This is a genomic window from Hyphomicrobium sp., from assembly GCF_009026145.1.
Taxonomy (GTDB): Bacteria; Pseudomonadota; Alphaproteobacteria; order Rhizobiales; family Hyphomicrobiaceae; genus Hyphomicrobium_A.
The window spans coordinates 1-56,385 of the sequence record NZ_WBUE01000001.1; the positions used below are offsets into that span (position 1 = coordinate 1).

Here is a 56,385-nt window from a genome sequence, read left to right on the forward strand (position 1 = left end):
GGCCGGACTCGACCTGGGCGCCGTTGCGGGCGCCGTTCGTCGGCTCGGCCGCCGCGGCCGCCTCGGCCTCGGCGCGCGCGCTGGCGCTGTTACCGGGCTGACGCAGTACGACCTCGACCTTCTCCGCACCTTTGAACTCGGCGCGACAGCAGGCGAGCAGATCCTCGGAGTAATGCGACTGGATCCAGGTTCGCAGGAACTTGACCGGGACAGAGAACTTGACCGTGCCGGCCTCGAAGCTCTCGAAGTCGAGCGCATTGAACCAGCTGGTGAAGATGTCGTCGCCGAGCCGCGCGCGCAGCATGGCCCGCACCTTCTGGCCGCGCTGCTCTTCTGGGTTCGTTGCCGTTATTGCCGGAGAGGGACTGGGAGTGGTCGCGTTGGTGGTCGTACGTTCTTCGAGTCCGTTGGAAGCTGCGCCCGCAAAGCCGCCCGCAACGGCACGTTCCGCCTTTTGAATCGTCTGCATGTGTGAAACCCCCGCTACTTTTGGAACTTTTTCGACTTGCACCTCAAAGTCCCCTGGACAAAGACCGACCGTCGCCCTCCGCCGCCGCGGCTGCGCAATTGGTCCAGTTCAGGTCTTCCGAAACGGGTGCGCTAACCTTGCACCCAAGCTAAGCCGGCCGCCTTCCAGCCGGCGACCTGCCCTCGATGACGGTCGGCGTCGAGAGGCCCCTCGAAGCCGTCCGCCACATTCCTGCATCGTCGATAGCCGGCGCTCGCCATGGCTTCCGCTGCCATGCGACTGCGCGCGCCGGATCGGCAGATGAAGAACAACTCGCTATCTTTGGTGGCGCCCGCCGCATCGAGCGCTTTGGTCATCCGTTCCGAAAAGCCCGCATCGATTTTGCTTTCGGGGCACGTCTGCCATTCGACCGTGAGCACCCGCTTGCCGATCTCGTTGAGATCGGGGAGGCCCACGAACGTCCACTCCGCTCGCGTCCGCACGTCGATCAGAACTGAACTCGCGTCCTTTGCGAGGTGTGCCCAGACCTCTTCCACAGGCACGTCCTCGATGTGGACGACTTCCAACGACTGCACCTTCGTCCTCCACTCACAGACCGCGCTGAACAACGCGCCTCAGAACGGCCTGCTCACACAATCAACGAAGACTGGAGAAAACAACCCCTCGGCTCTCCAGGCAAGCGCCCAGAAAGATACGCACGAAACGCACATAAGCTACGATGAAACCAGGGACGCGACACTGTACAAAACCTGGCGGCGACTGGCGCTGGAACGCTGGATAAATCCAAGCGCGTCGACCGTCAGAACCGTATCCCTTAACGCTGCCTTAAGCAAGCGTAACAGGTGCACGCGCGGCTGGTTGCAGAGGTTCGCGCAAGCCTGATGAAGCAGTGGAAATCCTGTGAGTTCGCCGCAGCTCTTGTGGATAGCCAGCTGAGCAAGTTCATGATTTCCAAGGCTCGCGCGCACGCCTTGGCGCGCAGAGAAACTTGTCCTCTGGTACGTCGCCAAAACGTCATTTTCCATTTGGGCCGGGAGCGCGCTTAAGCGCGATGAACGGGCCGGCGGCCCGGGCCACGACGCTCAAGCGCCGCGGAATCCGTCACTTAGGTCTGTTTAAGACTCGTGTGGTGACGGTGGATGGTGCGGCGATGCTGTTGCGAACATACCGCACCCCGGTTTGGAGTAGCCCCGTCGAGAGGCCTCGCTCTCAGTTCGACATCGCCTTGACGCGCGCGCTGAGGCGCGAAACTTTGCGGCTCGCCGTCTTCTTGTGCAGCACGCCTTTCTGCGCCGTGCGTGCGAGCACCGGAGCGGCCTCGCGCAGCGCTTTCGCCGCTGCATCCTTGTTGCCCGCCGCGATTGCCTCCTCGACGGAACGTACAGCAGTGCGCGCGCGCGACGTGCGGGCCTTGTTCACTTCCGTGCGGCGGACTGCCTGGCGTGCCGCCTTCTTTGCCGACTTCGTATTGGCCATGTCGTACTTCCTCTCGCTCACCCGCCGTCGATCGACGGCGGGCGCTGCCACCCGTGCAGCTCATCTCCAAATGCGCTAGTGTGATGATCGAGAAATTCGCCATCATCGGCGGCAGGGTGCCGAGCGAATTTCTCGATCTGAATCACACTAGCAGAGCTATGATTCTAGTGTCCCTTTAGATTCCGAAGTTCGCTCCCTACCCAGCCGTAAACTGGGGCGAACTTCGGAATCGGGACACTAGCCGCCCGAAACGTGGAGCTCCGAGCGGCCTCAAGAGGCGATCCTATAGACGCCGCAAAGTGTAGGGTCAACGGCGCTGCCCGCCTGTTAAGCGGCTCATGGGCTTGCCAGAACCGCCTCTCCGGGTTCTCCTGGCGGACGCATCGAGGGGCTCGGGAGGCAAGGGGCGGCATGACTTCGATCTGGCTTTGGGTTGTTGCACTGGCAGTCGGCACGGCCACCGCATCCATCGCGGCCGCCATGGGGGGCCAGAACGTGCATATGGCCCTCACCGCACTCGTCTGCCTCGCATTTGTGGCGCTCGCGATCTGGGAGCGTCAGCGGCTGGTGGCCAGCGGAGGCAGCGCGCCGGCTCTTGCCAGTACGACCGCCAACTCCATGGCGCTGGTATGGGCGTGGGCGGCGCTCAGCATGCTGCTCACCTACCGCTTCGTGCTGAGCTGGCACGAGTGGTGGCAGTACGTGCTCGCCGCCGGCGCTGTCGCCGCGCTGTGCCTGTTCTTCGCTTCCATGATGTCGAAGGACGCCACCGCGGGGCGACAGGACGACACGCTTCTTAACATCGCCCGCTATCTCACCATCGGGCAGCTCGCCGGCATGGTCATTGCGATGATCGGCATGATCATCGACAACAAGATGCCACGCGATCCCAGCGAGCCCGACTGGGCGGCCAACGCTATCTTCTTTTTCGGCGCCGCCGCGCTAGCGGCGATCAGCGCGAATGCGCTATGGGGACCGGCGCCGCGACGCGCCTGACGGGCATCGCTCGATGCGCGACCGACGATGAGTGCTGGGATGCCCTTGAGACCGATGCTGCCGATACTGCTGCTCGCCTTCGCCATGAGTATCCTCGTCTGCGTGCTGGCGGCAGCGCGCGGCTCGGCAGTGACGCTGGCGTTGGCGGCGGCGCTATTCGCCCTGCAGGTTTTTTTCGTGCTGCTGCGTGTCAACGTTCCACTCTGGCTAGCAGGCGATGCACCAGCAGCGTGTGTTGATTGGGCGTGGAGCAACACCATGCTCGCCGCCATCGTCTACGCCTGGGGTGCTGCGGCGATGTTCAGCATCTACACGCTGTCGGGCCTTTCCTGGCAGCACTGGTGGCAGTACGGGGCCGGCATGGCGCTGCTCGCCCTGGCGGCATTGCTGTGCGCCAGATACCTGGCGAGCAACCGCGCAGCTCTTGCATCATCGAAGTCGCTCGCCATCCTAGCCGCCGTAACGGCGGCCCAGGCCATCGCCGTCGGCATTGCGCTCGCCTATCTCGTCGCGTCCGGCAAGCTGGCGACCGCCAAGGCGGATTGGGCAGCCAATCACGTCTTCATCGCCGGCGGCGTCGCCATTGGTCTGATCTCGCTCGTCTCGTTGGTGACCTATCGGCGGCTCGCCGTCGCTCCGCAAGCGAGCGTCTAGCGCTGGCAGCGCGAGCAATAGAAGGTCGAGCGCCCGGCCTGCACGCAGCGGCGCACCGTGCCGCCGCAACCCTTGCGCGGGCAGGGCTTACCCTCGCGGCCATAGACGGCAAACGAATGCTGGAAATTGCCCAGCTCGCCGTTGGCCTGGCGGTAGTCGCGCAGCGATGACCCGCCGGCCTTGATGGCGTCCTCGAGCACGGCCCTTATCGCTGGCACCAGCGCCCGCGCGCGCTCGTTCGGCTGGCCGGCCTTGCTGGCGATGCTCGCCGCGCCGCGCTTCGGCGACAGCCGGGCGCGATAGAGCGCCTCGCAAGCATAGATGTTGCCGAGCCCGGCGATGATGCGCTGGTCGGCGAGAAAGGGTTTCAGCGCCATTCTTTTGCCACGTGCCCTGAGCGCGAGATGCTCGGGTGTCAGGGCTGCGCTCAGCGGCTCGATGCCGAGATGATGCAGGAGCGGATGCTCGTCGAGCTCCTTCTCGGCAATGAGCATCATGAAGCCGAACCGGCGTGGGTCGTTATAGGTTACGGAGCCGCCGTCCTGCATGTGGAAGACGACGTGGTCGTGCAAAGCGCGCTTGAGGCTCGGCTCATCGTTAACAGGGGCATGCACGGTGAAACATCCGGTCATGCCGAGATGCATCAGCAGAACGTTTCCTCCGGAGAGATGCGCCAAGAGATACTTGCCCCGCCGCTCCAATCGCTCGACCCGGCGCCCGCGCAACTGGACGGGGAAATCCTTCGGCAACGGAAACCTGAGGTCGGGCCGGTGCTGCTCGATGCGCCGGAAAGCCTTGCCTTTGAGTGCAGGCTCGAGGCCACGCCGCACGATCTCGACTTCCGGAAGCTCAGGCATTTGCGGGCGTTCGTGTCGCTGGGGGGAGGTGGTGGCCAGCATAGCGCCCGGCGCCTGGCTTAGCTATTGTCGCTCGCATGAGCGATCCCTCCCCGCAAGATACCTCGACCACCTTCGGCTTCCGCAGCGTCGACGAGCGCGAGCGCCAAGGCCTCGTCAATCGCGTGTTCGCCACCGTCGCCGAGCGCTACGATCTGATGAACGACCTGATGTCGGGCGGCCTGCACCGCCTATGGAAGGACGACCTCATCGCGCAGCTCAACCCGCCACGCGACCAGCGGGCCTTCCGTCTGCTCGATGTGGCCGGCGGCACGGGCGACGTCACTTTGCGCTACGCTCGCGCCAGCGGACCCAATGCCTCGGCGGTATTGTGCGATATCAGTCCCGAGATGATCGCCGTCGGACGGCGGCGCATAGAGGAGGCGGGTCTCACCGCGCGCATCACCTTCGCCGAGGGCAACGCCGAGGCGCTGCCGTTCCCCGACCGCTCGTTCGACGCCTACACCATCGCCTTCGGCATCCGCAACGTGACGCACATCGACAAGGCGCTGGCGGAAGCATTTCGCGTATTGAAGATCGGTGGCCATTTCCTGTGCCTGGAATTCTCCGAGGTGCAGGTCCCGATCTTGGACCGCCTATACGATTTCCATTCCTTCGAGGTGATCCCGCGGCTGGGTCAGGCGATTGCCGGCGAGGCGGCGCCTTACCGCTATCTTGTCGAGAGCATCCGCAAGTTTCCCAATCAGGAGAAATTCGCGGCGATGGTGCGCAGCGCCGGTTTCGACCGCGTCAGCTACCGCAATCTGACCGGCGGCGTCGCCGCCATTCATTCCGGCTGGAAGATCTGAAACTCGGGCACAACTGGCGCTGGCGGTTATTTGGTCGCCGATCGGGCCACGTATTCCGCCCTCCAGCCCGCCAAATGAGTGACAAATCGGCATCGGCCCGACGCCAGAATAACGTGGTCGCCAGCCGCGAATTGCCCGCTTCAGCGACCGCCGGCGGCGCCACGATGAGCGCCCTTTTGCGAAGCCCTAAGCACACGGATTGCCGCCCCTAATTTGAGGTTGAGTGTCTTTCATCGTCCATTTCGATTTCCTCCGATCGATGGCCGAATAGCCTCTATTCGAGGCGCCCACCAATGTCCGAACGCAATGAAATGAAAGGCGCGAAACGCTTGCGACCTTGCTGAGACGTGGCTAGCGTTGCACCCAGCGGGGGCTCCGGGGGGAGCCTTTTATGTTGGAAGTAGCGCGTTTTGTGCTCTCGCTGTTTGTTGCCCAGGCCCATCTTTTTCCGCTTGGTGCTCCATGGATAGCGTGGATGGCCGTATTCGCCTTCTACGTATTGTCGGGCTATCTGATTACACGCGTCCTCAATACGCACTACATGGTGGACAGATTCAGCTGGGGAGGCTTCGGCGCCTTCGCGCTCAACCGCGTTCTCAGACTATGGCCGGCCTATCTCCTCGTGTGCGTGCTGAGTGCCCTGCTCGTCGAGCGCGCACCACTGACCGCTGCGCAGTGGCTCACCAACCTCAGCGTCGTCGGCATCGTCGGGGTTGACTATCTGCACATGGCGTCGTTCCCCGAATTGGCGCCGAATGCATGGTCCCTGTCGATCGAGCTCGTCTGCTACGCACTCCTTGCCTTCGGCTTTGCACGCAGTCCACGCGCGCTGCTCATGTTCGCGCTCCTTGGGGCGGTGGCTCTGACGGCATCGACGGGCGCCTGTACGTGGCGCGGCACGGAGCTGTATGCGCCCTACTGCTTTCAGAACCGATACGGCGTGCTGCAGGCGGGATTCATTCCCTTCGCCGCCGGCGGTCTGATCTATTTCTACGAGCGGCGCGCAATGGCATTCGCACAACGGTGGATAGCGCCGATTGCGGCGGCCGGTGCGGCCGTCGTACTGCTCGTAGCGTTCAATCCGGCGCTTCAGTTCACGCTAGCGCCATTTGCCGGCGGTGCATTCGCAGCGCTGTTCCTGGCATGGGCGCTGGCGCGCGACTTCTCGACGCCCATCACCTACTTCTTGGGGCGCGCCTCTTACCATGTGTTCATCTCACATTACGCCATCAGCCGTGTTTTGACGCAGGAGCTGCAATGGGAGCGCGACAATCCCGTGCTCTTAATGGTCACGCTGTGCGTGGCACTGCTCCTGGGCTTCTTTCTGATCGCGCCGTTAGAGCGGCGCATCGATGCAGTGCGTACCGCCGTGCGCGAGCGTGCCGGCTCCGTCGGCGCGCCGAGGCCTGCGCTGGCGCCTGGCTGAGCGGCTGTTCCGTAGCTCGTGGTTCTGCTCCCCCCACGCTCGCATCACGCGTATACGCCGCCGCTTGCCGTGCTGCCCGCACTGCTGCCGGGCAAGCCGTTCGCGCCAAGACCGTTCGTCTGGATGAGGGACAGATATTCCGCCGTGTAGCGCACGCCCGTCGCCGCCCCCGAGAAGGTGTTGCCGGCGATGTAGATGGTTGCGTGCCGGGAGGCCCAGGCGAAGCCGGCGCCGCCGAAGTTGGGCGTGCCCGTCAGCGTGACGGTGATGTTCTCCACGTAGATGACCGCCCCGACGAAGGCACCCATGTGCGCGGCGCTGGAGCTGCCCGATATGGAATAGTTGCCCGTCGCCGTGACCTGGGCGCCGCCGCCGATGTTCATGTGCAGCGAGGTCGAGGCGCCGAACTCCAGCTTCTGGAACTTCAGCGCCCCCGGCGCGCCGATGTGGATGCAGCTCGCCCCGCCGCCGGTGGTCGTCAACTTCAGGCCGCGCAGGTGCCAGGTGCCGGTCCAGGCGTTGAAGGCGCTGAAGCACGGGCTGCCCGACACCGAGACTATGATGTTGGCCGGCGTCGTCTCGTCGCCGACGATGATGCACTGGGTGCCGAGAAAGCTCTTGAGGGTGTTGGCGCCACTATAGGTTCCGGCACCGATTTGGATGGTGGGCGTGTAGACGCTGCAGTCGATGCTGCAGACGGTGTCGATCGCCTTTTGGACGGTGGCGAAGGCGCCGCCGGAGCTGTTGGAGAGCCCGTCGTTGGCGTCGTTGCCGTCGGTGCGCACGTAGTAGGTGCGGTTGCCCGTGAGCACCTCGCGTCCGCCGCCGCCGCCCAACGAGGTGAATGGAAACGACACTGAGCCGGTCGAGCGGTTGATCAGGATCGCTTCTTTCCACGTCGAGCCGTCGGCACTCACCTTGAGATGAAAATCGTCGTCGCCACTGAGGCCGAGCTCGGCCCGCCCCGAGAATGCGTCCTGATAGAGCAGGCTTGCCGTGTCGCTGGCCGACGCCTTGTTGATCTTGAGCTGGTGTCCGTCGCCATCGTGATTGAGCAAGGTGGCGTCGGACGCAACGGCGAGGCGGTTGGTTGCATCGGCCGTGGCATTGATGCCGAGCGTCGTGAAGCTGCCGCTGCCACCCCCGCCGCTGCCCGTCGTCAGCGCGGTCCAGACCGATCCGTCCCACACGACGGCCACATCCTCGTCGGCCACCCAGGCGATCCAGCCTTCGCCCGGCGCATAGAACATCCACGCGCCGTCCTGATATGCGGCGATGCTGCCGGCGTGGCCGCTCCACGCGCCGGTCGGACTTGCGCCGACGATGTAGCGCGCGCCATCGGCTGGAGAGGCGGGCGGCGCCGTCAAATCGCGGTCGAGGACGCCGAGCTGCACGATGGCGTCGAGGGCGCGGATGGCCTCGTTATGTGTGACGTGCTTCTGGGATTGGGCCGCCAGGATGTACGGCAGGCCGAGGTTAGGCGATTCGTCCACGCGTTCCTCGCAGCGACTTGCGTTGCGCGAGGATACGCACGGCGCCATACACCGAGGATAAGTGCGCGCGGAGGCGTCGATCAGGCCGCCGCTTTACCGCGCGCCGCGTCTGCCGCCTTGCGGATGGCGGCAATGTTCGCGGCGTAGGCTTCGCGCGTGCCGCCCTTGAACACGGCCGATCCAGCGACCAGCACGTTGGCACCTGCGGCGGCGACGAGGCCAGCCGTCTCGGGCGTGATCCCGCCGTCCACCTCGATATCGATCGGCCGCGTGCCTATCATCGCCTTGACGCGGCGGATCTTGTCGATGACGGCGGGAATGAAGCTCTGACCGCCGAAGCCCGGATTGACGGTCATCAGCAGCACCAGGTCGAGGCGGTCGAGCACGTAGGCGATGGCGGTCTCGGGTGTGCTGGGGTTGAGCGCCACACCCGCCTTCTTGCCGAGCGCCTTGATCGTCTGCAGCGTGCGGTCGAGGTGCGGCCCGGCTTCCGGGTGCACGGTGATGTAATCGGCGCCCGCCTCGGCGAAGGCCTCGAGGTATGGGTCCGCCGGAGCAATCATCAGGTGCACGTCGAAGACTTTCGCCGAATGCGGACGCAGCGCCTTCACCACCGGCGGCCCGAAGGTGATGTTGGGCACGAAATGACCGTCCATCACGTCGAGATGTATCCAGTCGGCGCCGGCGCTCTCGACCGTCGCGACCTCCTCTTTCAGCCGGCTGAAGTCGGCCGCAAGGATCGACGGGGCAATCGTCACGGGTCGGGCCATGAACACGTCCTCTGCAGCCTCACGGGCGAGGCTTCCATTCTAGCGGCATTGGTGGCACGCGTCGCGTCGGCGGCGTGGCCTGTGCAAAACCGTCTCTACGACGCGCGGCGCCGACGCTCCACCAGCGTCAGGATGTGCGGCGTCAGGATGAGCTGCATCGCGAGGTCGAGTTTGCCGCCGGGAATGACGATGGAGTTGGCGCGCGACATGAAGCTATCCGGGATCATCGACAGCAGATACGGGAAGTCGATGCCGCGCGGATCGCGGAAGCGGATGACCACCATCGACTCATCGGGCGTCGGGATCCAGCGCGCAATGAATGGATTGGAGGTGTCTACGGTAGGCACGCGCTGGAAGTTGATGTCGGTTTCGGTGAACTGCGGGCAGATGAAGTTCACGTAGTCCGGCATGCGCGTCAGGATCGCTTCGACCGCCTCATCGTGCGAGTAGCCGCGCGCCGACTGGTCGCGAATGAGCTTCTGGATCCACTCGAGATTGATCACCGGCACGACGCCGATCTTGAGGTCGGGGTGCCTGGCGACGTTCACCTTCGGCGTCACCACCGCACCGTGCAGCCCCTCGTAGAAGAGGAGATCGGTGCCGCGCGGCAGATCCTGCCATGCCGTAAAAGTCCCGACCGGTGCGCCGTATAGCAACGATTCTTGTTCGTCGTGAATGTATTGGCGTGTGCGGCCACGGCCGCTCTCGCCGTAGGTGCGAAAGACTTCCTCGAGCTCGGCAAGGAGATTGGCCTCTTCGCCGAAATGGCTGAAGTTGTTGTTGCCCCTGAGGCGCGCCTCGACGATCGCCTGCTCCATCTCGGCGCGGCCATAGCGATGGAACGCGTCGCCCTCGATGAAGGCGGCGGTGATGTGCTCGCGCCGAAAGATGTTCTCGAACGTCTGACGCACCGAGGTGGTGCCGGCGCCGGAAGAGCCTGTGACCGAGATGATAGGATGCTTGGTTGACATGGCGGTGGGGAGACTGCCTTAAAATTCTTGATTTATTTAGAACCGCAGCAGGCCACGGCGGCTGAACAGCGGCGAGCGCTCGCCGCGGATCTGCAACCCGTCGTGTAGACGCGCCACATGCTCCACCTCGTTGCGCGACCCGGCGACGAGCGGGACGCGCTGGTGCAGGGAGGTGGGCTTGACCTCGAGGAGCCGCTCGCGCCCCGTCGACGCTGCCCCGCCTGCCTGCTCGATGACCCAGGCCATGGGATTGGCCTCGTAGATCAGCCGCAGGCGCCCATCGCGGAAGCCGCGTCGCTGATCGCCGGGATAGAGGTAGATGCCGCCGCGCGAGACGATGCGATAGATGTCGGCGACCGGCGAGCCGGTCCAGCGCATGTTGAAGTCGCGCGCGCGCGGACCCTCTTTGCCGCGCCGGCAATCCTCGACGTAGGTGCGGATCGGATCGTCCCAGTGCCGCGAGTTGGAATCGTTGATGGCGTACTCGCTGGTGCGCAGCGGTATTTCCACCTTCGGGTGCGTGAGCAGAAACGTCCCCGTGCGGCGGTCGAGCGTGAAGATCTGCGTACCGGCGCCGACCGTCACCACCAGCACGGTCTGCGGGCCGTAGACGAAGAAGCCGCCTGCGAGTTGATTGACCCCCGGCTGCAGAAATGCCGACGGATGCTCGTTGTGCTCTAGGGCCGGCAGAACCGTGAAAATGGTGCCGATCGAGGCGTTGGCGTCGATATTCGACGAGCCATCGAGCGGATCGACCGCCACGAGCAACGGCGCCTTTGCGTCGAGCAGCAGCGGCGCGTCCATCTCCTCGGAGGCCACGGCCGCGACCGGCGCTCCGCGCAAGACGTCGACGATGCGGTTGTTGGCGAGCAGGTCGATCTCCTTCTGCTCGTCCACGTCGCCTTTTTTTCCGGTCAAACGGCCAAGCGGCCCTGCCAGCGCCCCCTGGCCTACTAGCTCGGCCATCTCAATGGCCGCCGTTGCCAGCGCGTTCACCGTCGCCGCTATGGCGAGGCGCGCCGGCCGGTTGGCTGCCCACGCGGCAAAATAGGCTGCAAGCGACTGTGGCTGGTTCATTCTCAGGCCGTCCCCTTGCGGCATCCGCTGCCGCTGGCTTCCGGGCCGTTGTCGGCCGCATGTTTCGTTCTATGCCATGACCATCGAAGGTGATCGAGAGCGCAGAGCTTTTTTGCTTATAGGCACGTGAGTTACCGGATTGCGAGGCTAATCGGGCCATACGCGCGGCGCGGTTTTCCCGCTCTATCGATGCATGGTCGCTTGACCGCTTAGAAACCCTAATTCAACCTAAAGTAGCATATCGCAGCGACTGCCCGCGCCGCCTACTGCTCAATGGATGCGTCCCGGCCGCCTGCCGAGGAAGTCTATGCCAGACGGCCAACTGACGGGCGGTAAAAGAAAATCTATGCCTCGCCTGACGCGGCTGCTCGGTCGCCGGCAACTCCTGATGCTGGTGCTATGCACCGCCGGCATCAACATCCTCGCCCTCACCGGCCCCCTATACATGCTGCTTCTTTACGGCCGCGTGCTGCCCTCGCGGGACACCGACGAGCTGCTTACGCTGACCCTCCTCATGCTGGCGCTCTATGCCCTCAGCGCGTTGCTCGACGTCACGCGACAGCGCGTCTTTGCGCGCTGCGCCCTCCGCGTCGATCGCTGGCTGATCGCAGGCGCGGCGAGGCACATGCGATCGAGACCTGTCCACGATCTCGACCAGATCCGCGCCTTCCTGATCGGCCACGGACCATCTGCGCTATGCGATCTACCATGGCTGCCCTTCTACCTAGCGGCCATGTTCCTGCTGCATCCGCTGTTTGGACTTCTCGCAGCGGGCGCCGCCCTGTCCGTCGCCGGCTGCCTGCTCGTCGCCGAGCGAATGACCGGCGAGCCGGCGCAACGCGCGGCACGGACAGCGGAGCAGCGCTGGAAGGTGGCGGCCGCTCTCATCCGCGAGGCTGGCTGCCCGGCTCCCGCAAACCGGCAAGCATGGATTGCGCTCAACGCGCGCTTACGCGATGAGCAGGACGCGGCGGCAAGGCCGGCCATGATGGCAGCGGCGGTCGTTCGCGCGCTGCGCCCAGCATTGCAGTCGGCAATGCTCGGCCTCGGCATCTATCTCGCGATGGTCGGCGCTTGTGCCGATACCAGCATCCTCGCCGCCGCGATCGTCCTGCCGCGCGTGCTCGCCCCGCTGGAAATGGCAATTGCGCATTGGCGGAGCTTCAAGGCGGCACGCCGAAGCGCGGCAAGGCTTCACAGCCTGATGCCCCAATCGCCACCCCTGAGCGCGCGGCCACCGTCTTCGGCCACCCGAGGCGGCGTGCACATCATCTTGCGCAAGCGCAGCGATCAGGCGCGCAGCGCCAGCGGCGCCGGGGCAAGGTCGATGTCCTCCGGCTTGCGGCCGACGGCGGAGTAGCGGAAGCCGGCGGCGTGCGCCAGGTCGGCGGTGAAGACATTGCGCAGATCGACGAGAACGTCGCCGCGCATTCTCGCTTTCGCCGCCTTGAGGTCGAGCGCGCGAAACTCGTTCCACTCGGTAACCGTGACGAGGACATCGGCGCCCGTCGCCGTCTCCAGCGCGCTCTCGCACCACACGACGCCAGGCAGCAAGGGATCGGCCTGACGCCGCCCCTGCGGGTCGCAGGCGCGCACCGTAGCCCCGCGCTCCTGCAGCATCGGCACGATAATGAGGCTCGGCGCATCGCGCATGTCGTCGGTGTTCGGCTTGAAGGTGACGCCGAGAATGGCGATGGTCTTGCCGCGCACCGATCCGCCGGCGGCGCCCTCGATGCGATGTGCCATGGCGATCTTGCGCTCGTCGTTGACGCGCTGCACCTGCTCGACGATAGACACCGGCGACTTGTTCTCGCGCGCCGTGCGAATGAGCGCCGATACGTCCTTGGGGAAGCACGAGCCGCCATAGCCTGGGCCGGGATGCAGGAACTTGTCGCCGATGCGACCGTCCTTGCCGATGGCCGAGGCGACCTCCTGCACGTTGGCGCCGACCTGCTCGCAAAGATCGGCAACCTCGTTGATGAAGCTGATCTTGAGGGCCAGGAAGGCATTCGCGGCGTATTTCGCCAACTCGGCCGACTCCCGGCCGACGAACATCACCGGCGCGTTGCGCAGGGCGAGCGGCTTGTAGAGGCGCCCCATCAGCTCGCGCGCGCGCTCGTCGTCGGTGCCGACCAGCACGCGGTCCGGATGCATGAAATCCTGAATGGCGGAGCCTTCGCGCAGGAACTCGGGATTGGAGCAGACGGCGAAGTCGCCGTCGGGGCGCGCGGCGCGCAGGCGGCGCTCGATCTCGCGGCTGGTGCCGACGGGCACCGTCGACTTGGTCACGATGGCGGTGAAGCCCTTGAGGTGCGGCGCGATCTCCTCGACGGCGGCATGCACATAGGAGAGATCGGCATAGCCGTCGCCGCGGCGCATCGGCGTGCCCACCGCCAGCAGGATGACGTCGGCGTTCTTCGCCGCCGGGCCGAGGTCGTCGGTGAACAAGAGGCGGCCGGCCTGCATGTTACGTTGCAGGAGATCATCGAGGCCCGGCTCGTAGATCGGCGACTTGCCGTCCTTCAGCTCGGCCAGACGCTGCGGATCCTTGTCGACGCAGGTAACCGTCCAGCCGAACTCCGAGAAGCAGGCGGCCGACACGAGCCCGACGTAGCCGGCGCCAATCATGCAAATGTTCAAGACGTCCTCCGCAGCTACTGCCCTTAGCGGCGTTCAACGCTCACGACGCGACCGAAGCCGGAGCCAGTATCGCGCTAGCCTAACCGCAGTTACGTGACAATTGCGGCGTAAGCGCACCTTCCCGGCAACAATCGAGCTGGCGCCATGGCCTAAACATTGAATTCTTCGATCTTGGTGAAGGCCTCGCGCAGCGCCTCCGACCAGGCTTGCGACAGTTTCTTGAAGTACTCGTCGTCCTGGTGGATGCGCTTCTCGCGGCGAACCTCGAGGCTATCGCGCTCGTACAACAGGATGTCGATCGGCATGCCCACCGACAGGTTGGAGCGCAGCGTCGAATCGAAACTGAGCAGGATCAGCTTCGCCGCCTGGCCGAGGCGCATCGTGGGCTGCGCCACGCGATCGAGAATAGGCTTGCCGTACTTGTGCTCGCCGATTTGGAAGTAGGGCGTGTCATCTGTCGCCTCGATGAAGTTGCCCTCCGAATAGATCTGGAACAGGCGTGGCGGCTCGGAGCCGATCTGGCCGCCAAGGATGAAAGAGCCGGCAAAGCCCGTCTTTGTCGCTTCCAGAGCCGCCCCGTCGATCGCCCTGATGCTGCGCACCGCATCGCCCACGAGGCGCGCGGCGCGGTACATCGTCGGCACGTTGTAGAGATTTATGGAGTCGGGATCCTCCTCGCGCTCGACGAGCTGCTCGTTGAGCAGGCTGACGACCGACTGGGTCAACGACAGATTGCCGGCCGCCAGGAGCACGAGCACGCGCTCACCCGGGTTGCACCAGTAATGGATCTTGCGGAACTGCGCGATGTTGTCGACGCCGGCGTTGGTACGCGTGTCGGCGGCGAAGACGAGCCCGCGATTGAGCCGCAATGCCACGCAGTAGGTCATCTGCCAGTCCCCGCGTCGTTAGCCAAGTCGCCCCGCGCCCCGGCCTCGCGGGGTCACTGCTGCTGGGCGCTGCTTTGCTGCTGGACTTCCACGAAGACGTCAAGGACCTCGTCGACGCCGCCGCGCCGGTTGCCGGTAATAGGCGCGGCCGAGGCCGCATCCAGCCCGCAGCCCAGCCTGACATAGCGGTCGGTGGGGCATAATTGGTTAGCGGGATCGAAGCCGAGCCAGCCGAGGCCATCGATGAGGACCTCGGCCCAGGCGTGCTGGGCCTCGGAGGCGAACTCGCCGCTGGTCACGAAGTATCCACTCACGTAGCGCGCCGGCATGCCCATCAGCCGCGCTGCCGAAATGAACACGTGCGCATGGTCCTGGCAGACGCCGCGCCCGTCCTTCAGCGCCTCGGCGGCACTGGTGTGGGCGTTCGTCGCACCTACCGCATACTTCACCCGCTCACCGACGGTCTGCATCAGCTCGTGCAGCCGGTCGATGGGGTCGGGGGCCTTGAGACCGGCTACCAGCTCGCGAATGGCGTCGTCGGCCGCCGTCTTCGCCGTCTCCCGCCGGAACAGGCGCCCGGGCGCCACCTCGGTGAGGCCGCGCACGAACCCCGCCTTGTCCTGCGTCTCGACCGTGCCGCGCGCGATGATGGCGATCTCGGAGTGCGGGCGCGGAATGGAGACGAGGTGCGAGACGTTGCCGAACGCGTCGCGAAAACGCACGGCCTTCTCGATCTCCGGCATCTCGGCGCGCCAGCTCAACACGCACTGCCCCTCGAATGAGGGCGGGGTCAAACGCAGGGTGTGAATGCTGTAGAGCGCCGGCGTGGCGTACGTGTAGCGCGTCACGTGGCCGATAGAGACGAGCACTAGTGCCCCCATTCCGAAGTTCGCCTGTGCTCGCAGGCTATGTGGAGAGCGAACTTCGGAATGATAAGGGGCACTAGAATCATAGCTCTGCCAGTGTGATTCACATCGAGAAATTCGCTCGATACCCAGCCCCTCATGTATGCGAATTTCTCGATCACCACACTGGCCCCGTGACCCTTGCTAGCCATTGAAGTGGTAAGCCTCGGCGACCTCATTTCCCAGCCGGTTGTTGCGCACGATGAAGTCCTCGATGAACTCGTGCAATCCCGATTGGAAGATGTCGTCGATATCGCCCTGGGCGAGCAGCCGGCGCGTCGCCGACGCGGTCTCGTGGCATATCGCTTTGGCGCCGTAGAGCTCGGCGAGATCGTCGAGAGAGGTGTTGATCTCGTCGTAGCAGGAGCGCAGCGAGCGGGGCATGGCCTGGTTGAGGATGAGGTACTCGGCAATGCGCCAAGGGCGGTAGTTCTCCTTGTACACCCAGCGATAGCTGCGGTGCGCCGATACCGAGCGCAGGATGGCGCCCCATTGCACGTTGTCCACACCGCCGCCCACCATCTCGATCTGCGGCAGCAGCACGTAATATTTCACGTCGAGGATGCGCGCCGTGTTGTCGGCGCGCTCCAGGAACGTGCCGAGCTGGCTGAAGAAGAACGTATCGTTCCTCAGGATCGTGTTCAGCAAGGCGCCGCGATAGAGCGCCGAGCGTGAGCGCACCCAGTCGAGGATGCGCGGCAGCTCGCCCGCCGTGACGCTCGAAGGATTGATATTCGAAAACTCGATCCACGCGGAGTTGAGGCTTTCCCACATGTCGCGCGTCAGCGAGGTGCGCTGAGCTCGCCCATTGCGCCGCGCCGCGGCGAGGCATGACTTGACGCTCGATGGGTTGGAGAAGTCGAACAACAGATAGTTGATCACGTCGCGCGTAGTGAGCGTTTCGAACTTCGAGAAATAACCTTGCGCGCACCCGGCGCTGGCGAGCGTCGAGCGCCACTCCTCGTGCGTGCCGTCGCCGTCGCGCGGCAACAGCACGATGCGGTAGCCGACCTCGGTTAGCCGCGCCATATTCTCGGCGCGCTCCACGTAGCGCGCGAGCCAATAAAGGTCGTTGGCCGTCCGTCCTAGCATGCTAGATATCTGGTTTCAGGGGCCAGGGGCCAGGTTTCAGGGGGCTGGCTTTGAGTATTCAATCGTATCGGGATTTGTTGGTGTGGCAGAAGGCGATGCGCCTTGCTGCGGAATCGTATCGCCTTGCAGGGCTCTTGCCGAGGGCTGAGGAGTACCGCCTGACAGGCCAACTTCTGCGCGCGGCAGCTTCGGTGCCAGCCAATATCGCCGAAGGGCATTCCCGAGGAACCCGAAAGGACTATGCCAATTTCATCTCCATTGCGCGTGGCTCGCTCGCGGAGACAGAGACAATCCTCCTCCTGCTGGTGGACGTCGAGCTGCTCAGAGATGAACAAGTGCGGGCCTCGCTGGAACTCTGTGCCGAGACAGGGCGAATGCTGAATGCGCTGCTCGGGCGCCTGCGAGGCACGTTGAAACCTAATCCCTGAAACCTGGAACCTCATCGCTAGTCCTGCAGAACCCAGGTGTCCTTCGTGCCGCCGCCCTGGCTCGAGTTGACGACGAGTGAGCCGGCCCGTAGCGCGACGCGGGTCAGGCCACCGGCCGTGAGCCGCACCTCGTCGCCGAACAATACGAACGGACGCAGGTCGAGATGGCGCGGTGCCACCCCGGCTTCGACCAGCGTCGGGCAGGTCGACAGCGACAGCGTCGGCTGCGCGATATAGTTGCTGGGGTTGGCCTCGAGCTTGCGCCGGAAAGCCTCGATCTCGGCGCTCGATGCGGTCGGGCCGACCAGCATGCCGTAGCCGCCCGAGCCGTGCACCTCCTTCACCACCAGCTCCGGCAGGTGCTCCAGTACGTACTTCAGATCGTCGGGCTTGCGGCAGTTGTAGGTGGGCACGTTCTGCAGGATCGGCGCGCGCCCCGTGTAGAACCTGATGATCTCCGGGATGTAGCTGTAGATCGCCTTGTCGTCGGCGATACCACCGCCGGGCGCGTTGACGATGGTGACGCGCCCGGAGCGGTAAAGGTCAAAGAGGCCGGGCACGCCGAGCACCGAATCCGGCCGGAACACCAGCGGGTCCAGGAAGTCATCGTCGATGCGCCGGTAGATCACGTCGATCCGGCGCGGGCCCTGCGTCGTCTTCATCTGCAGGTAGCCGTCCATGACCTGAAGATCGTGGCCCTCGACCAGCTCGACGCCCATCTGGTCGGCGAGGAAAGAGTGCTCGAAGTAGGCGCTGTTGTACTGGCCGGGCGTCAGCAGGGCGATGGTCGGCTCGCCTTCGAGTCCGCGCGGGGCGACGCTCTCCAGCGTCTTCAACAGATGCTCAGGATAGTTCTCGACCGGCGCCACGCGATTCTTCGCGAACAGGTCGGGGAACATGTGCATCATCGTCTCGCGGTTCTCGAGCATGTAGGAGACGCCCGAGGGTGTGCGCGTGTTGTCTTCCAGCACGAAGAAGTCGTTCTCGCTGGTGCGCACGATGTCGATGCCGATGATGTGGCTGTAGATGCCGAGCGGCGGCTCGACGCCCATCATCTCCGGCACGAACGCCGAGTTGGCGACGATAAGCTCCTCCGGGACCTTCCCCGCCTTGATGATCTCCTGCCGGTGATAGATGTCGTACATGAAGGCGTTGAGCGCGCGCACGCGCTGCTCGATGCCGGCGGTCAGTCGCCGCCACTCGGCCGCCGAGATGATGCGCGGGATGATGTCGAACGGGATCAGCCGCTCGGCGGCTTCCTCGCTGCCATAGACGGCGAAGGTGATGCCGGTGCGGCGGAACATCGTCTCCGCCTCGAGCAGCTTTTGCTTCAGGTCATCGAGGCGCTGCGTGCCGAGCCATTCGGACACGGCCTGATAAGGTGTGCGCACACCGTCGCCGGCGCCGTTCATTTCATCAAAAGCCTTGCGCGTTACCGCTTCGGCTTTGATCAACGTCTGTTCCTGCCGCAACTTCCGCCCCGATTGCCAAGCTAGTGTGATGATCGAGAAATTCGCCATCGTCAGCGGCGAGGTATCGAGCGAATTTCTCGATCTGAATCACACTAGAAGCATATGGTTCTAGTGTCCCGGTTCCCAAGTTCGCCGGTGCTCGCTACTTGGGCGGGAGCGAACTTCGGAACCATTAGGGACACTAGCCCGCATCATGCCCGCAAACTGCGAGAAGTGGCAGCAAATCGTACATAGAACGCTGCCTTATGTGCGTGCATTTGCCTTGAGAATCGGCAAACGGAACGGGGCGGTTTAGGCCCCGCCCGTCAGAACAGTCCCTCGATCTGACCATCGGCATTGAGCCGGATCGCCTCGGCCGCCGGAACGCGGGGCAGCCCCGGCATGGTCATGATCTCGCCGGTGATGACGACAACGAACTCGGCGCCGGCGGAAAGGCGCAATTCGCGCACCGGCACCACGTGCCCGACGGGAGCGCCGCGTCGGTTGGGATCGGTGGAGAACGAATACTGTGTCTTCGCCATGCACACGGGCAGCTTGCCGAAGCCGCCGGCCTCGAGATCCTTGAACGCTGTTTCGACGGACGCGTCGCAGGCGATATCCGAGGCGCGATAGATCTCCGTGGCGATGGTCTTGACCTTGTCGCGCAACGGCATGTCGTCCGGATAGAGCGGCCTGAAGGCCGAGCGCCCACCGTCGGCGAGCTCGACCATGTGACGCGCCAGCGCTTCGGCGCCGGCGCCGCCATCGGCCCAGTGTGTGCAGACGAAGGCGCGCGCGCCGAGGCTCTCGGCAGCCTTCATCACCTCCTGCATCTCGGCGTCGGTATCGGTGACGAAGCGGTTGATGGCGACCGCCACCGGCACGCCGAACTTCACCATGTTCTCGAGGTGCTGCTTGAGATTCTCGCACCCCTTGTTCACTGCCAGCACGTTCTCGTTCTTGAGGTTCTCCTTGGAGACCCCGCCGTGCATCTTGAGCGCGCGGATGGTGGCGACGACCACCGCCGCGGCCGGCGTCAGCCCCGCCTTGCGGCACTTGATGTCGAAGAATTTCTCGGCGCCGAGGTCGGCGCCGAAGCCGGCTTCGGTGACGACGTAGTCGGCGAGCTTCAGCGCCGACTTGGTCGCCAGCACCGAGTTGCAGCCGTGCGCGATGTTGGCGAACGGACCGCCGTGAATGAACACGGGATTGTTCTCCAGCGTCTGCACCAGGTTGGGCATCAGCGCGTCTTTCAACAGCACGGTCATGGCGCCATCGGCCTTCAGCTCGCGGGCGCGGATCGGCGTCTTGTCGCGCGTGTAGCCGATGATGATGTTGCCGAGCCGACGCTCCAGATCCTTGAGATCAAGCGACAGGCAAAGGATGGCCATCACCTCGGAGGCGACCGTGATGTCGAAACCGTCCTGGCGGGGGAAGCCGTTGGAGACGCCGCCCAGCGAGTTGACGATGGCGCGCAGCGCGCGGTCGTTCATGTCGAGCACGCGGCGCCAGCCGACGCGGCGCGTATCGAAACCGAGGCTGTTGCCCCAGTAGATATGGTTGTCGATCATCGCCGAGAGCAGATTGTGCGCCGACGTGATGGCGTGGAAGTCGCCGGTGAAATGGAGGTTGATGTCCTCCATGGGTACCACCTGGGCGTAGCCGCCGCCCGCGGCGCCACCCTTGACGCCGAAGCACGGGCCGAGCGAGGGCTCGCGCAGGCACATCATCGCCTTCTTGCCGAGACGGTTGAGAGCATCGCCGAGGCCGACCGTCGTCGTCGTCTTGCCCTCGCCGGCAGGCGTCGGAGTAACGGCCGTGACCAGGATCAGCTTGCCGTCCTTGGCGTCCTTCAGGCTGTCGATGTACTTGAAAGTGACCTTGGCCTTGGTGTTGCCGTAGGGAACGAGCTCTGCGGCCGGAATGCCCACCTTGGCGGCCACCTCGGCGATCGGCTTCATCGTCGCCGCGCGGGCGATTTCAATGTCGGACTTGACGGTCACGGTCTCGTTCCTCCCAAAAGCGCTCTCTTATTGGCCCCCCGATGGACCGCACCACCGGAACCGGCTGAATTCCCGCGCGCCGATATTGTCGGTTCGAACGCGGCGCGCAAGTGGCGACTTCTCGCCGGACGCCAATGCCGCACTAGTGTCCCGATTCCGAAGTTCGCCAGAACTCGCTGCCGGGATCAGGAGCGAACTTCGGAATCAAAAGGGACACTAGAATCATAGACTTGCTAGTGTGATTCAGATCGAGAAATTCGCTCGAAACCTCGCCGTCAATGATGGCGAATTTCTCGATCATCACACTAGAGCTACGCGAGACCGTTAACGCCGGGCCGGCATGGGCAGCTAATCGCGCAGTGTCAGCGGGGCGGCCGTCGCGGGCGGCTCCTGCTTGCGGCCGCGTGCAGCGGCGAGGCGCGCCAGCTTCGTCTCGCGGTGGGTAACGAAGGCCGCGGCGGCAAAGATCGCGATCGCCCCCACCCAGGTCCACCCGTCGATCAATTCACCGAAGACGAGGTAGCCGACCAGCACCGAGAACGGCAGGCGGCTGAAGTTGAACGTCATGGCGAGCGAGGCGTCGGTGACGGCGAAGCCGCGCACCAGCGTCATGTGACCGAGCACCGCGAATAGGCCGAGAAGGACGAGCAGCGGCCAGACCTCGAGCGGCGGCCACGTCCACACGAACAGCGCCGGGACGAGCGATATTGGCGTCAACACGAGATTGGTGATGAACACGATGCGGTCGGCGTCGTCGGCAGCCGTCAGCTGCTTCACCAAGGGACCGATGAGCCCCATCGTCATGGCCGAGACGAGCGCCGCGATCTGGCCGTAGCCGAACACCGAGCCGGTGGGGCGCAGCATGATCATGGCGCCGAGAAATCCGACCAGCAGCGCCGTCCAGCGCTGCACGCCCACATGCTCGCCGAGCAGGAAGATCGCGAACAGGGTGCCGAACAGCGGCGCCAGGAAGCTGATCGCCGTGACCTCGGCGATGGGGAGCAGCGCCAGCGCCTGAAAATAAGTGAGCATCGAAACGAAACTGACGGCGACGCGGTAGCCATAGAGCCGCGGCTGGCTGGTGCGCAGCAGCGACCAGCCGCGATGTGCGAGCAGCGGCAGCATCCACACGACGCAGAAGAAGTTGCGGAAGAACACGACCTCGAGCGGGTGCACACCCGACAGCGCCGCGCTGCGCGCGACGGCAGCGATGCCGACCAGCAGTGCCATCGATGCGGTAACGAGCACGAGCGCCGCCAGCGGGTGGCTGCGGCTGCCCGGATCGCCGCTCCTCCTCAGCGCCGAGGCGAGCGAGCGCAAGTTGTCGCGCGTGCTGGGGGACACTTAACGTCTCGCTTCCTGCTTGGCGGGCCCGGCGGCCGCGGGCTGATCGGCGTGCCAGCGTGCACAATCTCTTTGCCCCAACCTCACCATGGTTGCTGCCGGACAAATTGCCCCGCAATCGATGCTATAGTGACCCGACGAGGAACGGTGCATGGGACACGATCACAGTCACGGGTCACATCAGGGGCATGCTCGTGGTCACGCGCACGACCAGGGCGCCGGCGGCGCGCAGAACGAGCGGCGCTTGTTGTTGGCCGCCATCCTCACCACCGTGACGCTGCTGGCCGAGGCCGCGGGCGGCATCATATCGGGGTCGCTGGCGCTCCTGGCCGACGCCGGTCACATGCTCACCGACGCGGCAGCGCTGGCGCTGGCGTGGTTGGCAGTGCGCTTCGCCCGGCACCCAGCCGACTGGAAGCGCACCTACGGGTTCGATCGCTTCGAGGTGCTCGCCGCCTTCAGCAACGGGCTGGCGCTGTTCTTCATCTCGGCCATGATCTGCTACGAGGCCATCGAGCGCATGTTTCAGCCGGTGGAAGTTTTGGGCGGCACCATGCTCGTCATCGCCGCCGTCGGACTCTGTGTGAACGTCGCAACGCTGCTGATCCTGCGCCACGGCGGCGACGCCAACCTCAACGTCCGCGCCGCCCTGCTGCACGTGATGAGCGATCTCCTGGGCTCGGTGGCGGCAATTGCCGCGGCGGTCATCATCCTGCAGACGGGGTGGACGCCGATCGATCCCATCCTGTCGATCGTGATCACATTCCTCATCCTGCGCAGCGCCTGGCTGATCACCAAGGACGCCGGCCACATCCTGCTGGAGGGAGCGCCGAGCGGCCTCGATGTCCGCGAGGTGCAGAAGGACCTCGAGGCGACGGTCCCCGACGTGCAGTCGATCCATCACGTGCACGCTTGGTCGTTGAGCGAGAACCGCCGCGTCATGACCCTGCACGCGTTGACCTGTGATAGCGTACCCCCGGAACGAGTTGCTGCTGCCATCAAGGCGCGGCTCAAGCAGGCGTTCGGGGTCGTGCACGCGACGGTCGAGGTCGAGCACCGCGATTGCGCCGACACCGCGCACGCGCGGGGCTGCAGCAAGGTGTAGACGCAAGCATTGCGCGCCAAGCCTGCTCTTGACTGTTTTCTTCAGGTTCGTTGCTAGCTATGGGGCAATGGCAGAATCTCACTCCCTATCGAAGATGGGCGATGCTCGGCCCCGGGTCATGATCGCGGATAAAAGCCCGGTCGTGCGCTCGGGGCTGCGCGATTTCATCAACCGCGACGGGCGCTTCGAGGTGCTGGAAGCGCATGCCACGGGCGCGGCGTTCATCGCTGCGGTCGAGCAGCACCCGACCGACATCGGCATTATCGGCTGGTCGCTGCCCGATATGACCGGCGGCGAGGTGCTGTCGGCCCTGAAGCGGCGTCATCTGCCAACACGCATCGTCGTCTACACCGGTGAGCCGGGCAGGGACGTGCTGCGCCAAGCAGTGCGGCTCGGCGCCTGGGGCTTCATCTCGAAGAGCGACGAGCCGTCGGTGCTCGTCGACAGCATCGCCGCCGTCGCGCGCGGACGCATGTCGCTGCCCTACATCGACCTGCAAGCGCTCACGACGGATCCCTTCGCCGAGCTCACCTCGCGCGAGCGCGAGCTACTCACGGCACTCGCCAACGGTTGGACGAATTTGCAGATCGCATCGCGCATCGGCATCTCGCGCAATACGGTCAAGTATCACCTCAAGAACCTCTACGATAAGCTCGGCGTCTCCAACCGTGCCATGGCGGTCGCGCTCTACATGCAGACGACGATGGATCAGCGCTGACGCGCTTGTCGCCATGCCGCGCTGCACAATGCAGGCGCGCACTTTTGCACATTGCGCCGCGAGTCTGAGCCGCTAATGTTTCCCCACGCTGGGACGCGGCGACGCGCGCGACATCCGCCTGGCGAACAGTCGGCAGTGACGTCTGGCGAGATGGGTAGGAGTGACTACCCACAAGCACAGTGAAGCTACTACCCGATAGCGCCCAACGGCTGCCCGATCGGGTGTTGTGGAAGCATCAGTGTAAATGGATGCTTCCGGCCCAGCAGCAAGCAACAGACAGCGGACCCGTCGCCGGGCGCGACGGCGGGCCGCGCATAAGCGCAGAGCGTACGCACGCTGCAGAAACGCGAGATCTGACGGCAATTCGGAGGAAGCACTTAATGCTCGTTACGACGCATCTGTTCATTCCCGGCCCCACCAACGTTCCCGAAACCGTCCGCTCGGCGATGGACATCCGCATGGAGGACATGCGCTCGCCGGAGTTCCCCAAGTTCACGCTGCCGCTGTTCGAGGACGCGAAGAAAGCATTCAAGCTCACCAACGGCCGCGTGTTCCTGTTCCCCTCGTCCGGCACTGGTGCCTGGGAGTCGGCGATCTCCAACACGCTGAACCGCGGCGACAAGGTCCTGATGAGCCGCTTCGGCCAGTTCTCGCTCTTGTGGGTCGACATGGCCCAGCGCCTCGGACTGAACGTTCAGGTGCTCGACGAGGAGTGGGGCACGGGCGTTCCGGTCGAGAAGTACGCCGAAATCCTCGCCGCCGATAAGAACCACGAGATCAAGGCCGTCTTCGCCACCCACAACGAGACCGCCACCGGCGTGACCTCCGACATCGCCGGCGTGCGCAAGGCGCTCAACGACGCCAAGCACCCCGCGCTGCTGTTCGTCGACGGCGTGAGCAGCGTCGGCTGTATCGATTTCCGTATGGAGGAGTGGGGCGTCGACTGCTGCGTGTCAGGCTCGCAGAAGGGCTTCATGCTGCCGACCGGCCTCGGCATCCTCGCCGTCAGCAACAAGGCGCTCGAAGCCAACAAGTCCTCGAAGATGGAGCGCTGCTACTTCTCGTTCGAGGACATGATCAAGAACAACGACCTCGGTTACTTCCCCTACACGCCGGCGACACAGCTCCTGCGCGGCCTGCGCGCCTCGCTCGACCTTTTGCTGGCCGAGGGCCTCGACAACGTCTTCGCCCGCCACAACCGCCTCGCCGAGGGCGTGCGCAAGGCGGTCGCCGCGTGGGGCCTGAAGCTGTGCGCGAAGGAGCCGAAGTGGCACTCCGACACGGTCAGCGCCATCCTCGTCCCCGAGGGCGTCGACAGTGCGCAGGTCGTGAAGACCGCCTACTATCGCTATAACCTTTCGCTTGGCGTCGGCCTCAACAAGGTCGCCGGCCGAGTGTTCCGCATCGGCCACCTCGGTGCGCTCGATGAGATCATGGTCGGCGGTGCGCTGTTCGGCGCCGAGATGGCGATGCGCGATTGCGGCATCGACGTTGTTCCGGGCTCCGGCAGCGGCGCCGCGGCCGAGTACTTCCGCGCCACCACCAAGGCCTCCGCAACGAGCCGTCCGGAGCCGAAGCTGAAGCTCGCGAGCTGATCTCGACAAGAAGCGGCGCCGCTCCTTTGGCGCCGCTTCGCTATACCTTGACGACAAGAGGCGGTTCGGCCCGAAGCCGTTGGCCAAGGCAAACCGCAAGCAGTCAATCAGAAGCCGTTCGAGAGGAACGACCCAGATGAGCTACACCCTTTACCCCCTCCGCAAGTCTCGCCTGCAGCGCAGCGAGCTTGCCGTCCCCGGCTCCAACCCGACCATGATCGAGAAGGCGCTCGTCAGCGCCGCGGACTATGTGTTCCTCGACTGCGAGGACGCCGTTGCGCCGCCCGACAAGGAGCAGGCGCGCAAGAACATCATCCAGGCGCTCAACGATCTCGACTGGCGCGGCGCCGGCAAGACCGTGTCGGTACGCATCAACGGCCTCGACACGCACTACTGCTGCCGCGACGTCGTCGACATCGTCGAGCAGGCCGGCGCCAAGCTCGACACCATTCTCATTCCCAAAGTCGGCACGTATGCCGACGTCTATGCGATCGAAAGCTTCGTCAGCCAGATCGAGGTGGCGAAGGGTCTGCCGAACAAGATCGGCATGGAAGCACTTATCGAGACGCCGCTCGGCATGGCCAATGTCGAATCGATTGCGTCCGCCAACAGCCGACTCGAGGCCATGCACTTCGGCGTCGCTGACTACGCCGCCTTCAACAAGGCGCGCACGGTCGTCATCGGTGGTCTCAACCCCGACTACCCGGGCGACCAGTGGCACTTCGCCCTGTCGCGCATGACGGTTGCCTGCCGCGCTTTCGGCCTCAGACCGATCGACGGTCCGTTCGGCGATTTCTCCGACCCGGCCGGCTACACCGCCGGCGCCAAGCGCGCTGCTGCTCTCGGCATCGAGGGCAAGTGGGCCATCCATCCCTCGCAGATCGAGCTCGCCAACGACGTGTTCTCGCCGACGGCGAAGGAGGTGGAGCGCGCCGAGCGCATCATCGCCGCGCTCAAGGAAGCCGAGGCGCAGGGTAAGGGCGCCGCTTCGCTCGACGGCAAGATGATCGACGCCGCTTCCGAGAAGATGGCGAAGAACCTCATCGCCACCGCCGCCGCCATCAAGGCCTCCGCCGCTGCGCGCAAGGCCGCCTAACCAATCGACTCATAGGGAACAAGAGAATGGATATCCACGAGTATCAGGCGAAAGAGCTTCTCTCGAAGTTCGGCGTGCCGATCCCCCGCGGCGGCCTCGCCTACAGCCCCGAGCAGGCCACCTATCGCGCCACCGAGATCGGCGGCAACAAGTGGGTCGTCAAGGCGCAGATCCACTCCGGCGCCCGCGGCAAGGCCGGAGGCATCAAGGTCTGCTCCAGCGACACCGAGATCGAGCGCGCGGCCGAAGCCCTGCTCGGCAAGAAGCTGGCCACACACCAGACGGGCCCGGCCGGCAAGCTCGTGTCGCGCCTCTACATCGAGGAGGCGACCGACATCGCCAAGGAGATCTACCTGGCGCTGGTCATGGACCGCGCGACCGAGCGCATCATGGTCGTTGCCTCGGCCGCCGGCGGCATGGAGATCGAGGAGATCTCGGCCAAGCAGCCCGACACCATCATCCGCGTGACGGTCGACCCGGCCGTCGGCATGCAGCAGTTCCAGGCGCGCGAGGTCGCCTACGGCCTCGGCGTCGACCCGGAGATCATCAACAAGCTGGTCCCCACCATCCTCGCCTGCTACCGCGCCTTCCGCGATCTCGACGCCACCATGGTCGAGATCAATCCGCTGGTCATCACCAAGGACAAGAACCTCGTCGCGCTCGACGCCAAGATGAGCTTCGACGACAACGCCCTGTTCCGCCGCCCGCACATCGCCGAGCTGCGTGACAAGAGCCAGGAAGACCCGCGCGAGACCTACGCCTCCGACCGCGGCCTCGCCTACGTCGGTCTCGACGGCGACATCGGCTGCGTGGTCAACGGCGCCGGCCTCGCCATGGCGACGCTCGACATGATCAAGCTGGCCGGCGGCGAGCCCGCCAACTTCCTCGACATCGGCGGCGGTGCCAGCCCCGAGCGTGTCGCCAAGTCGTTCAAGGCCGTCTTGAAGGACAAGAAGGTCAAGGCGCTGCTGCTCAACGTCTTCGCCGGCATCAACCGCTGCGACTGGGTGGCCAAGGGCGTCGTCGACGCCGTCAACGACCTGCAGATCAAGCTTCCCGTGGTCGTCCGGCTCGCCGGCACCAACGTCGAAGAGGGGCGCCGCATTCTCGACGAGAGCGGGCTGACCGTCATCACCGCCGAAACGCTGGCAGAAGCGGCGCAAAAAGCCGTCGCTGCCGCAAAAAGCGCCGCTCACTAAGGGAGATCGCTCACATGGCCATTTTCATCAACGAGAACACCCCGGTCCTCATCCAGGGCTTCACCGGGCGCATCGGCACCTTCCACGCCCAGGAGATGATCGACTACGGCACCAACGTCGTCGGCGGCGTGACCCCCGGCAAGGGCGGCACCACGCACCTCGGGCGTCCGGTGTTCAACACCGTCAAGGGCGCCGTGCAGGAGACGAATGCCGAAGCCTCAATCGTGTTCGTGCCGCCTCCGTTCGCCGCCGACGCGATCATGGAAGCGGCTGACGCCGGCATCAAATACTGCGTGTGCATCACCGACGGCATCCCCGCGCAGGACATGATCCGCGTCAAGCGCTACATGCGCCGCTACAAGAAGGAGAACCGCATGGTTCTCACCGGCCCCAATTGCGCCGGCACCATCTCTCCCGGCAAGGCAATGCTCGGCATCATGCCCGGGCACATCTACCTGCCGGGCCGCGTCGGCATCATCGGCCGCTCCGGCACGCTCGGCTACGAGGCCGCCTCGCAGCTGAAGGCGCTCGGCATCGGCGTGTCGACCTCGGTCGGCATCGGTGGCGACCCGATCAACGGCTCCTCGTTCCGCGACATCCTCGAGCACTTCGAGCGCGATCCGGACACGGACGCAGTGCTGATGATCGGCGAGATCGGCGGTCCGCAGGAGGCCGAGGGTGGCCAGTACGCCCGCGACCACATGAAGAAGCCGGTCGTCGCCTACATCGCCGGTCTCTCGGCGCCGAAAGGTCGCAGAATGGGCCACGCCGGTGCGATCATCTCGGCCTTCGGCGAGTCGGCACCGGAGAAGGTCGAAATCCTTAAGGGCTGCGGCGTCACCATTGCGCCGACGCCCTCCGAGATGGGTTCGACCGTTGCCGGCGTTCTCAGCTCGTTGAAGAAAGTCGCGTAAGAGCTTGGGGCCCGCCCTCATCGGGCGGGCCCGCACCCCCCGGCGACCCCGAGCTCTTCACGATTCGGCGTACTGCTGCGGGCTAGTGTGATGATCGAGAAGTCCGCCTCATCATTTGCGGCTCGCTCAAGAAGCGGACTTCTCGATCTGAATCACACTAGCACTTTGATTTTGCCAGTGTCCTTCAGATCGCGAAATTCGTTCTACATTTGCGGCACAAGGCGACGAATTTCGCGATCAGGACACTGGCAGCAGCACTTGCGGAGACGTGGAGACCATGATGCAGAAAGACGTGCAGCCGACCGCCTCCGGGAAGCTCGACGAGTTCCGGTTGCGCGACGAGCTCCGCGCGCTGCGCACGCAGATCCCCGACACGCCGGCGCTCAACCCCATCGTCAATCTCGCTTTCGATTTGTCGCGCCGGCTGGAAGCGGGCGACATCAGCTTTGCCGAGCTGAAAGCGCTGGCCGTGCGCCTGATGGACCGCGCCGGCGTGCAGCGCGCGCGACATCTGCGCGAGCGCGTCGGATTCGTCGACCGCGGCACGACCTACAAGGAGTTCGCCGATTTCGTCGAGAGCGCCGCCGCCGCGGCCGATTTCGAGACCTTCAAGGCACGGTGGGAGCGCGCCCGCACCGGCATCGTGCTGACCGCGCACCCCACGTTCGGCCTTTCCGACGCGCTATCGAAACGCATCGTCGAGATCGCCGTCGCCGACGAGGTTGACCCCAACACACGCATCGGCGTGCCGCACCGGCCCGACGACAATATCGACCTCGCCTACGAGCACGGGCGCGCGCAGAACGCCATCCAGAATCTGCGCAACGCCTACGTCGAGCTGCTCGACAGCTTCTTCTCGGCGGCCGTGCATCGCTTCGGCGACAAGGCTTATACGTTGCACCCCAAACTGGCGACCTTCGCCTGCTGGGTCGGCTACGACCTCGATGGCCGCACCGACATTGACTGGCGCAAGTCGTTCATCCTGCGCCTCAAGGAAAAGCGCGCCTCGCTGGGTGATATCCGCGAGCGCTTTCTCGCTTTGAAGAGCGAGTTGCCGGCCGATGGTGAGGCCCAACGCCTGTCGCGGCAAGTGACGGGCAAGCTCGACCTCACCCTCGCCGCGGTCGACGAGCAGATCGAGGCCCTCGGCAAGGTGATGACCACCGATGCCCCGCTCGCCGAGGCGGCCAATATCATCACACGCCAGGACGGCTACAACATCACCACCGTCGAGCCGATCGTCAGCGTGCTGCGGGCGCTCATCGACGTGCTCCCCGAAGGCAAGGGCAAGCGGGGCGTGGCGGTCATCGCGGGGCTGATGGAGGCGACCGGCCTCGGCACCGCCCACATCCACGTACGCATCAACGCCGTGCAGCTCAACAACGCCTTCCGCGCCTTCGTGCACGAGCCGTGGACGCGCGACCTGTCGGAAAGCCAGGCGCTGGCGCGCATCGTCGGCATGATCGAGACGGCGCGGCGCGAATCGGTCAATTTCGAATCGCTCGACCTCGAGACGGCGACGGCCATCCGCCAGTTTGCGCTCATCGCGCAGATCCACAAGCACGTCGACCGCGAGACCCCGATCCGCTTCCTCATCGCCGAGACGGAATCCCCGGCCACGGTGCTGATCGCGATCTTCTTTGCTACGCTGTTCGGCGTCGATCACATCACCGACGTATCGCCCTTGTTCGAGACCCCGCTCGGCCTCGAAACCGGCGCGCGCGTCGTCGAGCGGCTCTTGGAGGAGAAGGCGTATGTCAACTACGTGCGCCGCCGCCGCCGAATGGCCTTGCAGACGGGCTTTTCCGATGCCGGCCGCTTCGTCGGGCAGATCGCTGCGACGCTCGCCATCGAGCGTCTGCACCACGGCCTCGCCGACGCCATTGCCGGCGCCGACCTCAAAGGCATCGAGACGCTGATCTTCTCCACCCACGGCGAATCCATGGGCCGCGGCGCGCACCCGGGCGAGATGCGCACACGCCTGAATTACCTGTTCTCCGAGGAGTCGCGGCGTCGCTTTGCGCGGCACGCCATTCCGATCAAGCACGAGACGAGCTTCCAAGGTGGCGACGGCTACCTGTTCTTCGCCAACCGGCGGCTGACCACGCGCGCACTGGCAACCGTCGTCATGGACGGCGAGATCCCCGCCGAGGGCGAGGATCCGTTCTACGAGGACACCGACCTGCGCCTCGACTTCATTGCGCGCCTGCGCACCTATCAGGAGCACCTGTTCGCGCATCCCGGCTACCGCGCCGTGCTCGGCGCCTTCGGCGCCAACATCCTGTTCAAGACTGGCTCGCGGCCGGTGAAGCGGCAGATGGATGCCACCGGCGCCGTCGACCGCAGCGCCGTGTCGCGCATGCGCGCCATCCCCAACAACGCCATCCTGCAGCAGTTCGGCTACGTCGCCAACGTCGTCGCCGGTCTCGGAGCTGCCGTCGGCTCGGAGCGCGAGCGCTTCATCGAGCTGGCGCGTAATTCGCAGCGCATGCGCCCGCTGCTGGAGATGATCGCGCGCGGCAAGCAATTGTCCAGCCTCAACGCCATGGGCGCCAACGCCGTCGTCTTCGACCCGGGCTTCTGGGCCTGGCGCGCCTCGTGGGGGCGCGAGCCCAACCTCGATCCGGCCTTCCGCTCGCTCGCCTCGCTGCTGCTGTCCGACGATCGCAACGGCGAGATCAACAGTCTCGTGCACCATCTGCGTCTCGACGCGGTGGAGCTGCACACCATGCTGGAGGAGATCGGCCTGGAGGGCGGCAAGATCCCCGATGACACGCGTCTCGAGCTCGATCTTTTGCAGGCCATCCGCCTCGCCCTGATCATGCGCGTGTTCATCCTCGCCGCGCAGATGCCGCGCTTCTCGGCGCGCGGCGACGTCTCGCATCGCCAGTTGTTCGAGATGGCCCTGATGCTCGACGTGCCGGATGTCGTCGCCGTAATGCGCGAGGCCTTCCCGCGGCGCGCCAAGGAAGCCGGCGATCAGACGCAGTACACGGAGCCGGCCACCTACCGGCCGCACGGCATCGATGACTACGGGCGCGTCGAGACGGAGATCCTGACGCCGATGGAAGAGGCGTACGAACTCATCCGCGAGATCGGCACCGGCATCTCGCACCACTTCGGGGCCTTCGGCTGATCGGTAATTGCCATCCCGCGCTCAACCGGGGGGCCTTTGAGCATGAACCGGTCCCGGATGAGAAAAGGTCCGATAAACAAGGGACTAATGTACGCCGCGCATAGCGCGGCGCATATTTCGATGACAGACTCCGGAAAGATGAGGTAGGATCGCCGGGAAGCCGATTCGTCCGACGAGGCACCCATGCGAGCCAGCAAAGTAGAGATCCAGAAAGTTTTGGCCCGCAATGGCCGTGGAGCGGCCTTGAAGATGTCTATTCAGGAGGCATGGGCGGAACTGCAGACCGACTACCCACAACGGGGGTGGTGGCGCCGGAAAGGAACGCGAGCCGCAATCGTCTGGGAGCACACCGTCAAGAATGCAATCGACGCACTGGCCGATGATGCAGTCGTTGTCCCCCACAACGACACTGTCTCGCTGATTTTCGACGACCGAGTGCTTGTGCGAGTCAAGAAAGCAGACCTGGAACTCAAGTCGCGAAACTATCCTACGCGGCTAGCCCAGCTTTTCCATGTCCCGGAAGCTGACCTCTTTGGCTACGAAGCCTTGCAGCGAGTCGAGATCGTCTACGTCCTCAATCGCTTCGAAACCGAGATCGACTGGATTGGGATTGTTGCACGAGATGGGCACTCGGTGATCTGGCAGTTTGAACTTGAGGACGTTCCCGCCAACGTGGAGATTCTGCCGCTGGACGCCTCCACGCAGGAGGCCGGCGAAAAAACCGCCGAGAGTGTTGCTAAGCTCAAAAAAGGCGTCAGCGAGGAGCGAGAGAAGAACAACAAGGACACGTGATGCCAGATACGTTCAACAGCTCCTTGTTGCTACTTGCGAGGCAGTACCGCGGGATGAGTCAAAGTGAGGTCGCTCAAGCGAGCGGCATCAACCAGGGCCACTATTCGCGGATCGAGAATGGCCTCCTCGCCGAGGGGCCGAGCCAAGATAATGTTGTCCGGATAGCGAACGCACTCGGCTTCTCGACGACTTACTTCTTCGCTGATAGCGAAGTGGCTGGTTTGCCGCTAAGCGTTCACCCGTTCAACCGGAAGCGAGCTGCGCTCGGCGAGCGAGCGTTACGGAGCATACATGCTGAGCTGAACATTCGACTAATGCACATTCGCTGGCTGTTGAATGCTGTAGACCTGGCCCCGGAAGCACCGCTTCCCGAAATTGATCCTGACGAAGGTGGCGGCCCGGAAACCATTGCTCGCAAGATCAGGCAAGCGTGGACTATTCCTGACGGACCTATTTCGAATCTGACTCTGTTATGCGAGCGCGCCGGCGTTTTGGTTGTTCACTGCGAACTCGACCCACTGATCGATGGTGTTTCGATGCGCGTCCGCGGCCTGCCTCCGTGCATCTTTCTAAATAGGAACTCACCAGGAGGGCGCCTCCGCTTTTCTCTCGCGCACGAGCTTGGTCACGCAATAATGCATCGCGTGCCGACCGATACAATTGAAGATGAGGCCAACGCATTCGCTGCCGAGCTCCTCGTGCCCGAGCGAACTTTTCGACGGCAGCTGATAGGCCAGCGAGTAACTCTCGAGGTCTTGGCGAGACAGAAGGCGTATTGGAAGACTTCGATGAACTTTCTGCTCTATCGAGCGAGCAACCTTGGTGTGCTCAACCGAAACCAATCCGAGTACCTTTGGAAGCAGATGGCCGTTCGCGGATGGCGAACGAGCGAACCACAAGAGACCGAATTCGACAGAGAGAAGCCAAGTCTATTCTCCCGGATTGTCAGACTGCATTCAGAAGAACTCGGCTATAGCCTCGCTGACTTCTCCCGCTTCCTGCGAATATCGGAAGCCGACATTGCAACGATGTACGGCAGGGACTTGGTCGGTAAAGGCAAGCCAAAGCTATTCGTGGTTAAGTGATACCAACTCGGTATGCGTTGACCCGTATCAAAGAAGTGGTGCTGCTACGTCAGTGTCTGCCCCACGCCTGCACCGTTGCGCAGGCGCGCAATTATCCCCGCCCGCGCCGCTGCCCATAAGATCCCGCCAGCCCAACTCGAAGACCCGGGGTGCAGACGTGCGCTGGCGGATGTGCAGGAGATGGGCCGGCACGATCACGCCAGGGCCGTAAGCGTAGCCCTAGGACCTACTGTCGCCGACGCGAAAATGTCGGTGGGCCCCGGGCAGGGATGCGATCCGGGGAAGGCGGTTGGTCGGCGCTCGTGCCTGGGTGGGGCGGCGATGGCTGCATCCAACCAAACACGTATGAGGGCCAGGACCGCCCCGCTCCCCGTGCATCACCCCGGGCCTCTCCGCCGCGGGGCGCTGCCACCTGCCTTGCTCAGCTCTTTGACATCCCACGACGCGAAAACCGCGAATGCGGGCGGCACACTCCATCCCCCTTGTGGGGGGAGTGGAAGTGCGGAGGTGGCCACGACACTCAATGAAAAAAGGGCCGGCGTGAAACCGGCCCTCTCCGTTCAGTCAGGTGGCGCGGCTCAGTGCTTGCCCCACACCTGCACCGTGGCGTAGGCGCGCTCGCGCTTGGAGGTAGCAAGTGCGCGCGAGCGCCACGTCGCCTCGATCTCCTTGATGGTCGCACCCTGTTTCAGATCGACCGGCCCGAATGCGGCATCGGCGGCGATCTTGGTGCGCTTGGTCTCGATCTCGTCCTTGGCGCCATCGGTGTAGACGACGGCGAGGTTGGTCATCGTCACGTCGCGGTCCTTGACCGACACGCGCAGCTGCTTGAAGCCGCCCTCGTTCTGGCCGACCGGAATTTTCACGCGATCGAAGCCGATGCTGCCGGCCGTGTCGGTGCCGAGCAGCACCCAGCCGTCGTTGTATTTGCGGCCCTCGCCGTTGGGGCCGAGCCAGCCGCTTTCGTATTCGCCGAACACCTCCACGCGGGCCTGGCCCTTGAAGTCGGGCTTGGAGCGATAGACGAGCTGGATCTCCTTGATGAAGCCCTTGTGCTCGAGCGGGATCCATTCGGTCTTGCGGTCGGCGGGGATCTTCACGTCGGTAAGCAGCGTCTCCGTCGAGCCGTCGTCGAAGATCGCCTTCAGGTCGGTGATGAAGATCTCGTTCTTCAGCACGCGCAGGCGGATGCGGTCGAACTTGCCGATCTCGGAACCGACGCGGATGACGTCGCGGTCGACGAGAAAGCCGACGTCCTGCACGCCGAACAGCACCTCGCCGTTGTTCGCCTTGCCGGGAGGAATGGCGGACGTCTCCGGCGCGGTCTCGCGCGTGGCGACGCCGCGCGAACGCCGCCGCTTGGCCACCCCGACGAGAGGCGAAGCCGCCTTGCCGCTTGCGAGGACCTTGCCCAATGGCAGCACGGTCGCATCGCGCGCCTGGGGCATCGAGACCGCCCCCGCGGCCACCAAAACGAAGCCTGCCAGCGCCAGCCTGATCGTCATGAACCTCTCCCCTCGTTGGCGAAGACGCGCACCGACAAATCGGTCACAGCCGCTGCTTATTAGCTCAGTACGCGCGGCAACAAAAGCCGAGGCGCCCGATTAATCCCCGCCGACGCGGCCGAATGGACGCCCGCGACATCGATGGTGCCTGTGCGGCCGGCCTCGATCCGATTCGCGCAGAGGCGATCTTAACGACATCGGTGTACTGCAAGACGAGTTGTGGCGGCGACCGGCCACTGCCGCTGGCGGCGAACCTTGAGACCATGCAGAGCAAGCACCTCAATCTACTGATCAATAGCGGCGCCGTGCTCGTCGGTCTTATCGTCGTCGGCTACGTCGCCTACTCCGCCATCCACACCGAGGTCGAGCAACCGTGCAGCTCGCGCTACCCGGCACCGACGCGCTTTTCCCTGCAGACGGGCCAGGGCAAGCCGCTGAGCGCCATCGAGCTGCAGGCCCGCGCCGGGCTGCGCGATCTGGGCGTCATCGACAACGCCGCGGTCGTGCGCGTCGAGGGCGGCCCCTCGTCGGAGGCCCTGGAGGTAAAGCTGCGCAAGCTCCGCGGCAGCGACGACGCGAGCGATACGGCGCGCAACGGCATCGAGTTCCGCTGGTCACCGCCCGGCATTGCAGGCGCTACCTCGGCCTGTCTCAGCTACAGCGTTTGGTTCCCTGACAAATTCGCCTTCGGTGGCGGTGGCGTGCTGCCGGGCGTATTTGGCGGCGTGCCGGCAACGCAAAAGCTGCCGGCAGCGAGCGATCAATTATCGATCACTCCTCAATGGGACTACGAGGGCAAGCCTGTGCTTGCCGCAACCGTCGGCGGTGGCGACGTCCGCCGCATGCTCGGCAGCGAAACGCCATTGCCGACCGAGCGGTGGATCCCGGTGCAGCAGGAGGTCATCCTCAACGCGCCGGGTCAGGCGAACGGCGTCGCGCGACTGTGGATCGACGGCACGCTGATCGTGGACGATCAGGGCCTGCAGCTGCGCAAGGATGCCAAAGCGGTGCTAGCCGGCGTCCTCGTCGCGGCCGGCTACAGGCGCGCGCCGCCCGAGCCCGGGATGCTGCGCTTCTCGCCGTTCGAGATCGCCTGGCGCTAGGCGCGACGGCGACACTTCCCAAGTCGGCCCTCCGCTCCCCATATGAGCACACGACGCGCTGGCGCCTGCGCTAGCGCCGACCGGCAAGGGGAGACGAGCATGCGAAATGCGTTTGGCTTTTTGGGCTCCGCACAACCGCGCGGGGGCGGCATTCCGACCGGCCCGGTGGCTGGCGACGCGGATGAAGCGCTGCTCGATTCTTATTCTCGCGCCGTGGTCGATGCGGTCGACAGCGTGGCCCCTGCCGTCGTGCATGTCGAGATCGCCGGCCTTCGCCAGGGGCGGCGCGCCGATGGCACGGGGTCGGGCGTCGTCGTCTCGCCCGACGGGCTCATTTTGACCAACAATCATGTCATCGACGGCGCGCGCGAGATCGCCATATCGACGTCCGATGGGCGCAAGTTCGGCGCGCGCGCACTCGGCCGCGATCCGGACACGGACCTGGCGGTGCTGCGCGGCGAGACGGGGGAGACGCTGCCCGCGGCGCGGCTCGCCAATTCCAAGGCGGTACGCCCAGGGCAGATCGCCATTGCCATCGGCAATCCGCTCGGCTTCCAGTCGACGGTTACGGCCGGCATCGTCAGCGCCGTCGGCCGCTCGCTGCGCGCCCAGAACGGCCGGCTCATCGGCGACATCATACAGACCGACGCCGCGCTCAACCCGGGCAACTCCGGTGGGCCGCTGGCCAATTCCGCCGGTCAGGTGATCGGCATCAACACGGCCGTCATCATGGGCGCGCAAGGCATCTGCTTCTCCGTCGCCTCCAACACGGCGCTGCATGTGCTGACGCAAATTCTGGCTCACGGACGCGTGCGACGCGCACGCATCGGCGTCGTCGCCGAGCAGGTACCGCTGCCGGCGCGCGTTGCTTACAGGGCAGGGCTATCGCAGGCGAGCGCGGTGCGCATCCGCGAGGTGCAGGCGGGTAGCCCGGCGGCCCAGGCGGGGCTGAACAGCGGCGACCTCATCGTGCGCCTCGATGGCGCGACGGTTACCGGCGTCGACGACCTATTCCGCATGCTCGATGAGCGCCGCATCGATACGGCGGTCACGCTAACGGTTGTGCGCAGCAGCGTGCCAACCGACGTCGAGGTGCGGCCGATAGACCGCGAGCAATAGAATGTGCAGCAATTGAGTACTTTTGCATTCCAATATACTGGTTTATTGCACTGCAGTGCAAAGCGGCGCCAACTACAAACATTACGCTATTGTAAGTTGTTTCTTAACTGTTGCAGGAAACGACGGCGGAATTCCTTGCAAAATGGGCCCCTATAGTATTGAATGACGGTCCGAACGTGGCGCCCTCCCACCTGTCCCCCCTAAGCGGCGTCACGCATCGCAGCCCGCGCTCTTCCCCCGGAGCGCGGGCTTTCCTTTTCTGGCGCGCGCTACGATTGCTCGGAGGGCTTGAAGCCTGCTTCGCGCGCCTCACTTTCCGAGCAGAACCAACGCTCGCCGCGGCTCGCACTCACCCTAACCCGCTCATAGCCGCGCGCCCACGGCACGACATAGAAGCGCCGCCCGCCGCGCACGTTGCCCTTGATCGGACAGCCGTCGGGCGCCTCGCGCTTGGCCTCCTCCCACTTCTGCGCGCGATAGTCGGAAGGGCGCATTGCCTGTCCCACCCAAAGGCCGGCCTTGCTGGCACGCGCCTCGTCCTCCAGCCCCCGATACGAGGCGAACAGGCCGGTGGCGGCAAACACATGCCCGCCGCGCACGAGCTCGGCAGCAATATCGCGATCGTCGATCTCACAGTCGCCACTGCTGTAGCCTTCGGAGCTGTCGGAGACTTCGCACGTGACGCGCCCGCTGCGCAGAATGCCGGCCAGCGCCTGGCGGGCGGTGCGTCCGCACGACCAATCCCGGCCGTCGGCATCGGTGCACATCTGATCCGGCTCGGGCGCCTCGATGCCGTTGAGACGCACGATTGTGGAGCCGATGCGCAGCGTGTCGCCGGTCACCGCCGTGCCGCGCCCTTCGACGTCGCCGTCAGCGGACTCGCGGGCTACCTCGCGCCGCTCCTGCGGAGTGAGGCTCGCCGTCGTCAAAGCGCCATCGGGGATAGACCACCAAGCCAGCATCGCAAGCAGGGCGAGGACGACAACAGCGAAGCCCGTCTGCACGGCTGGCCTGTTGCCAGTACCAGCGAAGCGGCCGCGCAGTCGGGCCGCTGCGGACGCAGCGGGTGAGGAAAGCCATGCCGGCACCCTGGATGTCCCGTGCGCGAGCGCCAGTGCGCCGAGCAGGCCCAGCCCGATCAGCAGGGCGATCCACGTGTCGCGCTCGAAGCCGTTGGCGAAGGCGCGGATGATGCCGCCGAGAAGCGCGACGGCGCCTGCGATGAGCAGCGGCAGGCGGATGCTCGGCTGCCGCAACAGGCGACCGACCGGCGCCAGCAGCGGGCCCAGGTAGTCGACCGCGATGGCGGCAAGCGTGCGCAGCACCGCCCAGGTGTAGGCGAGTGCCGACAAGAGCGCGGCGCCAAATCGCCGGAGATAGTCGCGGGCGACGGGAAGCCCGGCGCGCAGCTTGGCGCCGGCCGCCTTGGCGCCGGCAACACCGAGCTTGGCGCCCCGCTCACCGTAATGGAGCGCGCCGTGACCTACGGCCTTGGCGCCGGCAGCGCCTATCACCGCGCCTTGGTGACCCACATGAACGGCACCGCGTCCAACCGCCTTGGCGCCCTCGGCGCCGGCCGCCGCACCGCGCTGCCCTGCCGCCTTTAGCTGCTCGACGGCGGCCTTGCCAGCCTCGCTGACGCGATCGCGCCGGTGCTTGCGACGCACGAGGATCGTCGTGCGCACGTACTCGCGCCACTCAAATCCATCGTTGCGCTTGCGCCAGCCGAGCATGCGGCCTCCGAAACATGATGCGAAATAGACGGCGGCGCTGCCATTGCAGCGAATCGCAGGCTGCTAACGAACCTGCATGAGATGATGGCAGGGCTTTGGCCCCCGCGAATCACTGCAATTCCTTAGTGGTAGCCCTCGCCTTCGCGCACTTTCCCGCGGAACGTCCAGTAGACGAAGACCGTGTAGCCCAAAATCAACGGCAGCATGATGAGCACGCCCACGAGCATGAAGATCTGCGACTGCGGAACGGCGGCCGCATCCCAGAAGCTCAGCGTCGGCGGCACCAGGTACGGCACGTTGGAGATGGCGAGCCCGAGGAAGCCGAGCAGGAACAGCGATACTGCCGACAGGAAGGGAACTACCTCGCGGCCCGTGACGAGCCCCCACCAACAGGCGAAGGCGGCGGCAGCGGTGAGCAGCGGTACCGGCGACAGGTAGAGGATGTTGGGCCAGCTGAACCAGCGCTCGGCAATGCGCTCGAAGGCGAGCGGCGTCCACAGGCTAACGATGGCCATGGTCGCGAGCACCGCCAGTAGCAGGTACTGCGACCAGCGACGCGCGTTCACGGCCAGCTCGCCCTCCGTCTTCATCACCAACCATGTGGTGCCGAGCAGCGCGTAGCCAACGACGAGCGCCAGGCCGGTGAACAGCGGGAAGAGCGCGAACCAGTCGAGCGCGCCGCCGGCGAACTGATTGTTCTGCACGTTGATGCCCTGCAGGTAGCCGCCGAGCACGACCCCTTGCATGAATGTGGCGACGATCGAGCCGTAGGCGAAGGCGTTGTCCCACAGCCGATGGTCCGGCTTTGCCGTCCAGCGGAACTCGAAGGCGACGCCGCGGAAGATGAGGCCGAGCAGCATGATGGTGATCGGCAGGTAGAGCGCCGGCATGATCACTGCATAGGCGAGCGGAAAGGCGACGAGCAGGCCACCGCCGCCGAGCACGAGCCACGTCTCGTTGCCGTCCCAGAAGGGCGCCACCGAGTTCATCATCACGTCGCGGCGCTCCTCCTCGGGCGTGAACGGGAAGAGGATGCCGAGGCCGAGATCGAAGCCGTCGAGGATGACGTACATCGCCACGGCGACGCCGATGATGGCGGCCCACACCACGGGGAGCCAATAGGTGATCGCTTCCATGGCTCAGGTCCCTTCCATGGCTTCGTGCGCCGCCGGCTCGGCCGCGGCGAGCGGGCGCGACGGCAGACCTTCGGGCGGCTCGGCAGCGGTGCCCTTGGGCCCGTACTCGATCAGGCGGTTGATGTAATAGATGCCCATCGAGAACACGACGCCGTAGACGAGGACGAAAAGTACGAGGGTCAGGAGCACGGACGAAGCGCCGACGGGCGAGGCGGCATCGGCCGTGCGCAGGATTCCGGCAGCGATCCATGGCTGGCGCCCGACCTCGGTCGTGTACCAGCCGGCGAGGATGGCAATGAAGCCGAGCGGCCAGGCGTGCTGAGTGGATTGGAGATACCAGCGCGTAGCGAACAGCCGTCCCCTGATCCATAGCCAAGCGCCCACAAAGCCCACGACCAGCATCAGCACGCCCATGCCCACCATGAGGCGGAAGGACAGGAACACCGGGAACACGGGCGGGCGATCGCCCGGCGCAAACTCCTTGAGACCGGGAAAGAGGCCGTCGGCGGTATGGGTGAGAATCCAGCTCGCGCCGTTGGGAATCGATATCTCGAAGTCGTTGCGTTCCTCGGTCTCGTTGGGGATGGCAAACAGCACCAGCGCGCCAGGCTTGCTGCCATCCCAGTGGCTCTCGATGGCCGCGACCTTAGCCGGCTGGTGCTGCAAGGAATTGAGTCCGTGCTGGTCGCCGATGAGGACCTGCAGCGGGGCCAGTATGACGACCATGCCGAGGCCCATGCGCATCATGGTCTTGGCCTCCTCCGGGAAGCGGCCCTGGAACAGATAACGCGCACCGACGGCCAGCACGACCAGCGAGGTCGTCAGGTAGGCAGCGGTGAACATGTGCGCGAAGCGATAGGGGAAGCTGGGGTTGAAGATGACGGCGATCCAGTCGACCGGATAGGCGATGCCGTCGCGCACCTCATGCCCGGCCGGCGTCTGCATCCAGCTATTGGCGGCGAGAATCCAGAAGGCGGAGAGCGAGGTTCCGACGGCGACGAGGATCGCGGCGAGGACGTGAATGTTGGGCGGCACGCGCTGCCAGCCGAACAGCATGATGCCGAGGAATGTCGCCTCGAGGAAGAAAGCGGTGAGCACTTCGTAGCCGAGCAGCGGGCCGAGCACATTACCGACCACGACGGAGAAGTTGCTCCAGTTGGTGCCGAACTCGTACGACATGACGATGCCGGACACGACACCCATGGCAAAAGACACGGCGAAGATCTTGGTCCAGAAGCGGGCGAGGCGGTGCAGGTGGTCGCGCCCCGTCATGCGCCAGCGCACCAGCAGAGTGGCAATGAAGGCCGCGAGCCCAATGGTGAAGCTCGGGAAGATGATGTGAAAGGAGACCGTGAAAGCGAACTGGATTCGGGCCAGCAGAACTGCATCTAGATCCATGGCACCCGCTTCGCGTTTCTTCTCTTGGACTGCACGATCATTGTGGCGCGGTTCGACGACGGCGTCGAGACAGACGACTGCGCGCCGCGTTTCCGCATGACAAGCTGTGCACAGGAGGAGAATTCCTCCGTGCCGAGCACATCGCGCCAAGACGCAGATACGGCGCTATTCCTGCGCCACTGGCCCGAGCGGGATCGCCCACAGCCGCACGCGGCCGTCGACGCCGGCGGAGGCGAGATGCTGTCCATCGGGGGCGAAGGCGACGGCCGTGGCGCCGCCGACGTGCCCAGTCAAAGCGCGCACAACGCGCCCGCGCCGCAGATCCCACAGCCGCACGGTGCCGTCCTCTCCAGCCGAGGCGAGCTCGTCGCCGGATGGCGAGAAGGCGAGATCGGCGACGCGCCCGCGATGGCCGCTCAGGGCGCGCAGGCGGCGCGAGGACATCACCGACCAGATCTGGATGCGTCCATCGAGTGCGCCGGCGGCGAGCAATTTGCCGCTGTGCGAGAAGGCGACGGAGGTCACGAAGTCGCGCGGGCCCCTGAACGCCCGCTTCAGCGTCAACGTGTCGAGGCTCCACACGCGCACGGTCTTGTCGGCACTGCCGGAGGCGAGGAGCAGCTGCTGGGGCGAATAGGCGAGCGACTGCACGGCGTTCTCATGGCCGTCGAGCACCTGCAGCGGCGCCGCGGCCTGGCGCGCGTCCCACAGCGTCACCTTCCAGTCGTGGCTGGCGGTGGCGAAGCGATCGGGATCGCCGGTAAAGGCGACGGCCCAAATGTTCGCCTCGTTGCGCTGCACGGTGGCGAGCTTCTCGGCGCGATCGATGTCCCACAGCACAACCTTGCCGTTGGCGTGGCCGGTGAGTGCACGCGAGCCGTTGAGGGCGAGGGCCGTGGCCGCCCCGTCGTCGAGCTCGATGGTGCGAACGAGGTTACGGTGGGCCGCATCCCATACCTTCATGCTGCCGTCGGCGCCGGTGGTGACGATGCGGCGCCCGTCGTCCGAGTAGATTGCAGCGGAGACCGAGCCGCGGTGGGCCTCGATTTCGGCGATCGGGGTCACGAGCGCCGGCGCTTGCGGCTGTTGCACTTGCAGCTGGCCGGTGGTGATGCCCGTCGTCACCGCCGAGCCACGGCTCTCGAACTGCGGGAAGCGGTCCTGCATGGCGACGGCAGCGCTGGCGACGCCGACACCGACGAGCAGCTTGAAGACGATGGGTAGCAGGCTGGGCCGGCTGCCCTTCAGGCGGCGCGGCCGCGCCGGCGCCTTGACGACGACCAGCGCGCGCTCCTTGGGAATCGGCTTTTTCGACTGCGATTTCTTCTTGATGACCGGCTTCTTGATGACCGGCGCGGGCGGTGGCGGAGCCTCGAGCTTTACTGTCTGCGCGGACGCAGCCGCCGGCGCAGGCGTGACCGGCTCGGGGGCGGGCGCGGCTTCCGCCACCGGCTTCTTGCGTAGGCCCTCGAGGAAATCCAGAAGGCCGCCCTTGGGTCCTGGGACATCGGGAGGCGGCGGTGTCGGGGTAGACGCGATGGGCGCCGTAGCAGCTGCTGCCGGCGCGGGCTCCGCCTCTTCCTTGTCCTTGCGATTCTTGGCGCGCCCGGCCGTGCGTCCCAGCCAATTGGTGCGTACAGGATCGGGGGCGAGCAGATCACCGCGCCAGGCCGGAATCGACTGCGGCCGCGCCTCGACATTCAGCGCCAGGGCTTTGTCGATGGCCTTGAGGAATCCGGCGCGGTAGGAGCTGAGCGCCGCCTCGCGGGCGGCAATGAGCTCATCCTTGACCATGCGCGAGGGCGCGTCCGGCGGCCGCTTGCCGGTGACCGCGTGATAGAGGGTCGCTCCGAGGGCATAGATGTCGGTCCACGGCCCTTGCTTGCGGCTCGTCTCGGCGTACTGCTCGTAGGGGCTGTAGCCCGGCTTGACCAGCGCCGACACGGTCTTGGTGTGCGAGGCGATCTCGCCTCGCGCCGAGCCGAAGTCGATCAGCACCGGATCGCCCGACTTGCGGATGATGATGTTGTCGGGGGCGATATCGCGATGCAGGAAGTCCGACTTGTGGATCAGCTCAAGCGCATCGAGCAGGGGCCCGAGGATGGCATCGAGCTCCTTCTGGCGCGGCGCGCGACCTAGGCCCTTCAGCCAGGCCTTTAGGCTTTGTCCCTCCTCGAAGTGGAGGACCATGTAGCCGGTGTTGTTCGCGCGGAAGTAGCGGTAGACGCGCACGATGTTCGTATGGTCGAACTTGGCAAGCGTCTGCGCTTCCTCGATGAAGCGGTCGAGGCCCCAGCGGTAGTCGCCGGCGCAGTCCTGCGAGCGCGGCGCCGCATCAATGCCGCCGTTGCGCGCGGCGATATCGCTCGGGAAATACTCCTTGATCGTCACCAGACGGGCGAGGGCGATCTCGTCGGCGAGGTAGGTCACGCCGAATCCACCGGCACCCAGCACGCGCTCGATGCGATAGTCGCCGACCAGCTCCGTTCCGTTTGGCAGCGCAATGAGATTCGTCATGGCTCTCCGTGACGTCGGTGATCCGGCTCGCATGCTACGCGCCACGCCGCTCGTCAATTGCCGTACTGCCTCCGACACACTTGTGACGCAGAAATGTGGCGGTGGCTTGAGCATGGCCGAGCTGCGAACAAATCTGAGCTAGTGTGATGATCGAGAAATTCGCCATCAATCAGCCGCGAGGGATCGAGCGAATTTCTCGATCTGAATCACCCTAGCAAGTCTATGATTCTGGTGTCCCTTTGATTCCGAGGTTCGCTCCTGGTCCAGCCGCGAACCCTGGCGAACTTCGGAATCGGGACACTAGCGACGCCGAATGCCATGTTCTCGCCCTCATGCAGCCGGAGGCTGCACCTTGATTTGATCCGAGACGAAGACCATGAGATCGCCGTGGTCGCCACTGCCGAGGTTGTTGGTTGCCTCCGTCGCGATCTCCCAAGCCAATGTTGCAGCAGCAGCGCCCACAACCGGGCCGGGACGCGCCGTGGTGATCTCCGACATTGTCCCGCTGGCGACGCCGACCGCCGATGCTTGGCTGCAGCTCAATGCATGGCTCGGCGACAGCTATAGCCGCGCGCCGGCGCTGATGCTCGTGCTGGCGGCGCTGGTCGCGCTGCCGCCGCTGGCGATCGCCGGCCTGATGCTGCGCCGACAGCGACGCTCGCCCGATTCGACCGTGTTGCTCTCGCGCCCGTCACAGCGCGGCGCGACCGCAGCGCGCAGTTTCACGACGCGCACCGAGCTGTCGGCGTGGCCCACGGAGGCTTGGGTGGAGCTTGCCGGCCGGCGGCACGTCATCGGGCGCACCATGCTGCGCATCGGCCGCGAGGCCGACAACGACATCTGTCTGTCGGAGAAGACTGTGCACCGCTATCACGCGGTAATCCGGCGCACCACCGACGGGGACGTGGTCATCACCGATCTGTCGGGTGCCGACGGCAACGGCGTGCTCATCAACGGCGCGCGCGTCGGCGAAGGACGGCTCAGACCCGGTGACGTCATCGGCATCGGCGAGGTGAAACTGAAATTCGACGCGCGGCCCGTTTAGCCCATGCATGCCTTATCGCTCGAGATGCGGATGCTGCAGGTCTGGCGGGCCTTGTCCTCGACCATGAAAGGGAAAATGCATATGTCGGAAGAACGCCAAGGCACAACGGAGGTCACCATGTCTCAGCAGGGCGTAAAGTCTGGCCGCTTCCTCGGCTCGCTCAAGGATGCGCTCGCGGCTGCGAGCCGCGACGACACGCACCGTGGCGCCGCGCCCGCCCCCATCGAGCCGACAACGCAGCTTACTGCCAAAGCCGAGGTGACCAAGACTGCGGTCGCCGAGCCGGTCAAAAGCGAGGCCGTACCGGCGGTGGCAGCCTCGGGCACCGGCCTCAGTGCCGCTGAAGCCGCGCGCGAGGTGAAGGGCCAGACGTCGCTGAAGCCGCAGGACAAGCACGTCGAGTTCGGCACGCCGCCGACGACGCGTGTCGTGCGGGGCGGACCTCCGAAGGTAGAAACCGACGCACCCCGCACGCAGCTCGTGCGCGGCAAGGTGCAGGTCAAGCGCGGCGAGTTCGAGCAGGACCCGGTGGTCGGCTGGCTGGTCATCGTCGGCGGCGCCGGCATGGGCTGCTTCCGGCCGATTTTCGAGGGCAACAACACTGTCGGCCGCGCCAAGACGCAGCGCATCCCGCTGGATTTCGGCGACGACACAATTTCCTCGGAAGAGCAGGCCTACATCCGCTATGATTCGGCCGCACGATCGTTTCTTTTCGTGCCGAACCTGGCTAAGACCAACGTCGTTTCGATCAACGACAAGCGCCCCACCGGCGCGGTCGAGCTGCACCAGATGGACGTGATCACGATCGGGCGCACCCAGCTCGTGTTCGTGCCATTCTGCGGAGCAGAGTTCGACTGGGCCGAGCTGACCGATGCCAAGGACTGATGCAGGCATACGACCACGCCGCGCGCGCCACCAAGGGTGCGCGCGATTATCAGGAAGACTCGAGCGCGTTCTGGCCGCCTAAGGATCGGGCGGCCGGAGGCGCCGATGTGCCTCCGACCGCCAACGCCACGCGGCTCGTCGCCGTGCTGGCCGACGGGATGGGCGGTCATACCGCCGGCGCGCTCGCCAGCCGCATGGTGTGCGACAGCTTCATCTCCGCCTACGCGGGGCTCAACGGCTCGCGCTCGGAGCGGCTGATCAGGTCGCTGCGCTCGGCGAACGAATCGATCGCCGCGCAGGTGCGCGCCAACCCGACGTTGTCCGGCATGGGCACGACGCTGGTCGCCGCCGTGTTCACCAACGAAGGCGTCGAGTGGGTGAGCGTCGGCGACAGCCCGCTGCTGTTGTTCCGCCGCGGCGAGATCGCGCTCTTGAACGAGGACCACTCGCTCGCACCCGAGCTCGACCGCCTCGCCGAGATCGGTGCGATCACCCCCGAGCAAGCGAAGGCCGATCCGCGCCGGCACATGCTGCGCTCCGCCGTCACCGGCGACGATCTCGATCTCGTCGACGTCTCGCGCCGGCCGCTCGTGCTCGAGGAGGGCGACTACGTCATCCTGGCCAGCGACGGCCTGCAGACGCTGGACACCTCCGAGATCCAGCGCATCGTCTCGGCGTATGCGGACGATGGCGCCGAGGCGGTGGCCAATGCGCTGATCCGCGCCGTGGAGGCGATCCGCGATCCGCACCAGGACAACACGACGGTATTGGCCGTGCGCCCGCTGCCGGAGTCCGCTTAACGGCCTAACCGGTTGCGAGCAGACAGTTTATTGCCACGGCGCGTCGATCGTCTGAAAATTGGGCAAGTCCGACTTAGCCGTGGATAACGCGGCGGTGGCCGTAACTCCTTGTACGTACCACCGTCGGCTGCATGCTAATTCGGTGTCGTTCTGGACTTAACTGTTCAATCTCAGAAAGTGAGTGATCGTCATGGCTCAGAACGAAAAAACCTCCGCGCGAGTGTCCTCCATCGCTTCCAAGGCGCTGCAGAACCCGAGTTCTTTGAGCCCCTCGGTGATCAAAGAGCTGGCTGCGTCCGTGCTGACCCAGTCTCCCGATCGTCAGCAATCGCAGCAACCGCAGCCGCAGAAAAAATAGTCCCGTCTTCGGTCAGCCTCTCGACTGACAGGACGCAGCGAGTGGGTATCGTCATGATCCCGCTCGCTTGTGCATTTTGTGGGTGGTCGAGATCGCCGACGTTCTGACAGACGACCTTCACGTCGGGATCGTCGCGCAGCAGCCAGCCGACGGTCGCAACCTCCACGGCAGTCGTCGGCGGCAGCGCCGAGAGATAGCGCCAGCTGCCACAAGGCTGGCGGCTGTCCTGCCAGCGAATAATGACCAAGGGGCATTTATCGGGCATCGCGTCCCCGCCTGATTCGTTGTGAATCATAGCAGAGTCAAAGTCTTCCGACTCTCCCTTCGGGCCCGCGGCCGGAAGTGGAGCTCAGTCGTCGTCTCCGTCACACTTCCATTCTTCCTTGTAGTCGCCGTCACGCTCCCACTCGCGTTCGACTTCGCAGGGGCCGTGCCGAAACTCTTCCCTATGCTCGCGGGCATAGGCGTACTCCCGGCCGTGCGCGTGCGCGCGGTATTCGCCGCGCCATCCGCCGTGCCCACTTTCATCCTTCCATGGATCGGCAGAGGCCGGCCCCCCGATGAGTATCAGGGCGGCCAAAATCGCTAGCGGTAGCTTCATTGGATCTCCTCCGTTTGCAGTGGCGAACGCCACGGGGCGCCAATGGTTCGCACCGCGGGGGTGAGCTGCGACCGCTGCATACCGGATTTGAGCTCGGACTTTCACCTCGGCTATGTTCCTTGAATGTTCTTGCGATGCCGTCGATCGTCCTCTAGGTTGTAGTGGCCGTTTAGGGGCAACCTGGGCACTGCCGGGGGCAGCATGTACGGGCAGATTTCCACCCTCGCGTTCGTCGGCATCGAAGCGCGCCCCGTCGAGGTGCAGGTGCGTATCACGCCGGGGAAGGCCGCCTTCGTCATCGTCGGCCTGCCCGACAAGGCGGTGGCGGAAAGCTCCGAGCGCGTGCGCAACGCGCTGCACGCCGTCGGCCTCGGCCTGCCCTACAAGCACGTGACGGTGAACCTGGCGCCGGCCGACCTGCCGAAGGAGGGCAGCCAGTTCGACCTGCCGATCCTGCTCGCCATGATGGTGGCCATGGAGGCGGTGGCGCCCGATGCGGTCGCCGGCTACGCGGCGGTCGGCGAGCTGGCGCTGGACGGATCGATCCGCCCAGTCCCCGGCGCGCTGCCCGCCGCCATCGGCGCCAATGCCATGGGCAAGGGGCTGATCTGTCCTCACGCCTGCGGCCCCGAGGCGGCGTGGGCGGGCGAGGACGTCGACATCGTTGCCGCCCCGCACCTTCTATCGCTCGTCAATCACTTCAAGGGACTGCAGACACTGGCGCGGCCCAAGCCCGGCCTCGAAAGCGTGGGGAGCGCGCCCCCCGATCTCGCCGACGTCAAAGGCCAGGAGAGCGCCAAGCGCGCGCTCGAGGTGGCCGCCGCCGGCGCGCATAATCTCCTGATGATCGGACCACCCGGCGCCGGCAAGTCGATGCTGGCGGCGCGGTTGCCCTCGATCTTGCCGCCGCTCAGCGCTGAGGAGATGCTCGAGGTCTCCATGGTGCACAGCCTCGCCGGCGAGCTCATGGGCGGCAAGCTCGCCACCGAGCGGCCGTTCCGTTCACCCCACCACTCGGCGAGCATGGCGGCGCTCGTCGGCGGCGGCACGCGGCCGCGCCCGGGCGAGGTCAGCCTCGCGCATCTCGGTGTCTTGTTCCTCGACGAGCTGCCCGAGTTCCAGCCCGGCGTGCTCGACGCGCTGCGCCAGCCGCTGGAGACGGGCGAGACGGTGATCGCGCGCGCCAACCACCGCATCTCCTATCCTTCGCGCATTCAGCTCGTCGCCGCGATGAACCCGTGCAAGTGCGGCGGCGGCGGTCCGGGCGTCACCTGCAAGCGCGGCGAGCGCTGCGCGGCAGAATACCAAGCGCGCATCTCCGGCCCGCTGCTCGATCGTATCGATCTGCAGATCGAGGTGCCGGCGGTGAGCGCCGCCGACCTCATCCTGCCGGCGCCGAGCGAAGGCAGCGCCGAGGTGCGGGCACGCGTCGCCGCGGCGCGCGAGGTGCAGCGGGCGCGCTTTGCCGCGCTGGCTGCGAAAGGAATGCGCACCAACGCCGAATGCTCGGGGCGCCTCTTGGAGGAGATCGCCGCACCGGATGTCGAGGGCGCCAAGCTGCTGCGTCAGGCGGCCGATACGCTGCAGCTCTCGGCGCGCGGCTTCCATCGCGTCATCCGCGTCGCCCGCACGCTCGCCGATCTCGACGGGGAGGAAGGCATCGCCCGCGTGCACATCGCCGAGGCGCTGAGCTATCGCGGCGAAACGCTGAGGCAGACGCGGGCCGCGTAAGAGCGAATCGTGAGAAGCGAGTAGCGAGTAGTTCGACTTTCCCCTATTCGCTATTCGCCCACTCCCTATTCACTGCCTCAGGCGGCTGCCTTCAATCCGCGCTGCATCAGCGCCGCCTCGACCGTGTTCTTGAGCAGGCAGGCGATGGTCATCGGACCGACGCCGCCCGGCACCGGGGTGATGGCGCTCGCCACCTGCGCCGCGCTGGCGTAGTGGACGTCGCCGACGATCTTGCCCTTGCCGTCCTCTTTGACGATGCGGTTGATGCCGACGTCGATGACGATGGCGCCTGGCTTGATCCAGTCGCCCTTGACGAACTCCGGCTTGCCGATGGCGGCGACGACGAGGTCGGCGCGCTTGACGACACCCGGCAGGTCCTTGGTGCGCGAGTGGGCGATGGTCACCGTGCAGTTCTCGCGCAGGAGCAGCTGCGCCATCGGCTTGCCGACGATGTTGGAGCGGCCGACGACGACGGCGTCGAGACCGGACAGATCATGCTTCACCGACTTGGCCAGGATGATCGAGCCGACGGGCGTGCACGGCGCCAAGGCCCGCTCGCCGATCGACAGGCGCCCAACGTTCATCGGATGGAAGCCGTCGACGTCCTTCAGCGGGTCGATCAGCTCCAGCACCTTGTTGGCGTTCATGTGCTTGGGCAACGGCATCTGCACCAGGATGCCGTTGACGTTCGGATCGGCGTTGAGCTTGGCGACGAGGTCGAGCACCACCTGCTCGGGCGTGTCCTCGGCCAGCTTGTGCTCGAACGACTGCATGCCCGTCTCGACGGTTTGCGCCGCCTTGTTGCGCACGTAGACCTTGCTCGCCGGGTCCTCGCCGACCAGCACCACGGCGAGGCCAGGCACGAAGCCGTACTGCGATTTCAGCCGGGCCACGTCGGCGGCAACGTCGGAGCGCACCTTGGCGGCAATAGCCTTGCCGTCGATGGCGTAAGCAGTCATAGAAGAATGTCCTCCCTCGGATCGATCGTTATGCCCGCGCGAGCTTGTCCCTGAGACGCTGCTCGAGGCAATCCGTTTCCCCGCTGATGGTGAGCGACTTGATGCGGGATTTTCCCCCCGCAGTCACGCGCACCGTGCTCTTCGGCACGTCCAGCCAGCGGGCGATGAGCTTTTCCACCGCCGCGTTGGCCTCGCCCTCGGCCGGTACCGCGCGCACGCGTGCGGCCAGCGCCAACCCCTCCGCGCTCGGAATGACGCCGTCGACGCCTTCTATCGAGGATTTGGGGGTCAGGCGCACGCGCACGATGACGCACCCGTTCCCCGCCCGCCACGGTTGCCCGATCGCTGTCTGGTCGCGCCTCATCCGGCGGTAATGAGCAGGTCGCGCAGCGAGCCCAAGACCACGCTCTGCACAAAGAAGCAGGCGAGCAGCAGCACGATGGGGGAGATGTCGATGGCGCCGAGGTTGGGCATCATGTTGCGGATCGGGCGCAGCAGCGGCTCGGTGACCGCATTGAGGCCCTGCCAGATGGCGCGCACTGTCGGGTTGTAGGGGTTGACGACCCCGAAGGCCATGAGCCAGCTGAAGATGACGCTGGCAATGACGACGTAGACGTAAAGTTGGATGAGGTAGCTGAGGAAGTCGATCAGGCGAAGGAGGACCATCGTGCCGCGCTCCAGGTGGTGTCGGCGCCACCTGTAACCTTTGACGGCGGCGACCCGCAAGCGCGGGCGCATCGAGGGGGTGCCCTCTGGGGCGTTCCTTGACAAGATTCGGGGTGGCCCTCTAAATGCCGCCGAACTGCCCGGGGCCGTAGCTCAGATGGGAGAGCGCTGCAATCGCACTGCAGAGGTCAGGGGTTCGATTCCCCTCGGCTCCACCAATTAAATCAAAAGCATAGCGCGATAGCGCCGTTCCGGACCGGCCCGCGCGGCACAATGGGAGCCGCGCCACCGCGCTGGATCTCGTGGGCGCCGACGCCGGCGACGATCGCCGCAAAGGCGAGCGCCAGCGTTCGCTTTTCCCCGCCAACCCCTCGGCCCGCGATGCCGTCGCCGATGAAGAAGGCGCGACGTCGATCGCCTCCGCGGGACGTCGCTTCGACGATGCGCGGCTCGCACTTCGACAGGCCGCGAAAGCGAGAGATCCAGTCGGATGCGTTCATCGGATGTGGTGCCTGGGTTAGCGTCGTTGCGCTTAAGGAAGATGGTGTGGGGCGTGGTGGATTCGAACTCCCGCGGTGTGTACTGAGGCGAGAAAGCAGCTAAAATGCCCGACTGGGACAGTACGAGTGCGGAGGGCGTGATGGCGGCCAATGTCGAGGCAGTGATCGCGGCGTTGCGGGTAGCGCTGGAGGAGGCACAGAAGAGCGAGGAGCGCTTCTGGAAGGTCGAAGCTGCAAACAGGTGGATCGCCCAGCTCCCCGGATCGTGGACCGGACGCTGGCGCAAGCTCGTGCTCGGAGGCAATTCGAGCGGTGACGTGAGCCGGGAGGAGTTCGTCGCACACGTTCGTGCCGTACTCGCCTTTCTCGACGCCAACCGCGCCCAGATTCCCGCCTCACGCAAGTGGTGGTCGCCGCGCCGGCGCAGCCCGGCAGCCCAGCCTTCCGTCCAGGCGACGGCAGCGCCACCGTCCCACTCCCCGGCGCGGCCGGTCAACCTGCTCAGGGTCCGAAAGCCGATGCCGGGCGTGCATTAGGCGCACGGCGCGACCCTCTTAAGCATTCAAATGACGTTACGCGCAGCGTTGTTCTTTAAGGAACGGCGCCGAGGATTTGCGGCTGCATATTGTGCCGCGCTCCAATGATCGGCGTAACCCATGAGCCGCCACCGACGTAGACAGCACGAACGCAGCAACCTGCCGCGCCTGACCGAGGGAAGCATGACCCCTGCTGCTACCGCCCTTCGCCGGGAAGCCGCTTTCCTGAGCGAGGGCGTGACTTGCCGCGCGTGGGTGTACGAGCCGGCGGGAGATGTCGCGCGGCCGGCGCCATGCATCGTCATGGCGCACGGGCTCGGCGGCACGCGCGATGCTTCGCTCCAACCCTATGCCGAGAGCCTCGCGGCGGCCGGCTTCTACGTGCTGCTGTTCGACTATCGCTATCTCGGCGACAGCGACGGCGAGCCGCGTCAGCTCATCTCCATGCAACGTCAGCTCGAGGACTGGCGCGCGGCGATCACCTTCGCGCGCGGCATGCCAGGCGTCGATGCGGATCGCATTGGCCTGTGGGGCTGCTCGCTATCCGGCGGGCACGTGCTCGTAGCGGCGGCGCGCGACGCAGGCATCGCCGCCGTGTCAGCACAATGCCCGATGCTGGACGGAGCGGCGAGCGCGCGCATGGCGGTCAAGCAGGCGGGCACCGCCATGGCAGTACGCATGGCCGGTGCCGCATTGCTTGACGTGGCACGGGCGTGCTTGGGGCAGAGGCCGCATTACGTGCCGCTCGCCGCGCCACCCGGTGAGCTTGCCGCCATGGCGACCCCGGACGCATATGCCGGGTGCATGGCCATCGTGCCGCCCACCTGGCGCAATGAGGTTGCCGCGCGCCTGTTTCTGACGCTGCCGCTCTATCGCCCCATACGCCATGCGCGCGACGTCAAATGTCCGACCCTGCTGATTGCCTGCGCGCACGACAGCGTCGTGTCGACCAAGGCAGCCATCAAGACCGCCGCGCGCATGGGCAGCAAGGCTCGGCTGATCACGCTGCCCATTGGGCACTTCGATATCTACCTCGGCGAATGGCTGCAGCGATCGAGCGCCGAGCAGATCGCATTCTTCCAAAGCGTCCTGCAGAGCGCTCGCACCGTCGTTAAGGCACGATGAACACTGCCTTTTGACGCGCCGCACAGGCCATCGCGGTCTTGTTTGCGCGTCCGCTCTGCCTACTTCTAGGATGGCAAGCGCCGCACTCACCGTGCCCCGGCCGATATTGACCGTCGCACAATAAGAGGAAACGCCTCCAGCCAGCCGCACAGATACGAGGTCGCCAGCAAATCGAGACGTTTCCTCACGATCGCAATACGGAGGAAAGCACTCATGGCCAAGGTACTCTGCGTTCTCTACGATGATCCTGTCGACGGGTACCCGAAGAAGTACGCCCGCGACGACATCCCCAAGCTCGACCGCTATCCGGACGGGCAGACCCTCCCCACCCCCAAAGCGATCGACTTCAAGCCCGGCGAGCTGCTGGGCAGCGTCTCGGGCGAGCTCGGCCTGCGCAAGTTTCTCGAAAGCCAGGGACACACACTCGTCGTCACATCCGACAAGGATGGTCCGAACTCCGTATTCGAGCGTGAGCTGCCCGATGCCGAGATCGTCATCTCACAGCCGTTCTGGCCCGCCTACATGACGAAAGAGCGTTTCGACAAGGCCAAGAAGCTCAAGCTGATCATCACCGCAGGAATCGGCTCCGACCACACCGATCTGCAAGCCGCGATGGATAAAGGAGTGACAGTCGCCGAGGTGACGTACTGCAACTCGATCAGCGTCTCCGAGCACATCGTCATGATGATCCTGGCGCTGGTGCGCAACTACATCCCGTCCTATGGATGGGTCGTCAAGGGCGGCTGGAACATCGCCGACTGTGTCGAGCGCTCCTACGACCTTGAAGGCATGAACGTCGGCACCGTCGCCGCGGGCCGCATCGGCCTTGCCGCACTGAGGCGCCTGAAGCCGTTCGGCGTCAAGCTGCATTACTATGACAAGCACCGCCTGCCCAAGGAGGTGGAGGAGGAGCTCGGCTTGACGTTCCACCCCAACGTCGAATCGCTGGTCAAGGTCTGCGACGTGGTGACGATCAACACGCCGCTGCATCCAGAAACCGAGCACATGTTCGACGACAAGCTCATCGCCAAGATGAAGCGCGGCTCCTACCTCGTGAACACGGCGCGCGGCAAGATCTGCGACCGTGACGCGATCGTGCGCGCGCTCGAAAGCGGCCAGCTCGCGGGCTACGCCGGCGACGTCTGGTTCCCGCAGCCGGCGCCGAAGGACCACCCGTGGCGCACCATGCCGCACCATGGGATGACGCCGCACATCTCCGGCTCCTCGCTCTCGGCGCAGGCGCGGTATGCGGCCGGCACGCGCGAGATCCTCGAAAGCTACTTCGCGGGCAAGCCGATCCGCACTGAGTACCTCATCGTCGACAAGGGCAAGCTCGCCGGTGCCGGCGCCCACTCCTATACCGCCGGCGATGCCACCAAGGGTTCCGAGGAGGCGGCCCGCTACAAGAAGAGCGCGTGATAGTGCGCGTCCCCCCTCCCCGCGCCCCACTTGCGTGGGGAGAGGGTGATTAGGCAGCCAGAAACGGGCTCAAGTCTTGCGGCGTCGCGCGTACGCCCGTGAGCGGCGCGGCGTCGAAGGAAAGCCCATAGTCCTGCTGCATGTGCAGCAGCGTGCGCTCGGCCAGCGCCGTGATCGTCAGCAGCGGGTTGACGCCAAGCGAGCGCGGCATCACGGCGCCGTCGACGACATAGAGCCCCTCGTGTACAGCGTTTGCGCCGCGGCCCGCTCCGCCGTCGAACAACTGCCCCTTGTGGTTGACGACGCCGTCGCCCCGCTCGCGGCCCATGCCGGCGCCGCCAAGTGGATGCGCCGTCGCCGGCTGATGCCCCATGACGGTTCCGGCCAACGGGTTCTTCACGTAGCTGCCGCCCGCCTCGCTGACGATCGAGGACAGCATGGCGTCGAGGCGCGCATAGACCGGCTCGTCCTTGGCCGTGGGCCAGACGAGCACCAGGCGGTCATCGTCGAGCACGAAACGGCCCGAGGCGCTGTCATGCGACACCGCAAAGAACGTCTGCAGCTTGGCGAATGGGCCCTTGTAGACGCCGTTGACGAGGCTCTGCAGTGCGCCGAGCAGCCGCCCGTTGGGAATGAACAGAACCGGCAGCACCGGGGCAAGCGCCGACGGCAGCACACCTTCCTGTACGCGCAGCTCGTTCGCTAGCAGCGTCGCATCGTCGATCTCGAGCTGGCCGGAGACGGCGGCGCCGACCTCGGCGCCATCGATCTTAGCCGGGAAGCCGACGCCCACGGCGTTGACCGGATCGCGCGCGCCATAACCGAAGGCGATGATGTCGCCGTTGGCCGAGAAGCGCTCGCCGAGACGGTCGGAGAGGGCGAGGCCCTTGGCGCGCGAGCGCAAAAGAACCTCCGTCGTCCCCAGCGTGCCGGCGCCGAGCACGACCATCGATGCGCGCAACACCATGTCGGGTGACGCGCCGCCGTCGACATCGAGGCGGCGCACGTGCACCTCCCAGTCCCCGTCCGGCAGCTTGGCGAGGTGGCGCACGCTGGCGTGGGTGTAGAGCTCGGCGCCGTGGCGCACGGCGTCGGGCAGATAGGTGAGCGCGACGGAATTCTTGGCGCCCACATTGCAACCGCCGCAGCAGTCACCGCAGCGCGTGCACTCCGGCTGCTCGATGCCGGCGACGTTGGTGTTGGCGTCGAAGCTCACGGTGATCGTCGGGGCGACGATGCCGTGGCCAAGCGCGGCGCCAGCTGCCTCCAGCGTCTTGTACTTGGTGAAGCCACCGGCGCGCGGGTCGCTCTGCGGGTTGAGCCAAAGCTTCGCACGCCGGAAGCCTTCGTCCAGCAGTCCGTCCTGCGCAATCTGGCCGGGCCAGCACGCGTCGGCGAAGACGCGCGCGTCGGGGCGCAGCGCGACGCCGGCGTTGATCAGCGAGCCGCCGCCGAGCCCGCAGCCGACAAGCACGTGCATGTCCTCGCCGAGACGCACGTCATAGAGAGCCGAGGAAGGACCCGTATGCAGGCGTTTGCCTCTGACCTGCATCTCGTTCTTGAGGTCGGGGAAGCGGCTGGGGAATTGCCCCGTCAGCACCTCACGCCCGCGCTCCAAAACGGCGACCGACTTGCCGGCGCGCGCCAGGCGCGAGGCGGCGACGCCGCCGCCGTAGCCCGAGCCGACGACGATGACGTCGTAGCGGTCGCGGGCAAATTCGAGCGAGCGGGAAAGGCCGGCCATCCATTGATCCCAGTGTGCTGACTTTCGGTAAGGCGATTGGCTACCCCGGGCCGTCCCTATGCCGCAAGCCGATACGCT

Annotated in this window: 52 protein-coding genes and 1 tRNA gene; 25 read left to right on the top strand and 28 right to left on the bottom strand. The window is 65.4% G+C overall.

Annotated features, from left to right (window positions below; genetic code table 11):
- The 3 genes from F9K20_RS00005 to rpsT form a co-directional block, all read right to left on the bottom strand.
- On the bottom strand, nt 1–469 hold a 469-nt coding region (locus F9K20_RS00005; RefSeq protein WP_290996744.1), incomplete at its 3' end, for a DnaA N-terminal domain-containing protein.
- Nucleotides 470–600: 131 nt separating this feature from the next.
- Nucleotides 601–1,077 carry a rhodanese-like domain-containing protein gene (locus F9K20_RS00010; protein ID WP_367115816.1) on the bottom strand — a complete coding sequence of 159 codons (477 nt, stop codon included), beginning with the start codon at nt 1,075–1,077 and terminating at the stop codon, nt 601–603.
- Between the two features lie 601 nt (nt 1,078–1,678).
- The gene (gene rpsT, locus F9K20_RS00015; protein WP_290996745.1) at nt 1,679–1,945 is read right to left on the bottom strand and encodes a 30S ribosomal protein S20; all 267 of its coding nucleotides are present in this window, start codon (nt 1,943–1,945) and stop codon (nt 1,679–1,681) included.
- A 411-nt stretch (nt 1,946–2,356) separates the two neighbouring features.
- Between rpsT and F9K20_RS00020 the strand changes: the two genes are divergently transcribed.
- Nucleotides 2,357–2,941, top strand: coding sequence for a bestrophin family ion channel (locus tag F9K20_RS00020; RefSeq protein WP_290996746.1), 585 nt, complete (start codon nt 2,357–2,359; stop codon nt 2,939–2,941).
- 39 nt (nt 2,942–2,980) lie between these two features.
- Complete coding sequence (locus F9K20_RS00025; protein ID WP_290996747.1) at nt 2,981–3,595, top strand: hypothetical protein; 615 nt, start codon at nt 2,981–2,983, stop codon at nt 3,593–3,595.
- Here the strand turns inward: F9K20_RS00025 and mutM are convergent.
- Nucleotides 3,592–4,452 carry a bifunctional DNA-formamidopyrimidine glycosylase/DNA-(apurinic or apyrimidinic site) lyase gene (gene mutM / locus F9K20_RS00030; RefSeq protein WP_290996748.1) on the bottom strand — a complete coding sequence of 287 codons (861 nt, stop codon included), beginning with the start codon at nt 4,450–4,452 and terminating at the stop codon, nt 3,592–3,594. The genes F9K20_RS00025 and mutM overlap by 4 nt on opposite strands.
- 77 nt (nt 4,453–4,529) lie before the next feature.
- On the opposite strand from mutM, the gene ubiE reads away from it, so the two are divergent.
- Both ubiE and F9K20_RS00040 read left to right on the top strand, forming a co-directional pair.
- Complete coding sequence (gene ubiE, locus F9K20_RS00035; protein WP_290996749.1) at nt 4,530–5,300, top strand: bifunctional demethylmenaquinone methyltransferase/2-methoxy-6-polyprenyl-1,4-benzoquinol methylase UbiE; 771 nt, start codon at nt 4,530–4,532, stop codon at nt 5,298–5,300.
- 391 nt (nt 5,301–5,691) lie between these two features.
- Nucleotides 5,692–6,726 (top strand): acyltransferase family protein, encoded by a 1,035-nt coding sequence (locus F9K20_RS00040; protein ID WP_367115817.1) that lies wholly within the window; start codon nt 5,692–5,694, stop codon nt 6,724–6,726.
- Between the two features lie 44 nt (nt 6,727–6,770).
- On the opposite strand, the gene F9K20_RS00045 is transcribed toward F9K20_RS00040, so the two are convergent.
- The 4 genes from F9K20_RS00045 to F9K20_RS00060 form a co-directional block, all read right to left on the bottom strand.
- On the bottom strand, nt 6,771–8,219 hold the full coding sequence (locus F9K20_RS00045) for a DUF2793 domain-containing protein (RefSeq protein WP_290996751.1): 1,449 nt from the start codon (nt 8,217–8,219) through the stop codon (nt 6,771–6,773).
- Between the two features lie 80 nt (nt 8,220–8,299).
- Complete coding sequence (gene rpe / locus F9K20_RS00050) at nt 8,300–8,989, bottom strand: ribulose-phosphate 3-epimerase (protein ID WP_290996752.1); 690 nt, start codon at nt 8,987–8,989, stop codon at nt 8,300–8,302.
- A gap of 95 nt (nt 8,990–9,084) precedes the next feature.
- Complete coding sequence (locus F9K20_RS00055) at nt 9,085–9,960, bottom strand: phosphoribulokinase (protein WP_290996753.1); 876 nt, start codon at nt 9,958–9,960, stop codon at nt 9,085–9,087.
- Between the two features lie 36 nt (nt 9,961–9,996).
- Nucleotides 9,997–11,037, bottom strand: coding sequence for a class 1 fructose-bisphosphatase (locus F9K20_RS00060; RefSeq protein WP_290996754.1), 1,041 nt, complete (start codon nt 11,035–11,037; stop codon nt 9,997–9,999).
- A 346-nt stretch (nt 11,038–11,383) separates the two neighbouring features.
- Here F9K20_RS00060 and F9K20_RS00065 point away from each other — a divergent pair, with 346 nt between their 5' ends.
- Nucleotides 11,384–12,397 carry a hypothetical protein gene (locus F9K20_RS00065; protein WP_290996756.1) on the top strand — a complete coding sequence of 338 codons (1,014 nt, stop codon included), beginning with the start codon at nt 11,384–11,386 and terminating at the stop codon, nt 12,395–12,397.
- Here the strand turns inward: F9K20_RS00065 and F9K20_RS00070 are convergent.
- The 4 genes from F9K20_RS00070 to F9K20_RS00085 all read right to left on the bottom strand — a co-directional run bounded on the left by F9K20_RS00070 (nt 12,328) and on the right by F9K20_RS00085 (nt 16,561).
- Entirely contained in the window at nt 12,328–13,677 is a 1,350-nt protein-coding gene (locus tag F9K20_RS00070) for a UDP-glucose/GDP-mannose dehydrogenase family protein (protein ID WP_290996757.1), read from the bottom strand. The genes F9K20_RS00065 and F9K20_RS00070 overlap by 70 nt on opposite strands.
- 149 nt (nt 13,678–13,826) lie before the next feature.
- Entirely contained in the window at nt 13,827–14,564 is a 738-nt protein-coding gene (locus F9K20_RS00075) for a proteasome-type protease (RefSeq protein ID WP_290996758.1), read from the bottom strand.
- A gap of 53 nt (nt 14,565–14,617) precedes the next feature.
- Nucleotides 14,618–15,445 (bottom strand): transglutaminase family protein, encoded by an 828-nt coding sequence (locus F9K20_RS00080; protein WP_290996759.1) that lies wholly within the window; start codon nt 15,443–15,445, stop codon nt 14,618–14,620.
- A gap of 168 nt (nt 15,446–15,613) precedes the next feature.
- Nucleotides 15,614–16,561 (bottom strand): alpha-E domain-containing protein, encoded by a 948-nt coding sequence (locus tag F9K20_RS00085; protein WP_290996760.1) that lies wholly within the window; start codon nt 16,559–16,561, stop codon nt 15,614–15,616.
- Between the two features lie 50 nt (nt 16,562–16,611).
- Between F9K20_RS00085 and F9K20_RS00090 the strand changes: the two genes are divergently transcribed.
- A complete protein-coding gene (locus tag F9K20_RS00090) occupies nt 16,612–16,989 on the top strand; it encodes a four helix bundle protein (protein ID WP_290996761.1) in 378 nt (125 codons plus the stop codon).
- Between the two features lie 17 nt (nt 16,990–17,006).
- Here F9K20_RS00090 and F9K20_RS00095 read toward each other — a convergent pair whose 3' ends face one another.
- The 3 genes from F9K20_RS00095 to F9K20_RS00105 all read right to left on the bottom strand — a co-directional run bounded on the left by F9K20_RS00095 (nt 17,007) and on the right by F9K20_RS00105 (nt 21,787).
- Nucleotides 17,007–18,401 carry a circularly permuted type 2 ATP-grasp protein gene (locus F9K20_RS00095; protein ID WP_290997116.1) on the bottom strand — a complete coding sequence of 465 codons (1,395 nt, stop codon included), beginning with the start codon at nt 18,399–18,401 and terminating at the stop codon, nt 17,007–17,009.
- Nucleotides 18,402–18,766: 365 nt separating this feature from the next.
- A complete protein-coding gene (locus tag F9K20_RS00100; RefSeq protein ID WP_290996762.1) occupies nt 18,767–20,443 on the bottom strand; it encodes a formate--tetrahydrofolate ligase in 1,677 nt (558 codons plus the stop codon).
- Nucleotides 20,444–20,791: 348 nt separating this feature from the next.
- Nucleotides 20,792–21,787: a DMT family transporter gene (locus F9K20_RS00105; RefSeq protein WP_290996763.1), complete on the bottom strand. Its 996-nt coding sequence runs from the start codon at nt 21,785–21,787 to the stop codon at nt 20,792–20,794.
- Between the two features lie 151 nt (nt 21,788–21,938).
- Here F9K20_RS00105 and F9K20_RS00110 point away from each other — a divergent pair, with 151 nt between their 5' ends.
- The 9 genes from F9K20_RS00110 (at nt 21,939) to F9K20_RS00150 (ending at nt 33,427) form a co-directional block, all read left to right on the top strand.
- Complete coding sequence (locus F9K20_RS00110; RefSeq protein ID WP_290996764.1) at nt 21,939–22,892, top strand: cation diffusion facilitator family transporter; 954 nt, start codon at nt 21,939–21,941, stop codon at nt 22,890–22,892.
- A gap of 118 nt (nt 22,893–23,010) precedes the next feature.
- On the top strand, nt 23,011–23,610 hold the full coding sequence (locus F9K20_RS00115) for a response regulator transcription factor (protein WP_290996765.1): 600 nt from the start codon (nt 23,011–23,013) through the stop codon (nt 23,608–23,610).
- A gap of 380 nt (nt 23,611–23,990) precedes the next feature.
- Nucleotides 23,991–25,205, top strand: coding sequence for an aminotransferase class V-fold PLP-dependent enzyme (locus F9K20_RS00120; RefSeq protein WP_290996766.1), 1,215 nt, complete (start codon nt 23,991–23,993; stop codon nt 25,203–25,205).
- A gap of 136 nt (nt 25,206–25,341) precedes the next feature.
- The gene (locus F9K20_RS00125; RefSeq protein WP_290996767.1) at nt 25,342–26,301 is read left to right on the top strand and encodes a CoA ester lyase; all 960 of its coding nucleotides are present in this window, start codon (nt 25,342–25,344) and stop codon (nt 26,299–26,301) included.
- 26 nt (nt 26,302–26,327) lie between these two features.
- Nucleotides 26,328–27,500 carry a malate--CoA ligase subunit beta gene (locus tag F9K20_RS00130; RefSeq protein ID WP_290996768.1) on the top strand — a complete coding sequence of 391 codons (1,173 nt, stop codon included), beginning with the start codon at nt 26,328–26,330 and terminating at the stop codon, nt 27,498–27,500.
- Between the two features lie 14 nt (nt 27,501–27,514).
- Nucleotides 27,515–28,414: a succinate--CoA ligase subunit alpha gene (gene sucD, locus F9K20_RS00135; protein WP_290996769.1), complete on the top strand. Its 900-nt coding sequence runs from the start codon at nt 27,515–27,517 to the stop codon at nt 28,412–28,414.
- A 277-nt stretch (nt 28,415–28,691) separates the two neighbouring features.
- Nucleotides 28,692–31,550: a phosphoenolpyruvate carboxylase gene (locus F9K20_RS00140; RefSeq protein WP_290996770.1), complete on the top strand. Its 2,859-nt coding sequence runs from the start codon at nt 28,692–28,694 to the stop codon at nt 31,548–31,550.
- Nucleotides 31,551–31,733: 183 nt separating this feature from the next.
- Complete coding sequence (locus tag F9K20_RS00145) at nt 31,734–32,342, top strand: hypothetical protein (RefSeq protein WP_290996771.1); 609 nt, start codon at nt 31,734–31,736, stop codon at nt 32,340–32,342.
- Nucleotides 32,342–33,427, top strand: coding sequence for an XRE family transcriptional regulator (locus tag F9K20_RS00150; protein ID WP_290996772.1), 1,086 nt, complete (start codon nt 32,342–32,344; stop codon nt 33,425–33,427). Before F9K20_RS00145 ends, F9K20_RS00150 begins: the two co-directional genes overlap by 1 nt.
- Before the next feature lie 578 nt (nt 33,428–34,005).
- Here F9K20_RS00150 and F9K20_RS00155 read toward each other — a convergent pair.
- Nucleotides 34,006–34,932, bottom strand: coding sequence for a hypothetical protein (locus F9K20_RS00155; protein ID WP_290996773.1), 927 nt, complete (start codon nt 34,930–34,932; stop codon nt 34,006–34,008).
- Nucleotides 34,933–35,054: 122 nt separating this feature from the next.
- Here F9K20_RS00155 and F9K20_RS00160 point away from each other — a divergent pair, with 122 nt between their 5' ends.
- Nucleotides 35,055–36,035 (top strand): polysaccharide lyase, encoded by a 981-nt coding sequence (locus F9K20_RS00160; RefSeq protein ID WP_290996774.1) that lies wholly within the window; start codon nt 35,055–35,057, stop codon nt 36,033–36,035.
- A gap of 99 nt (nt 36,036–36,134) precedes the next feature.
- Nucleotides 36,135–37,154, top strand: a complete 1,020-nt coding sequence (locus tag F9K20_RS00165; protein ID WP_290996775.1) for a trypsin-like peptidase domain-containing protein — start codon at nt 36,135–36,137, stop codon at nt 37,152–37,154.
- A 269-nt stretch (nt 37,155–37,423) separates the two neighbouring features.
- Here F9K20_RS00165 and F9K20_RS00170 read toward each other — a convergent pair whose 3' ends face one another.
- The 5 genes from F9K20_RS00170 to F9K20_RS00190 all read right to left on the bottom strand — a co-directional run bounded on the left by F9K20_RS00170 (nt 37,424) and on the right by F9K20_RS00190 (nt 44,436).
- The gene (locus tag F9K20_RS00170; protein ID WP_290996776.1) at nt 37,424–38,887 is read right to left on the bottom strand and encodes a thermonuclease family protein; all 1,464 of its coding nucleotides are present in this window, start codon (nt 38,885–38,887) and stop codon (nt 37,424–37,426) included.
- A 122-nt stretch (nt 38,888–39,009) separates the two neighbouring features.
- Nucleotides 39,010–40,023: a cytochrome d ubiquinol oxidase subunit II gene (gene cydB, locus F9K20_RS00175; protein WP_290996777.1), complete on the bottom strand. Its 1,014-nt coding sequence runs from the start codon at nt 40,021–40,023 to the stop codon at nt 39,010–39,012.
- Between the two features lie 3 nt (nt 40,024–40,026).
- Complete coding sequence (locus F9K20_RS00180; RefSeq protein WP_290996778.1) at nt 40,027–41,421, bottom strand: cytochrome ubiquinol oxidase subunit I; 1,395 nt, start codon at nt 41,419–41,421, stop codon at nt 40,027–40,029.
- 165 nt (nt 41,422–41,586) lie between these two features.
- Entirely contained in the window at nt 41,587–43,938 is a 2,352-nt protein-coding gene (locus tag F9K20_RS00185) for a serine/threonine-protein kinase (protein WP_290996779.1), read from the bottom strand.
- A gap of 330 nt (nt 43,939–44,268) precedes the next feature.
- Nucleotides 44,269–44,436, bottom strand: a complete 168-nt coding sequence (locus F9K20_RS00190) for a hypothetical protein (protein ID WP_290996780.1) — start codon at nt 44,434–44,436, stop codon at nt 44,269–44,271.
- Between F9K20_RS00190 and F9K20_RS00195 the strand changes: the two genes are divergently transcribed.
- The 3 genes from F9K20_RS00195 (at nt 44,423) to F9K20_RS00205 (ending at nt 46,668) form a co-directional block, all read left to right on the top strand.
- The gene (locus F9K20_RS00195) at nt 44,423–44,983 is read left to right on the top strand and encodes an FHA domain-containing protein (protein WP_290996781.1); all 561 of its coding nucleotides are present in this window, start codon (nt 44,423–44,425) and stop codon (nt 44,981–44,983) included. The two genes, F9K20_RS00190 and F9K20_RS00195, sit on opposite strands and share 14 nt — an antisense overlap.
- Nucleotides 44,984–45,064: 81 nt before the next feature.
- A complete protein-coding gene (locus F9K20_RS00200) occupies nt 45,065–45,868 on the top strand; it encodes an FHA domain-containing protein (protein ID WP_290996785.1) in 804 nt (267 codons plus the stop codon).
- Complete coding sequence (locus F9K20_RS00205) at nt 45,868–46,668, top strand: protein phosphatase 2C domain-containing protein (protein ID WP_290996786.1); 801 nt, start codon at nt 45,868–45,870, stop codon at nt 46,666–46,668. Before F9K20_RS00200 ends, F9K20_RS00205 begins: the two co-directional genes overlap by 1 nt.
- A 278-nt stretch (nt 46,669–46,946) precedes the next feature.
- On the opposite strand, the gene F9K20_RS00210 is transcribed toward F9K20_RS00205, so the two are convergent.
- Nucleotides 46,947–47,321 carry a hypothetical protein gene (locus tag F9K20_RS00210; RefSeq protein WP_290996787.1) on the bottom strand — a complete coding sequence of 125 codons (375 nt, stop codon included), beginning with the start codon at nt 47,319–47,321 and terminating at the stop codon, nt 46,947–46,949.
- Between the two features lie 54 nt (nt 47,322–47,375).
- Nucleotides 47,376–47,627 carry a hypothetical protein gene (locus F9K20_RS00215; RefSeq protein WP_290996788.1) on the bottom strand — a complete coding sequence of 84 codons (252 nt, stop codon included), beginning with the start codon at nt 47,625–47,627 and terminating at the stop codon, nt 47,376–47,378.
- A 201-nt stretch (nt 47,628–47,828) separates the two neighbouring features.
- Here F9K20_RS00215 and F9K20_RS00220 point away from each other — a divergent pair, with 201 nt between their 5' ends.
- Nucleotides 47,829–49,358: a YifB family Mg chelatase-like AAA ATPase gene (locus tag F9K20_RS00220; protein WP_290996789.1), complete on the top strand. Its 1,530-nt coding sequence runs from the start codon at nt 47,829–47,831 to the stop codon at nt 49,356–49,358.
- Nucleotides 49,359–49,435: 77 nt separating this feature from the next.
- On the opposite strand, the gene folD is transcribed toward F9K20_RS00220, so the two are convergent.
- The 3 genes from folD to F9K20_RS00235 are packed head-to-tail and all read right to left on the bottom strand — an operon-like array spanning nt 49,436 to nt 50,983.
- A complete protein-coding gene (gene folD, locus F9K20_RS00225) occupies nt 49,436–50,317 on the bottom strand; it encodes a bifunctional methylenetetrahydrofolate dehydrogenase/methenyltetrahydrofolate cyclohydrolase FolD (protein ID WP_290996791.1) in 882 nt (293 codons plus the stop codon).
- Nucleotides 50,318–50,345: 28 nt separating this feature from the next.
- Nucleotides 50,346–50,621 (bottom strand): DUF167 family protein, encoded by a 276-nt coding sequence (locus tag F9K20_RS00230; protein ID WP_290996793.1) that lies wholly within the window; start codon nt 50,619–50,621, stop codon nt 50,346–50,348.
- A gap of 56 nt (nt 50,622–50,677) precedes the next feature.
- The gene (locus tag F9K20_RS00235) at nt 50,678–50,983 is read right to left on the bottom strand and encodes a YggT family protein (RefSeq protein WP_290996794.1); all 306 of its coding nucleotides are present in this window, start codon (nt 50,981–50,983) and stop codon (nt 50,678–50,680) included.
- 142 nt (nt 50,984–51,125) lie between these two features.
- Between F9K20_RS00235 and F9K20_RS00240 the strand changes: the two genes are divergently transcribed.
- A tRNA-Ala gene (locus F9K20_RS00240) sits at nt 51,126–51,201 on the top strand.
- A gap of 6 nt (nt 51,202–51,207) precedes the next feature.
- Here the strand turns inward: F9K20_RS00240 and F9K20_RS00245 are convergent.
- Nucleotides 51,208–51,483 carry a hypothetical protein gene (locus tag F9K20_RS00245; RefSeq protein ID WP_290996796.1) on the bottom strand — a complete coding sequence of 92 codons (276 nt, stop codon included), beginning with the start codon at nt 51,481–51,483 and terminating at the stop codon, nt 51,208–51,210.
- Nucleotides 51,484–51,587: 104 nt separating this feature from the next.
- Here F9K20_RS00245 and F9K20_RS00250 point away from each other — a divergent pair, with 104 nt between their 5' ends.
- The 3 genes from F9K20_RS00250 to F9K20_RS00260 all read left to right on the top strand — a co-directional run bounded on the left by F9K20_RS00250 (nt 51,588) and on the right by F9K20_RS00260 (nt 54,563).
- Nucleotides 51,588–52,019 carry a hypothetical protein gene (locus F9K20_RS00250; protein ID WP_290996797.1) on the top strand — a complete coding sequence of 144 codons (432 nt, stop codon included), beginning with the start codon at nt 51,588–51,590 and terminating at the stop codon, nt 52,017–52,019.
- Nucleotides 52,020–52,202: 183 nt separating this feature from the next.
- On the top strand, nt 52,203–53,144 hold the full coding sequence (locus F9K20_RS00255) for an alpha/beta fold hydrolase (protein ID WP_290996798.1): 942 nt from the start codon (nt 52,203–52,205) through the stop codon (nt 53,142–53,144).
- A 213-nt stretch (nt 53,145–53,357) separates the two neighbouring features.
- Complete coding sequence (locus F9K20_RS00260) at nt 53,358–54,563, top strand: NAD-dependent formate dehydrogenase (RefSeq protein ID WP_290996799.1); 1,206 nt, start codon at nt 53,358–53,360, stop codon at nt 54,561–54,563.
- 49 nt (nt 54,564–54,612) lie between these two features.
- On the opposite strand, the gene F9K20_RS00265 is transcribed toward F9K20_RS00260, so the two are convergent.
- The gene (locus F9K20_RS00265; RefSeq protein ID WP_290996801.1) at nt 54,613–56,307 is read right to left on the bottom strand and encodes a GMC family oxidoreductase N-terminal domain-containing protein; all 1,695 of its coding nucleotides are present in this window, start codon (nt 56,305–56,307) and stop codon (nt 54,613–54,615) included.
- Nucleotides 56,308–56,385 lie beyond the last annotated feature (78 nt).

Bases quoted from the DNA above. Each gene is read 5' to 3' on its own strand.
- F9K20_RS00150 (WP_290996772.1), top strand. From the start codon at position 32,342: ATGCCAGATACGTTCAACAGCTCCTTGTTGCTACTTGCGAGGCAGTAC.
- F9K20_RS00215 (WP_290996788.1), bottom strand. From the start codon at position 47,627: ATGAAGCTACCGCTAGCGATTTTGGCCGCCCTGATACTCATCGGGGGG.
- F9K20_RS00255 (WP_290996798.1), top strand. From the start codon at position 52,203: ATGACCCCTGCTGCTACCGCCCTTCGCCGGGAAGCCGCTTTCCTGAGC.
- F9K20_RS00140 (WP_290996770.1), top strand. From the start codon at position 28,692: ATGATGCAGAAAGACGTGCAGCCGACCGCCTCCGGGAAGCTCGACGAG.
- F9K20_RS00250 (WP_290996797.1), top strand. From the start codon at position 51,588: ATGCCCGACTGGGACAGTACGAGTGCGGAGGGCGTGATGGCGGCCAAT.
- rpsT (WP_290996745.1), bottom strand. From the start codon at position 1,945: ATGGCCAATACGAAGTCGGCAAAGAAGGCGGCACGCCAGGCAGTCCGC.
- F9K20_RS00055 (WP_290996753.1), bottom strand. From the start codon at position 9,960: ATGTCAACCAAGCATCCTATCATCTCGGTCACAGGCTCTTCCGGCGCC.
- folD (WP_290996791.1), bottom strand. From the start codon at position 50,317: ATGACTGCTTACGCCATCGACGGCAAGGCTATTGCCGCCAAGGTGCGC.
- F9K20_RS00060 (WP_290996754.1), bottom strand. From the start codon at position 11,037: ATGAACCAGCCACAGTCGCTTGCAGCCTATTTTGCCGCGTGGGCAGCC.
- F9K20_RS00160 (WP_290996774.1), top strand. From the start codon at position 35,055: ATGGACGCCCGCGACATCGATGGTGCCTGTGCGGCCGGCCTCGATCCG.
- F9K20_RS00125 (WP_290996767.1), top strand. From the start codon at position 25,342: ATGAGCTACACCCTTTACCCCCTCCGCAAGTCTCGCCTGCAGCGCAGC.
- F9K20_RS00115 (WP_290996765.1), top strand. From the start codon at position 23,011: ATGATCGCGGATAAAAGCCCGGTCGTGCGCTCGGGGCTGCGCGATTTC.
- F9K20_RS00155 (WP_290996773.1), bottom strand. From the start codon at position 34,932: ATGACGATCAGGCTGGCGCTGGCAGGCTTCGTTTTGGTGGCCGCGGGG.
- sucD (WP_290996769.1), top strand. From the start codon at position 27,515: ATGGCCATTTTCATCAACGAGAACACCCCGGTCCTCATCCAGGGCTTC.
- rpe (WP_290996752.1), bottom strand. From the start codon at position 8,989: ATGGCCCGACCCGTGACGATTGCCCCGTCGATCCTTGCGGCCGACTTC.
- F9K20_RS00130 (WP_290996768.1), top strand. From the start codon at position 26,328: ATGGATATCCACGAGTATCAGGCGAAAGAGCTTCTCTCGAAGTTCGGC.
- F9K20_RS00260 (WP_290996799.1), top strand. From the start codon at position 53,358: ATGGCCAAGGTACTCTGCGTTCTCTACGATGATCCTGTCGACGGGTAC.
- F9K20_RS00085 (WP_290996760.1), bottom strand. From the start codon at position 16,561: ATGCTAGGACGGACGGCCAACGACCTTTATTGGCTCGCGCGCTACGTG.
- F9K20_RS00165 (WP_290996775.1), top strand. From the start codon at position 36,135: ATGCGAAATGCGTTTGGCTTTTTGGGCTCCGCACAACCGCGCGGGGGC.
- F9K20_RS00210 (WP_290996787.1), bottom strand. From the start codon at position 47,321: ATGATTCACAACGAATCAGGCGGGGACGCGATGCCCGATAAATGCCCC.
- F9K20_RS00220 (WP_290996789.1), top strand. From the start codon at position 47,829: ATGTACGGGCAGATTTCCACCCTCGCGTTCGTCGGCATCGAAGCGCGC.
- F9K20_RS00145 (WP_290996771.1), top strand. From the start codon at position 31,734: ATGCGAGCCAGCAAAGTAGAGATCCAGAAAGTTTTGGCCCGCAATGGC.
- ubiE (WP_290996749.1), top strand. From the start codon at position 4,530: ATGAGCGATCCCTCCCCGCAAGATACCTCGACCACCTTCGGCTTCCGC.
- F9K20_RS00235 (WP_290996794.1), bottom strand. From the start codon at position 50,983: ATGGTCCTCCTTCGCCTGATCGACTTCCTCAGCTACCTCATCCAACTT.
- F9K20_RS00025 (WP_290996747.1), top strand. From the start codon at position 2,981: ATGCCCTTGAGACCGATGCTGCCGATACTGCTGCTCGCCTTCGCCATG.
- F9K20_RS00190 (WP_290996780.1), bottom strand. From the start codon at position 44,436: ATGTCGGAGATCACCACGGCGCGTCCCGGCCCGGTTGTGGGCGCTGCT.
- F9K20_RS00170 (WP_290996776.1), bottom strand. From the start codon at position 38,887: ATGCTCGGCTGGCGCAAGCGCAACGATGGATTTGAGTGGCGCGAGTAC.
- F9K20_RS00080 (WP_290996759.1), bottom strand. From the start codon at position 15,445: ATGGGGGCACTAGTGCTCGTCTCTATCGGCCACGTGACGCGCTACACG.
- F9K20_RS00075 (WP_290996758.1), bottom strand. From the start codon at position 14,564: ATGACCTACTGCGTGGCATTGCGGCTCAATCGCGGGCTCGTCTTCGCC.
- F9K20_RS00205 (WP_290996786.1), top strand. From the start codon at position 45,868: ATGCAGGCATACGACCACGCCGCGCGCGCCACCAAGGGTGCGCGCGAT.
- F9K20_RS00065 (WP_290996756.1), top strand. From the start codon at position 11,384: ATGCCTCGCCTGACGCGGCTGCTCGGTCGCCGGCAACTCCTGATGCTG.
- F9K20_RS00180 (WP_290996778.1), bottom strand. From the start codon at position 41,421: ATGGATCTAGATGCAGTTCTGCTGGCCCGAATCCAGTTCGCTTTCACG.
- F9K20_RS00110 (WP_290996764.1), top strand. From the start codon at position 21,939: ATGGGACACGATCACAGTCACGGGTCACATCAGGGGCATGCTCGTGGT.
- F9K20_RS00095 (WP_290997116.1), bottom strand. From the start codon at position 18,401: ATGAACGGCGCCGGCGACGGTGTGCGCACACCTTATCAGGCCGTGTCC.
- F9K20_RS00200 (WP_290996785.1), top strand. From the start codon at position 45,065: ATGTCGGAAGAACGCCAAGGCACAACGGAGGTCACCATGTCTCAGCAG.
- F9K20_RS00185 (WP_290996779.1), bottom strand. From the start codon at position 43,938: ATGACGAATCTCATTGCGCTGCCAAACGGAACGGAGCTGGTCGGCGAC.
- cydB (WP_290996777.1), bottom strand. From the start codon at position 40,023: ATGGAAGCGATCACCTATTGGCTCCCCGTGGTGTGGGCCGCCATCATC.
- F9K20_RS00120 (WP_290996766.1), top strand. From the start codon at position 23,991: ATGCTCGTTACGACGCATCTGTTCATTCCCGGCCCCACCAACGTTCCC.
- mutM (WP_290996748.1), bottom strand. From the start codon at position 4,452: ATGCCTGAGCTTCCGGAAGTCGAGATCGTGCGGCGTGGCCTCGAGCCT.
- F9K20_RS00245 (WP_290996796.1), bottom strand. From the start codon at position 51,483: ATGAACGCATCCGACTGGATCTCTCGCTTTCGCGGCCTGTCGAAGTGC.
- F9K20_RS00040 (WP_367115817.1), top strand. From the start codon at position 5,692: ATGTTGGAAGTAGCGCGTTTTGTGCTCTCGCTGTTTGTTGCCCAGGCC.
- F9K20_RS00265 (WP_290996801.1), bottom strand. From the start codon at position 56,307: ATGGCCGGCCTTTCCCGCTCGCTCGAATTTGCCCGCGACCGCTACGAC.
- F9K20_RS00020 (WP_290996746.1), top strand. From the start codon at position 2,357: ATGACTTCGATCTGGCTTTGGGTTGTTGCACTGGCAGTCGGCACGGCC.